This window comes from Saccharibacillus qingshengii, assembly GCF_013185195.1.
In the GTDB taxonomy this organism is placed as follows: domain Bacteria; phylum Bacillota; class Bacilli; order Paenibacillales; family Paenibacillaceae; genus Saccharibacillus; species Saccharibacillus qingshengii.
This window is the reverse complement of record NZ_JAAZWC010000011.1, coordinates 1-57,437: the sequence shown is the minus strand read 5'-3', so window position 1 is coordinate 57,437 and position 57,437 is coordinate 1. Positions and strand designations below refer to the sequence as shown.

Sequence of the window (57,437 nt, the reverse complement as noted above, 5' to 3'; positions counted from 1 at the left end):
CGGATTCCGCCGCTGCGGAAACCACAGATACGCAGTACCCGCTGACGATCAAAGGCGCGCTGGGCGAAGCCGTGATCGAGAGCAAGCCTGAACGGATCGTGACGATCCAATGGGGCAATCAGGACGTCGCGCTGGCTCTGGGCGTCGTTCCCGACGGTTTCTCCGCCGCCAACTTCGGCGCACAGGACAGCAGCGGACTGCTGCCTTGGACGAAGGAAAAGCTCGATGAGCTTGGCGCAGCCGATCCGAACGTATTCCAGGATACGGACGGTCTCGACTTCGAAGCGATCTCCGATGCCAAGCCGGATGTGATTCTGGCCGCTTACTCGGGCATCACGCAGGAAGATTACGATACCCTGAGCGAGATCGCTCCGGTAGTCGCTTATCCGACGTCCCCTTGGACGACCAAATGGCGCGAACAGGTGCAGCTGACCGCCGAAGGCATGGGCATGCCTGCCGAAGGCGAGAAATTGATCGCCGATACGGAAGCGCTCATTAATGAGAAGTTTGCCGCTTATCCGCAGTTGAAAGACAAAAAAATCGCCTGGGTCAATTTCTCGGCCGACGATCTGTCCAAACTGCATATCTATACGCCGGTTGATACCCGCGTCTCGTTCCTTGAAGAGATGGGCCTGACTTATCCGGAGAGCATCACTTCGCTGATTACGGACCCGACCAGCTACTCGCTGGAGCTGAGCGCCGAGAACGCGCAGGCACTGAACGACGTCGACCTTATTGTCGGTTACGGCGACGACAAGCTGCTCACCGCGCTTCAAGCCGATCCGCTGCTGGGCAAAATCCCGGCGATCGAGCGCGGTTCCGTCGCTTTCATCGCAGCGGATACGCCGCTTGTGGCAGCCGGCACGCCGACGCCCCTGTCGATCGCCTATACGATTGACGATTACATGAAACTGCTCGGCGCCGCTGCCGACAAGGTGAAATAACCCAGATGAACCCTATTACGGTCTCGAGCGATTCCCGTCCGAGCCCGCACATCCCGAAGCATTTCCCCACGGTACTGATCGTGAGCCTGATTCTGCTGGGAGCGAGTATTCTCGCCTCCCTGGCATTCGGCTCGCGGGCAGTGCCGTTTCACGATTTGATCGATGGTTTGTTTCGTCCGGAGATGGACTCCTACGAAGCGAATATCGTTCGAAAACGGATCTCACGGACGGTGTTCAGCCTTCTCTGCGGAGCGGCGCTCGGCGTATCGGGCTCGCTGATGCAGGCCGTGACGCGCAATCCGATCGCGGATCCGAGCATATTGGGCGTGAATATGGGAGCTTCCTTGTTCGTGGTGTGCGGCATGGCTTTCTTGAACATGACGACAGCCAGCCAATATATCTGGCTGTCCATGACCGGTGCCGCGATCACGGCCATATTCGTATTCGGAGTCGGTTCGCTGGGGCGCGGCGGAGCCACGCCCATCAAGCTTATTCTGGCCGGAGCGGCCACCAGCGCAGCCCTCTCTTCGCTGGTGACGGCTATTCTGATCCCGCGTTCCCATGTCATGGACCAGTTTCGCTTCTGGCAGGTAGGCAGCGTCGGATCGGGAACCTGGAGCAGTATCTCGACCTTCGTTCCGTTTCTGCTCGTCGGCCTGCTGATCGGATTCCTGACCTCGCCGGCGCTTAACGCGCTTGCGCTCGGCGACGAGACGGCCAAAGGCCTCGGCGTCAAGACCGGCACCCTGCGGTTGATCGCGGCACTGGCCGGCGTGATCCTGTGCGGAGCGACCACGGCGCTGGCCGGACCGATTGGTTTTATCGGCCTGCTGGCGACCCACGTGGTGCGCCTCATGGTCGGACCGGATCTGCGCTTCGTGATTCCGCTGTCCGCCGTCGCCGGAGCGGTCATCTTGACCGTGTCGGATGTTCTGGGACGCCTGATCGGAAGTCCGGGCGAACTTGAAGTCGGCGTAGTGACCGCTTTCGTCGGCGCTCCGATCCTGATTATTCTGGCGATGAGAGCGAAGGTGCGTTCCCTATGACTCTGACCCCAAATCTGATCGCTTCTTCCGCTTCCGTCGAATATATCCGTGCAGGACGGCGCAAACGGCAGCGCCGCTGGATGTTCGTAACCGGTACGCTGGCCCTGCTGGCTCTGGTTCTGTGCGCGGCCATGCTCATGCTCGGCAATACGATCTATCCGCTTGACCAGGTCGTCCGCGCCTTGTCCGGCGAGAAGATCAAAGGCGTCTCGTTCGCCGTCAGTACGCTGCGCCTGCCGCGCATGCTGGCGGGATTGTTCGCAGGATTCGCGTTCGGCATCGCCGGTTACACGTTCCAGACGCTGCTGCGCAATCCGCTCGCGAACCCCAACGTCATCGGGATCACGTCCGGTTCCAGCGCGGCGGCCGTCTTCTGCCTGACGGTACTGCAGGCCGGAGGCGCGGTAACCTCCGCCGCTTCGGTCGCGGCCGGACTGGCGACAGTCATCGTGATCTACATTCTGGCCCGGGGCAAGATCTTCTCGATCGGCCGTCTGATCCTGATCGGGATCGGGATTCAGGCCATGCTGGATGCCGTCATCTCTTATCTGCTGCTGATCAGCTCCGAGAAAGACGTGCCGGCGGCAGTCCGCTGGCTGTCCGGCAGCCTGAACGGTTCGAAGATGAGCGAGCTGCCGCCCCTGGTTGCGATCACCTTGATCTGCACGCCGATTCTGATGGTGATGGGCAAGCATCTGCATACGCTGGAACTCGGCGAACAGACGGCTTCCTCGCTTGGCGTCAGCACCGACAAGACGCGGATCGCCCTGATCGTCTGCGCGGTGTTCGTCGTCTCGATCGCGACCGCTACGACAGGACCGATCGCTTTCGTCTCGTTCCTGGCCGGCCCGATTGCCAAAAGGCTGGTCGGAACCGGATTTCACAGCCTTATTCCGGCAGGTCTCGTCGGGATCAACCTCGTATTGGCCGCCGATCTGATCGGGCAGTTCGCTTTCGTTCACCGATACCCTGTAGGGGTCATTACCGGATTGCTCGGAGCGCCGTATCTGATCTTCCTGTTAATCCGCATGAACCAGAAAGGGGAATTGTGATGAAGCCGAACCATATCTTTCAAGCCGAGCAGGTTGTCGCCGGCTACGAACAGAAGACGGTCATCAACGGCGTGGACCTGACGATCCCGAGCAGCCGGATCAGCGTCATTATCGGCTCCAACGGCTGCGGCAAGTCCACGCTGCTCAAAGCGCTGGCCCGGCTGATCAAGCCGACTTCCGGCCGTATTACGCTCGACGGCAAACCGATCGCCAAGTACCCTTCCAAACAGCTGGCCCGGATCATCGGGCTGCTGCCGCAGTCCCCGATCGTTCCGGAAGGCATCTCGGTCGCCGATCTGGTCGGCCGCGGACGCTTCCCGCACCAGTCGCTGCTCGGCGGCTGGTCCAAGCAGGACTACGCCGCCGTCGCGGAAGCGATGGAGCTGATGGATATCACGCAGTTTGCCAACCACAATATCGACGAATTGTCGGGCGGACAGCGCCAGCGCGTCTGGATTGCCATGGCCATGGCGCAGCAGACGGATATCCTGTTCCTCGACGAACCGACGACGTTTCTCGATATCACGTATCAGGTCGAGATCCTCGACCTGCTGACCGATCTCAACCGCAAACACGGGACGACCATCGTCATGGTGCTGCACGATATCAATCTGTCGGCACGCTACGCCGATCATATCTTCGCGCTGCAGGAAGGGCGTTTGGTTGCCGAAGGCACGCCGTCCGAAGTGATCACCAGCAGACGGATCAAAGACGTATTCGGTCTGGACTGCGAAGTGATCGACGATCCCGTCTCCGGCAGCCCCATGGTGGTGCCCAAAGGGCGGCATCATATGGAGACAAGGGCGGCGCTCTAAGTTTCGAGTCCGCTCCATTCTAGGGCAAAGGGTAGAAAAATCCCCCGATCTGCGCGGCAGCGCACGATCAGGGGATTTTTGCGTACAAGTTACTGCTTCTTTTCAAGTCCGTTCATGAAGGTCCGGAAGTCCGCCGCAATCTCCGGAGACAGCGTATGGTGCAGATAATGCCCGCCGTTCATCGGAATCAACTGGCCGTGCGCCGAATGTTCGGCCTGTTCTTCGTGCATGGCTGCCCACTCCGGCACTTCGGCATTGTTTTGCTGGATGAACAGAACAAGCGGAAGGCTCTGCGGGAACGCCGCTCCGGCTTCGCGTGCCTGTTTGAAATTGGAAGCGATATGGGTCATCTCGTTCAGCATCGTCCCGTTGTTGCCCCTGCTGTTCGTAATCATACGAATCTGCTCTTTGGTCTGCGCATTGTAATCCAGGGCTGCATAAGGGTCGCCGCTGACTTTGGTCAGCAGGCGCATCAAGCCCGACTGGCGCAGGAATTTGAAGGTGCCGACCGGCAGCTCTTGATCCATGCCTCCCTGCGCCGGAACGCTGGTATCGATACCGGCAAATGCGATCACTTCGTCCGGATATTGATTTGCATATTCCAGACCGTACAGCCCGGCGATGGAATGGCCCATCAAGACGTAACGCTTCAAGCCCAACTGCTGCACGGCTTCATGCACTTCGCCGACGATATTTGCCGTTGTCCGCTCTTTGTCGGTCTCGTCGCTGAGTCCGTAGCCGAAAGGCTCGACGGTCACGACCCGATAGTCCTTTTCCAGCTCCCGGATCAAAGGCTTGAAGTCCAGACCCGGAGCCGCTGTTCCGTAACCCGGCAGCAGCACGATCGTCTCGGCTCCGTCCCCGTCGATCCGCACGTTCATCTGTTTGCCGTCCACTTCGACGAACTGTCCGTACGGCTCGATCCGGCCTTTTTCCATACTGCCGGCCACCTTGTCGCTCACGAACACAATCGCGAAAAACAGCACAATGATGCCGGCGATAATGCCCAGAATATTTCTTATGATTCGAAGCGGCTTCCGCTTTTTTTTGATAGGTCCCGCTTCTGCTTCGCTGTTTCCGTTCCGATTTCTTCGCATGCCGATCCACTCCCGTTTCCGCTTCTGTATTCCGGCCCGTTCAAGCTGCCGATAGACCCAGCATAACGGACAAGGATGGACCCTTCGTGACGGGAATATGAACGCAGGATGAACGGGAGAATTAATTTTGCGGTTCCCGCGGCAGACTCACGACAAAAACCGCTCCGTGTCCCGGCCGGCTCTCCACGGAGATCTCCCCGCCCTGCAGCGTAACGATCTGTTTGACGATGGCGAGTCCCAGACCGCTCCCTTCATATTTACGGCTGCGGGAACGGTCGGCTTTGAAAAAGCGTTCGAAGACGCGTTCCCGGTCTTCCGGCGCAATGCCGATTCCCTGATCCTCCACACGAACCGTCACGCGGTCCGCGTCCGCTGTCATCCGTATACCGATTTGCCCGCCGTCCGGAGAAAACTTGATCGCATTGCCGATCAGATTCGTCCATACCTGATCAAGCTGATCCCGGTCTCCCGTCAGCCGGATATCCGGCAGATCCAGCTCGAATCCGATACGGCGCGGCGTCCACTGCGGCTGAAGCGCGATCACCACGCGGCGAATCTGCTCGTCGAGCTGGAGCGGTTCGCGGCGAAAGTGCGGGGACGGAGCTTCGAGCGCACTGAGTTTCAGCAGCCCGCTGCTCAGCTTGGAGATACGCCCCGCTTCTTCGATAATGATATCGAGATAACGGACCCGCTGCTCCTCGCTCAACTTGACCTGCTTGAGTGCGACCGCATAGCCGGAAATCGAGGTCAGCGGCGACTGCACCTCGTGCGAGACGTTCGAGACAAAGTCTCTGCGCATCGTCTCCGCCTGCCGCAGTTCGCGGATCATCTGCTCGAAGCTGCGCGCAAGCGTCCCCAGTTCGCCTTTTTGCCGGATATCCAGTTTGACGTCGAAGTCGCCTTCCGCAATACGCCTCGTCGCCGTAGTCAGCTTCTGAATCGGCCGCACCAGGAAGAAGGCCGCCACCAAAATCACGACACAGCCGGCGGCCAACGCGTAAGCGGAAAAGCTCAGCAGCCATTTCACGATAAACACCGCGGAAGGCGAACCGATCGGCTCGACAAAGAGAGCTTTTCTGCCCGTATCCGTCGAAAAAGGCAGTCCCACCAGCGTCACCGTCAGCCCGTTCGGATTGTTCTGGACCTGCTCGCCCGCCAGCACCCGTTCGATCTGTTCCGGTGTGATGACGACGGACGAGGCTCCGTTCAGCTCTCCGTATGCACGGAAACGGTCTCTCGATTCATAGATGCGGACATGGTACGTGCTGAGCTGCCGCATCCCCGAGACGAAGGCGTCGGCTTCGTCGTCCGGCTGACTTTTGTAGATCTGGGCAACGTCTTCTCCGAAGTACAGCATCGGAAGCCGCAGATTCTCGTTCAGCTGTTCCCGAAATGCCCACGTCGCGATAAAGAAAGACAGCAGCGTCCCGCCGATGACAGATACAAGAAAGATCAAGACGACCCGCGTATACAGCGAACGGATCATCTGGAGATCTCCAGCCGGTAGCCCAGCCCCCGCACCGTCTCGATCGCAAAGTCCGCCGTATCCGCGAAACGCTCCCTCAGCCGCTTGATATGCACATCCACCGTCCGGTTATCTCCGGCGTAATCCAGTCCCCAGATACTCTCGATCAGCTGCTCGCGCGTATAAACCTGACCTGGCGTCTCGGCGAGTTTGTACAGCAGCTCGAACTCTTTGAGCGGCAGGTCGAGCGATTCGCCGCCGGCGTTCACTTTGTAGGTGCTGCGATCCAGCGTCACACGGCCGAGCTGTACGCTGCGCGCGGCATTCGCGCGGCTTCGTTTGAGCAGCGAACGCACGCGCACGGTCAGCTCCAGCGGATCGAACGGTTTGGTCAGGTAATCGTCCGTGCCCAGCTCGAAGCCTTTGACCTTTTCCCAGGTCTCGCCTCTTGCGGTCAGCATGAGCAGCGGAAGATCGGCGCTGCGTTTGCGCAGTTCGCGGCACAGCTCCCAACCGTCCAGAACCGGCATCATGATATCGAGCACGACCAGATCGACCGGCGTCGAATCGTAGGACTCCAGCGCTTCCTTCCCGTCTGCGGCCTCGAGCGCCGTCATCCCGTCATTGCGCAGAAACAAGCAGACAAGTTCGCGAATATTCGCGTCGTCATCGGCTACCAGTATCGTCGGCATCAAATTCCTCTTTTCCCCGTGGTTCCGGATTGGATAGGCGGCTTGCGCCCTATCGGTTCATTGTGCCAAACTTTCGCCCGTTTCGTACAGGGCGGCATCGAGATTCGCGACAAACGGACTCCATTCGCCAAGAGAAAACAGCGCTAGCCGGTGCATGGCACGGGTGCAGGCGGTGTAGAACAGTTTGCGCTCGTTTTCGCGGCGGTAGACCCGTTCGGAAGCGTCGTAGATCAGCACGGCGTCGAACTCGACGCCTTTGGCCAGATAAACGGGAAGCACCAGTGTGCCTTTCTCGAATTCGGGCGTGGTCTTGGTCACTTCCTTCAGGCCGGAGCATCCGGCCGAGGCGAGACTGTTAAAAGCTTCGCGGGCTTCGGCGGCGGTACGGGTGACGATCCCGACCGACTCGAATCCTTCCGCGCGCAGGCGGTGCAGATGAGCCGCGATCTCCGCCGCATGATGCTCGGGCCGCTCGGAACGGATCAGCAGCGGCCTGCCCCCGCTTCGCTCGAACGGTTCGATATCGGCGGCTTCCGGCAGCAGCCCCTTGGCAAACTTGACGATCTCCCGCGTCGAACGGTAGCTGCGCGTCAGACGGAACACCCGCGTATCGGCGGCCCCGTACAGACGGGCAAGCGGCGAATCGGAAGCGGACAGCTCCGTTGACTGCGTGAAGATCGCCTGACTGAAATCGCCGAGCACGGTCATGCGGGCACGCGGGAACATCTTTTTGAGAAAAGCGTACTGGAACGCCGAATAGTCCTGCCCCTCGTCGACAAACACATGCCGGATCTCCGGCCTGCTGCGCTGCCCTTCGATCAGTTCTTTGAGATAGAGATACGGCGTCGCATCTTCGCAGAACAGTCCGCCCTGTTCAAGCTTGTCCAAGGTTTGACGGCCGATCTCGTTCCAATGAGAGCAAGGCTGGGAATCCGGCGCGGAGCCGTATCCGGAAGGCGGCTGTTCCGACGCGAAGAACCGCGCGTACAGCCCCGTCATATCGACAAAAGACATGCGCTTCACGCCGCGTTTGACCGGCTTGAACGCTTCGCTCACGAGGCGGCGGCGTATCCATTCTTCTTCGCGCTGCCCGAAGTCGAAATCGCCTTCGTCCGGACGGCGCCGGCCTTCGATCCGGGCGCGCGCAGCCGCATACTCCTCCGAGAAATCAAATACGTTCCGGTCCTGATGCAGCTCGCGGTACGCTTCTTCGTACAGTTCGCTGTCGGCGAAATTTATCGCTTCTTCCACCCAGTCCGCCGCGTGTTCTTCGCGTTCCAACCGATTTATTTTGCCAAGCAGCCATTCCTGCAGCTTCGCCGTACGGTTTGCGATACGCAGCGACGAATCATATCCGTAGAATTCCGCCTTCATCCGCTCCGCCGTAACCAGCGTCCTGCCGCGGAAAGTCAGGTCGGCGAACTTCATGCCTGCCTGCTCCAGACTCTGCGCATAGCGCTGCAGATCTTCCAGGAAATTCTCCGACGCTTTGTACCGGATGCCGCTCAACCTCGCTTCGTATCCCGGTTCGCCCGGCGATGACAAGACGTATTCCATCTGATCGAAAGGATCTTCCAGGGCGAACGTCCGGCCGAGGCGGCTGTCGAGATACTCCTGGAACGTGGTCTGCTTCATGTTCTCTTCGCCCAGCTCCGGCAGCACGGTCGAGACATAGCCGTTGAACATCGGATTGGGCGAAAAAAGAACGATCTGATCGGCCGTCAGCCGGTCGCGGCTGCTGTACAGCAGATAAGCCACGCGCTGCAGCGCCGCCGATGTCTTGCCGCTGCCGGCCGCGCCCTGGACGATCAGCAGGGAACTCTTGTCTTCTCGGATGATGGCATTCTGTTCTTTTTGAATCGTGGAGACAATGGTCTTCATCCGGTTGTCGGCTCCTCCGCCGAGTACCTGCTGCAGAAGCTCGTCGCCGATCGTCTCGCCGGTATCGAAGACGCCGAGAATGTCGCCGCCCTGAATCCGGTACTGCCGCTTCAATTCCATATTCCCCGAGATCGGGCCCATCGGCGTATCGTATCCGGCCGGTCCGGGCGAATGATCGTAATACAGACTTGCGATCGGCGTGCGCCAGTCGTAGATCAGGAACTCCAGACCGTCCGCATCGACAAACGAGGAGACGCCGATATAGACTTGTTCCGTGAACCCGGTTCCGTCTTCACGGTAATCGATCCGGCCGAAATAAGGCGACTCCAGCAGCTTGTTCAGCTTGCGGTACTGCATCTTCTTCTGTCGGTGGCTGCGCTCCCGCTCGGACAGCAGCGCTTCCTGCTGCTCGATGCTGTAGACGCTCTCCTCGAAGTCTTCGTTGGTGCTGGTGCTGACGCTTACTTCTTCCCAGAAGCGTCTGCGAAGCTCCGCCGCCTGCTCCTGCAGCCCTTCCACCTCCGGCTCAAGCTCCGCGATTCGAGTCCGCAGCTTGCCCGATACCTCTTCAAGCCGGCTTTGTTCCTTCTTCAACTCTTCGCTTTCGATCATTCCCGGACCACTCCCTTGTTCGATTTGAAGATTCGACTTTGGCGAAAAACCGTTTGACAGCCCCCGCTGCCCATGATAAGATTAAGGTGTAGGTAAGATGTGGTAACTTTGTCTTGGTATAAATAATTACGGCGGTTCTCCCATCGTAGCATGGGAAATCGGATTTTGACAATAGATTTTTGGACGACTTTAACCCCGGCGGAGACGCCGGGGGGTTTTTGTTTGGGAATCACCGTCAGGTACGGCCAAGCCTCCCCGAGCCGAGTCTGTATGCCGAAATAAGTGCCTAAGCACACTTATTTCGGCGATTTTTTGTTTTTTGGGACCATTACCTGCATAGGGGCAATTATTCAGGCCAAATCTTCACTACCAGGCTACTTTTTCGCAAAATAGGTGCTGTGCGGCATCTATTGAACAGTGCTCCCTACTCGCTGAGCCTTTAACGGTCGACAGGCCGTTAAAGGCTCAGCGCCCCTCCCTCTGTCTCTACTCCCTTCTTCACCGAACAAAAACCCCCGGTTCTCGCTTGGAGAACCGGGGGTGGAGATAAGCCTATGAAGTCTGTCGATCCGACGGACTTTTGGCCGAACTTACAGCCCTTCCAGCAGCGACTTCACGGACCCGTCGCTCTCAAGCGTGCGCACGATCAAGGTGATCGCTTCGGCGCGGCTGGCGTTTTTGTTTGGAGCGAAGGACGATGCGGATGCGCCGTTCAGCAGGCCGGCGGAAGCCGCCTGATCGATAACGCCCGCTGCCCAGTGATCGCTGCCCACATCGCTGAAGCTTGCCGGTGCCGCCGCGGCTGGCAGTTCGCTCAGATTGATGACTCGGGCGATCATGACCGCCATCTCGGCACGCGAGATCTTCGCGTTCGGCTTGAAGCTGTTGTCGCTGTAGCCGGCAACTACGCCAAGATCCGACAGGGCGCCGATATAACCGGCGGCCCAATTCGAACGGGTATCACCAAACGAAGCCGAAGCGGCGGCCGGTTCGATGCCGAAGGCCCGCGCGATCATCGCGCTGAACTCGGCGCGGGTCACCGGCGCATTCGGACGGAACGTGCCGTTTGCGTAGCCGCTCACGATGCCGAGCTTGGCCGCTTTGGATACGGCGCCGCCGCTCCAGTGGCCGGCAGGCAGGTCGGAGAACGTTCCGGCGGAAGCCGGTGCGGCTGCGGCTCTTTGCGTCAGCGATTGAAGCAGCACGGCAGCGTCCACGATGCCGGAACGGAACGGGCTCGTCGGCTGCGGAGCCGGCGTGCCGGGTGTTCCCGGCTGAGCCGGTGTCGGCGGCGTAACCGGTACGGTAACCGGCGGAGTCGTCGGCTGCGGAGCCGGTGTCGCCGGAACCGGGGCTGTCGGAGGCAGAGTCACGGAGCCTCCTCCACCGGAAGGCGGATTGGTCGGAACCGGATTCGGATTACCCGGATTCGTCTCCGCCAGTGTCAGCACGATGCGGCCGTCGCGGTAGCCGAGAACGGCTCCGTAATTCGAAGGCAGACCGGCAACCTGCAGCTTGTTGAACAGGCCGGACGCGGCTCCCGCCGCATGGGTAATCACGGTAACATCGCCAGCCGTCGGCACATAACCGTTGGCAAAGTTCACTTTCAGGGTACCGCCGGCCTGCACGCTTCCCGCAACTTCAAGCGTATCGCCAGGTGCGGCGATATTCAGTTCCAGCGTACCGTTCGCGGACTGCGTGAAATCGCCGCCGATCACAAGGCCTCCGCTTCCTCCGTAGACCTGTGCCGTAACCGTACCGCCGCCATAGACATTCTCCGTGACGGTACCGCCGTTGTTCACTACGCTGCCGCTGCCGAAAGCCGTCGCCGACAAGGCTTCGAGCGTCCCGCTGTTGATTTCCGTTCCGCCGCTGTAGGTGTTGGCGCCGGACAGTTTCAGCATGCCGCTGCCTTCTTTGACCAGACGACCGCTGCCGGAAATCGCATTCCGCCAGTGATCTTGCGCATGGAATCCGCCCAGTGCCGCATCCATATTGACGGTAACGGTGCCGTCCAGCGCGCCGTATCCGTTGGCCGCTTCGAACAGATTCAGGCGGCCCCAGCCTTCAGGATCGTCCAGCAGCGGATAACCGGACGGCAGTCCTGTCGTCGCGAGTACCGCGCGGCGCTGCTCGGCGCTCAGGTAAGGCAGACGGGTCTCCAGCAGCACTTCGGCATTCTTCGGCACAACCATTTCTTGGGTGGTGTCGCCGATCGGCTGGAAGCCGTAGGTCAGACGTTTGAAGTAATCCGCTTTGTTCTTCTCGTAATTGCCGAACCGGTCTTCCGAGGTGCCGAGCGGCTGCTTGAGCAGAATGTCATGCGCTTGGTCGTACGCCTGCTTCTTCAGCTCGGCGTTGGCCGGATCGGACAACGCCGCCGCGGCCAGAGCTGTTGCCAGAACACGCCCGCCCATCACGTCAAGCGGCGAGTGCATCCCGGATACAATCCGGCTGTCGCCCATTTCCGAAGCGCGGGTCAGCATCTCCTGGTAGCGCTCCGGCACGGCATAGGCCAGCGACAGCGAAGCCAGGTACGAGGCGTTGGTGTGGCCGCTCGGGAATCCGCCGTCCGTGGCCGGTGTCTTGCTGATCGCAGGCACAAGCGTCGGAACCACGATCCGGTTCGCCTGGCTGTTTTCCTGCTGGTTCACCCACCGGTAAGGACGCATATATTGGAAAAAGTTTTTGGAGGGGTTGGTTGAAGCGAAGTCTCCACGGATGATCCCGACCAGATCAACCATTTTGCCAAGCTGCGAATTGGAATCGCCGCCTTTGTTCGTACTGCCCACATCGTCGTATTTGACGGTTGTCGCATCGGCCGCGACGTCTTTGATGACGGTTGTCGTGCCGCTCAGCGTCCGGTACGTGTTGGCCAGCGCGCCTAGACCTTCGGTCGCGCCGTACGTTTGTCCGCGGCGGTCGACCAGATAAGCCATTTCTTCATCGGCCGGAGTCCGGGTAGCGGCGAGGTTCACCACGTATTGAATATTATAATCCAGCACATCCGGTCGAAGCTTCGTGCCCTGGTCCCACGAACTTCCCGGTGTCCACAGCTTGAGGAACTCGGACAGTGTGCCGTAGGCCGCATTGGTTTCGACTTTCGTGTACTCCGTTTTGTTCGTCTTGTAGCTGTCCGTAAAATAACCCCATGCCGGTGCCGCCGGCATTTCGATCGTATAAGAATCGGGTGCGGCAATCGCGGGGTGAATCAGGGCCGTATTCGACAGAATGGCGAAGCCCAGCGCAGCGGCGAGCATTTGTTTCATCGGTCTTTTTTTCACGGTAGGGTTGCTCCTCTTCGGGTTGGATGGGTGTGGATCGGAACGGCTTGTCGATTCGAATCGCTGAAAATGTAGCATCCCGCAGCGAATTTCGGCAATGCAACGATTTCCCCTTAGTATCGTTTTGGGAGGTTTTTGCCCGAATTGTGTTCATTATCCCGAATTTAACGTATGTTTAACAAAAGTCGCGAATAAGAATGGATCGCGCTTTGTATAATCCCGGCGGGAGGAGAGTACATCATGCGAAAATGGAATTCCGTTCTGGCCCGTCTGGCCGTGTCTTACATAGCAATTGTGCTTGTCATCGTGCTCTCGCTCTGCTCGGTTTTCTACTTGTATTATTCCGACCGCGACCGGGGCCAAATGCGCAGCCGCAGCAAGATGACGCTCGAAAACACGGCGCGGACACTCGATTCCGAAGTGCTTCAGCGCGTGCAGCAGACCGCTCTCGGGCTGGCCCTGGACAAGAATACGGACCTGCGGCAGTTCCGAGGCGGCTCCTGGCAGACGCACCCCGCCAAACTGGTCGAACTCCAGGAGCTGCTGCAGTCGGAAGTGTCCGGCAGCCCCGAGCTGATCGAAGCGATCCATCTGTATGAACCGTCAAGCGGCGTCATGCTGTCTTCGCTGTACGGACTGGTGGACGCCGCCAGCCGGGAAGCGGCCGCGGCTCTGCCCTCCGACTGGATCGACGGCATGCTGACGTCCGGGAAGAGCCATTTATGGACCCCGGCGCGGGCCGTGCCCAAAGATGCTTTTTCGCAGATTCCGGGCGGAAGCGGGCAGCGGCTGATTACTTACGCGCATACTTATCCGTTCCAGTCGACCGGAGAGGACAGCCAGCTGATTCTGGCGATCGATATCAAGGAAGAAGCGATTCAGGGCATCCTGCGCAACATGCTGCCTTTTCAATACGAAGAGACCTGGCTGCGAAGCGATTCCGGCTCGCTTGTGCTCGGGCCGCAAACGGCGGAAAAGGCGGGGGAGCAAACAGGCGATTCCGTTTCTCCCGTGCTCCGGCTGATCGACGAGACCGGCCATCCGGCGGCGAGCGGCGGGGAAGGCGGCTGGGTCGACAGCGAGTCGTATACGGTCTTCCATGAACCGCTTCCTTCGGCCGGTTGGACGCTCTACAGTGCCGCCGCGCACAGTCTGTACCGGGAGCAGTCATCGGCGGTGCTCAAGCTGATGCTCGGCGTGTGCGCACTTGCGATCATGATCGGACTGCTGCTGTCGGGCGTGATGACGCGGCTGATCTACAGTCCGCTCAAGGCGCTGGTCGGCAAAATCCGGCATTTGGCGGGCCAGTCGGACGCTGCCGGAGACAACGAATACGGGATGATCGATACGGCGCTGGAGCATTTGAGCGGCCGGGTCGTCAGTCTGGAAGAAACGCTGCATGCGGCACGCCCTCTCGTCAAACGGGAGACGCTGCTCAAGCTGCTCCGGGGCGAGGCGATCGAGCCGACGCTCCAGGAAACCCGTCGTCCGGGCGAATGGTTCGGCGGGCATTCCCGTCTGCGCTGCGTGGTGCTGGATATCGGAAGCTCGCCGGAAGGAACGGATTCCGAAACGGCGCATGGTATTCTTGGCGAAATCGCGGCGCTGCTGGACTCCCAAAACACTCCGGGCAGCCGCATCGTAACCGAAGAGCTGTCCAGCCGGCGCCTCGTGGCGATTCTGGCGGACACTCCGACCCAAGCCGGCCCGCAGGCGGGAGAAGATTTCTTCGGCAGTGAAGATCCGGGTGAACGGACAATGTCCGATTTCGCGCAGCGGTTCGCCGAAGCCTGCAGGCAGCGGCTTGACCTGCGGATTCAGCTGGCCTGGGGGCGTTCGGTCGATCGGCCCGAGCGGCTTGCGCTTAGTCTCGGCGAAGCGGAAAGCCGCCTGAAATATGCTTATTTCCTGCCCGAACGCTCTATCTTGCAGGATGCCGGTCTGCTGGAACGCGAACGCAGTACGGAAGAAATCCCGCAGGCCATGCTGTCGCGCTTCCGGGATAAACTGGCGGCCCGGCAGTACGCCGAGATCGAAGCGGCGGTCGACGATCTGATCGAAGCGATCCGAACCGGCTCGTATTCGGCGGATTACGGTCATTTCGTGCTCGCCAATATCGTCTTCCTCTACTCGGACCATCTCAAAAGTATCCGCTACAAACAGCCGAGCGGCGGGCATCCCGATCTGCACCGCCAATATGTCGAACTGCCGCATATCCTGGAGTTCCGCGTCTGGCTGCTGGAGTCGGTCAGCTTGTTCCTGATCGAAACGGAGAAAAGAAACGGCGAACGGGCGACGGATACGTTGGAATCGGCCAAGCGTTATATTGCGGAGAACCTCTCCGGCGATTTATCTCTGGAAGCGGTATCATCGAGCGTGTTTATCAGTGCCAAATACTTGAGCCGGCTGTTCAAGGAAGAGCTGGGCGTCACCTACACCGAATATGTGACCGCACGCCGGATGGAAACGGCGAGAAGTCTGGTCGAACTCGGCAGTCTGACGATCGAGCAGGTCGCGGCCGCGGTCGGCTACGGCACTCCGGCGTATTTTATCAAAAAGTTCAAGGAAGCCTACGGCTGTACACCCGGCAATTATTTGCGGGAACAGGCGAAACAGGCGCATTCTTCGTGAAGAGAAGCAGGAGGCGTACGATGAAAAAGACGTTGAAGCGGCGGTGGGCCGTCCTTGTGCTGGCCGCTGCCCCGATTCTGGGAATCGCCGGCTGCGAGACGTATTCGGGCACTGCCGCGTCGGCTTCTGTTCCCCTCGCTCCCGAATACAAAATTTCCTGGACGCTGCACCAGAACCAGAGCGTGCCCGAAGAGGCCGAGATGCTGCGGTATGTGGAAGAGAAACACAACGTGGACCTTGAGATCTGGAACCTGGAGAACAACCGTTACGAATCGCTGCTCGATCTGAAGCTGGCCCGCGAAGGCGCTCCGGATCTGCTGCGCATCCGCCAGCCCCAGGATCTGCCGAAGTACCGGCAGCAGGGACTGCTGAAGTACCGGCAGCAGGGACTGCTGGCGGAGATTCCCGAGGAAACACTGAATCGGCACGCGCCCAACCTCATGGCCGCAATCCGCCGGTATGCGCCGGATTATGCGGATTACGGACGGATCGACGGCCGAATCTACGGAATCCCCGCGATCAGTCCGACCAATATTTATCGGATTCCGGTCGTCTACCGGCAGGATTGGCTGGACAAGCTGGAGCTCGAGGTCCCGCAGACGCTGGCCGAATTCGAGCGGGTGATCTATGCGTTCGCCAACGAAGATCCGGACGGCAACGGGGTCAAAGATACGTATGGACTGTCGCGCGAAGGCACGAACGTCGTATTCGGCGCGTTCGGACAGATCGTGTTTGCGGACCAGCTGTATTTTGCGGAAAAAGACGGGCGGTTGGTCGTGGGGGCGCTGGAACCGGAGATGGAAGAAGCGCTGCGCTATCTGCGCAAATGGTACGCGGACGGCGTGATCGATCCGGAGTTTATTACGGGAGAGAACAAAGGCGGATACAAACATTTGTCGCATGCTTTTATCAATGGAAGAATCGGCATGACCTCCATGGGCAACTACTACCATTGGATCGGCGGCGGCGATTATCAGGCCTGGACGGTGGACGGCCGGGGCGGCAGCCTCGAGATTCCGGTCGAGCCGACGTACAACGTCAAAGAGCTGAACGCCAAAAATCCGGACGCGCGCGTCTCGTTCGGGCGTCCGTTCAGCGGCCCCGAGGGCAAGCGCGGTTCCAAAGCGTACGACCGGCTGATGAGCTTCACCGCAATCGGGGCGAACGTCACCGAAGAACCGGGGAAACTGGAGAAGATCCTGCAGATTCTGGACGATGTCAGCGCCAATCCCGACCCGGATGAACGCGCGGCGCTCAAGAACGGGGTAATCGGCAAGCATTGGACCTGGGCCGACGAGTCCAAAGAAGAGATCGTCGCCCTGCCGCCTTACGCAGACATGCCCAACGCTCTGAACGTGATCGGCGCCAATCTCGGCATGTCTGTTCCGTATCCGCCGACCGGCCGCCGCGAACAATGGGCGTCGACGCTCGGCTTGGAGAAAGACGGCATCTACAACGCTCTGGAAGTCTCGACGCCGTCGCTTGCACGCAGCAGCGGCGAGCTGATCCGGCTCAAAGACAAAGCGTATCTGTCGTTCATTACCGGCGAACGCCCGCTTGCGGAATTCGAAGGATTCGTACGCGAATTTATGGAAGCGGGCGGCCGCGACGTGTTGGCGGAAGCGAATGCGCTTCGGCCGTAGACCGCAAACGGATGCAGGCCGGATCGTACCGAAGTTTCCGCAGCAAAAAGCGTCTTCCGTTCTCCCGGCTGCGTAACCGGCCGGGAGCGAAAGACGCTTTTTTATAGAAAAATCGCTGGGTTACAGCTTCTGCAGATGCGTATCCTTGAAGCCGGTCTCGTACTTGAGTCCGTAGCCCATCATCCGGTCAAGGCCGATATGCGCGCTCCAGATCAAGCCGATCATAAGCGGCCAATCGGCCGGGAAGACCAATCCTCCCAGGATCAACACGAACGGCAGAATATAGGTATGGGCGGCGTTATACAGATAAGCACCGACTTTGGTATTAGTGGCGTAGCCGATCATGGAGAGATCCGGGACGAACAGCAGGAGCAGGAACGCGAGCCAGCCGTAGCCGTTTGCAAAATACAGGTAAGTCCCCATGACAAAAGCGAGCAGTCCTTCGAGGTGGATCAGTTTTTTGGCCATGGATTCACTCTCCTTTTTCCCGCGATGCGGTTCTGATGCCGTGCAGCATCCAGTTGATTCCCTGCGAGACCTGATCGTGCGACAGCGGCTGGGCAGACAGCAAAGTCGGCGCCTGGAGCGTCAATCCGTCGAATACGGCTTGAATGAGCCCCGCCAGATTCTCTTTCTCTTCCGGCCCGAGCGGCAGTTCCAGACGGTCGATCACCTGGACCACGCCGGCCCTCATTTCCCGGTAGATGCCGACCAATTCCGCAGCCAGTTTCTCGTTATTCACACTCTCCGACCACAAACTGATAAGCAGGGTGAACCATTCGGGGTTGGCTTTGCGGAATTCGACGACATGGAGAAGGCCTTGGCCGAGAATCTCTTGCGGCGAAGCCTGCATGTCGAGCTTGGCAAAAGCTTCTTTCATTCCGCGGTTGATCATCCATTCCCGCACGACCTCGACCAGCAGCGTTTCTTTGCTGCCGAAATGGTAGCCGATCAAGCCCTGCGCTACGCCGGCTTTGGCGGCAATTTCTTTCATGGAAGCTTTGGCATAGCCGATCTGGCCGAACAGGGTATAAGCAGCCTGCATAATGGCTTGTTTGCGTTCATCCGGTTTCGTGGACGGGGTAGCGGTCATAAGGGGAAGCTCCTTTGAACGGTTCGATCTATACTGTTTGATCGAACAGTTAGTTTATGATTATATCTTACAAATGTTTGATCGAACAGTCAAGGTTTTTGGCTGTTACTCCCGTTACCCCTATCAGCGCAGCGTGGCTGGATTGGACGACAGGGCTTAAGATAAGGCTATACCGCGGCTGCTTCTCTTATTCCGGCCGCAGAAAAGAGGTTTTCCTTCATGATCCAGCAAAGACAATTGGGCAGCCAGGGACTTCAGGTGTCGGCGATCGGCCTGGGAGTCATGATGATGCCCGACAACGAAGAATCCGTAAACACCATTCAAGGAGCGCTCGACTTGGGCATCACGATGTTCGATACCGCCGATCTGTACGGCGATTATACCCTCGGACAATTCGGCGGCAACGAGAAACTGCTCGGCCGCGCGCTGCGCGGACGAAGAGATGAAACGATCGTCGCGACCAAATTCGGCGTCACCCACAGCCAGGGTCCCAAAGGCGATCCGGCTTATATCAAGAAATCCGTCGATGCCAGTCTCTACAGCCTCGGCCTGGATCATATCGATCTGTATTACCAGCATCGCCCCGATCCCCATACCCCAATCGAAGAAACGGTCGGTACGCTGGCGGATCTGGTGCAGCAGGGCAAGATCCGCTATATCGGCTTGTCCGAAGCGCCGGCCGATCTGATCCGCCGCGCGCATGCGGTTCATCCCCTGTCGGCGGTGCAGACCGAATATTCGCTGTGGAGCCGCGAAGTGGAAGACGACGTGCTTCCCGTACTCCGCGAGCTGGGTATTGCTCTCGTTCCGTACAGCCCGCTCGGCCGCGGCTTCCTGACAGGACAAATCAAGACGTTCGAAGACCTGCCGGCCGACGATTACCGCCGCCATTACGCCAGGTTCCAAGGCGAGAATTTCGCCAAGAACGTGGAGATCGTGTCCCTGATCGAACAGTTGGCTGCCCAGAAAGGCTTCACTCCGGCCCAACTGGGCCTGGCGTGGCTGCTGGCCCAGGGCGAACGCATCGTGCCGATTCCGGGCACGAAACGCCTGGACCGGGTGCGCGAGAATCTTGGCGCGCTGGAGATCAAGCTGACCGCCGAAGATCTGGCCGAGATCGAACAGATTTCGCCCAAGGGCGCCGCTGCCGGCGGCAGATTCGGCAGCTTCTGAAGCCTTAGGCTTCCGGCCTTGCGGCAGCCTGCCCTTGCGGCGGGCACATACAAAAAGGCGCTTCCGCTTATTGCGGAAGCGCCTTTTCTCGCGCGGCGGATCGGCCGCTCCGCCCGGGCTTCACCAGCCCGTTCGTTCGTCGATCGCAGCCAATTCGGCTTCTGTCCAGGCGCCGTAGGCGAAGAAAGACAGCCGTTCGACGTTTGGATAATACTCACGGATTCCTTGGTAAATCTCCCGGTACTGCCCTTCGGTCCAGTCCGTATCGAGGGTCGGCACAACATCCGCTCCCGAACCGGCAAGCCGGTCATGGGTGTCTTTCAATATGCCGGATTCTGCCCCGTAGACCCATTCGCTGTCATAACCCCAGTCGTCGAAATAAGCCATGGGTGCGGCAAAATCGATCTCATTCTTGAACTTGGCCGCATCCTGGCCCACTTCGGTGAATTCCGGCGGCAGTATATATACGCCCAGCTGTACCTGCGGATTGGACGACGCGGTCAGGTCTTGGCGGACATCGCCGACGTACTGCGCGATCCGGTCCGTGCGCCACTCGTTCCACTGCTTCCGCCTTGGCGAATCCTTATCGAAATCGATCTTGAGCGGCGAATAGCCGAACTGCTTTTTATACAAGGCGATCGTGTAATCGCTGACATCCATGTTGTAATCGTCGAAGCGCAGCCAGTCCAAGACTACCCCGTCGACCGGATAGTTCTCGACCACTTCGCGCACGATCGAACGCTCGTACCGCTGGACTTCGAGGTGCAGGGGATTGACGAAATATTCACTGCCGTTCGAGCCTTTGAACGGCTTGCGTACCCCGTCGATCAGCGCCTGCATCCGCCATTTGGGATGTGCCCGAAAAGCCGCCTGATCGTGAAACTGGGGAATCCAGGCATGTACCTTGATCCCTGCGGCATGCGCCTGCGTCAGCACTTCGTCCAGAGCATCGAACTCTTCGTAGCCTTCGGCAATCGGAGCAATCCGGCTCTGATAGAACACTTCGCCGGACGGAACTTCGTCGTCTTCGTCCTGCTTGACGTTCATGCTGATGACATCGACGCCGCGGCGATCCGCGCTGTCGACAAAGGTCCGAACATCTTCCGCGTTCCTGAACTGGTTCACCGTCCGGACGATCACCTCCGTCTCAAACGCCTCCCGGTTCTCCGCTTCGGTCGATAATGCCGCGGCGGCACCCGCTGTCGATACCGTCAGCGCCAGGCCCAATACCGCTCCGACCGCTTTTCTCCAGGTCTGTCCGATGGCTCTCATCGCTTCGCCTCCCTACGTTTATTAGTACAGCAGCCTCCACAAATAAAACGTCGCATACGATTCCCACATCGTCCAGCCGGCGGTCAGCTCAAGAATCCGCTCTTTGCTCGGCTTGGCGTCAAGGCCCAGCACATGCCGGATCGAATGATGCAGCCCTACATCGTCGATCGGAAAAGCATCCGGCATCCGCAGGCAGCGCATCAGCACGTAATGGGCGGTCCAGGGCCCGATGCCGCGGATCTGCACCAGTCTTTTCTCCGCCTGTTTGACGCTTCCGGCCGCAAGCAGCTGCTCTTTGGTCAGTTCGCCGCTTGCGATCAACCGGGCGGTATCGACGAGGTATTCGCATTTCTTGACCGTCGTCATGCCCGCGGCGGACAGGTCTTCGGCGGTCAGCGCGGCGATCCGCCCGGCGGTCGGAAACAGCCAGTACGTCTCGCCTTCGCGCTCCAACGCCTGACCAAACTGCTCGACATAACGTCTTTTTAACGTATAGGCGAAGCCGAGGTTGATCTGCTGACCGAGAATGCCCCAGCATATCGCTTCGTACAAGTCGGGAATGCCCATATTGCGCAGTCCGTAGAACGATTCAACCGCCTGCTCCAGCAGCGGATCGGTCTTGGCCATCTTGTAAAAAGGCTTCAGGTCCGTGCCGAGATCGAACCAGTCGTGTACGTATTCGGCAACGCCCGCGCGCAGCGCCGGCGAATCGGCATTCGGTTCCGCGACAAACCGGATACGCAGCTGCGCTTGGCCTTCGGGCGCGATCTCGACGACCGTCGCCTGCCTGCCGACCGCGATCGCTTTGCGAATCCGGCCTTCCCGCAGCGTATAGAGCGCTTCGTTGGTCGCGGTCGCCAGATGGTCGTAGTTCTGCGCGAAGCTGAATTCGTCCGGCACCGGCAGCAGCAGGTCGGCACCGTCGCCTTGCCACACCGGCGAACGGTGCGCGGGTAAAGACCGATCCGGCGGCACAAAAGGCGGCGAATGCGGATGATCGGGGGAGTTGTTCATGGATGTGTCGGCCTCCGTTTCGGTGTGGGATCGTGATGAACCGGGCCGGTGACCCGTCATTCCCCCTATTAACCGTCGGCGCCGCCGCCTGAACTCCGGTTTAGGATTCCAGACGGTAAATCTTGATCTCCACGCCGTCTTCCGAGGGCCGACCTTCCCCGACAAGATTTTCCTTATTCAAAAAAGACAGCTCCGCGCTGTTCGTCTCAAGCTTCGGCGATGTGCGAAACAGAATACCTTCCGTCTCCAGCCGTTTGTCGATTTCTCCGTTGTTCTCGATATAGATCTCGCACGGCTGCCCGGCGCGGTCCGTGCCCCGAAGCATATAGCGGGCCGACAGCGTATGCGGAGTTCCGGAGGGTCCGATAATCTGCGTATCGACGCCTCCTTCCAGCACCCGGCCTTCAAAACACGGTCCCGACGCGTGCCCCGTAAACGAGATCATGACGACGGAGTTCCCTTCGACATTCTTCATTTCGACACTTCCGTTTATCGCTACGTGAACCGTGAACACTTCTTCTTTTTCCATAAGCCGTCTCCTCTGCCCTCAAAGTTCACCGCGCGGATCCGAAGCTCTAATCGGTCTGATGCTGAAAAGGAAGACGGTCCGCAAACGGCCGCTTCAAATGGGCCGCCAGAAACTTCGCCGTCACTTCCAGCACCTGCGGACTCCAGACGCCGGTTCCGTGATCCGCGCCCGCCACTTTGTAGAACCGAACATTTTGCCCGTGCGCTTGGAGCGCTTTGTACATCTCGATACTCTGGCTGACGTGGACGATACTGTCGCGGTCTCCGTGTACGATCAGAAAAGGCGGCAGTTCCCGGTCCAGATCCTGATGGATCGGGCTTGCCTGCCGGGCCCGTTCGACATGATCCTGCACCCGTCCTCCGATCAGCAGCCCTTCCGGAGAATCGGCGGCGTCATGGTCGAGCACATCGTTATATCGCCCCAGCGTGAGCAGATCGGAGATCCCGTAATAGTCGATCACCGCCAGCACTTCGTCCGACTGTTCCTTGTACCGCTCATTGTTGTAGGCTCCGATCGTAAGTCCGGTCATGAGCGAGAGATGCCCGCCCGACGAATCGCCCCAAACGGCTGCACGCTTGGGATCGACGCCGTACTCGGCGGCATGTTCGCGCATAAAGCGTAGAGCGCATTTTACGTCTTCGAGTGCCGCCGGGAACCGGGCAATCTCCGTATCCCGGATCTCAACGCTCGCGATCACGTAACCTTTGGCCGCGATATGCGACAAATCGGGAATACCCGTATATACATTTTGCTTCATCCAGGCCGATCCCTGCACAAAAATCACCAGGGGCAACACGGCGCCTTCCTGCTGCGGACGGATGATCTGCAGCCTTCTCTCCACGCCGCCGTAGTTCGCATAGACAACGTCGGGATGGTAGGTGCAGGAGTAATAAGTACCGCCTTCGGCAAAGTCCGCGTACAGCACCTGCGTGCCTTCCGGCATTTCGTTGGCTGCCCGGTTTGCTGCGTTGTGATCCATGTTCATCGCTCCTTTTCATCAAAAAAAGACCCGTTATCCTGACGGATTCCGGGCCTTGGACGGGTCCGGCGAGGGCCTGTCTGGACCTACTGTGAATCCCCGTTCTGCATAAAGTTCTGCTTGTCCAGGTAATCCAGCACGGTCTGCGAATAGCCGAGATGGGATTCCTTCGTGTATTTGGCGATCGTATAGATCTGTGCCAGGTTCTTGAGTCCCAGCCGCTCCGTCATTTCTTTGAGCTGCGGCACGTCCATGTACCGCTGCCAGCCTTTCTCGTTGCGGTCGGCATAGATATCCAGAATCTGCTCGTCCGTGTAATCTTCATATTGTTCGTAGTGGACGAGTCCCTGCTGCGGCAGACGGTCGCGCACCGGAGGCGATTCGGCGGGATACCCCAGCGAATAACCGACGACCGGCACGACGTTTGGCGGCAGGTTCAGCAGTTCGCCGATCTGGTCGCAGTTGGCGAGCGTCGAACCCATGTAGCAGATGCCGAGGCCGGCATTCTCCGCGGCCAGCGCGCAGTTCTGCGAAGCCAGCGTCGCGTCGATCGCACCGATCATGAAGCTCATGAAGTTGTCGAAATGCACCGGTGCCTCATTCAGTTCCAGCCAGCGGCGCATGCGGTTGAAGTCGGCGCAGAACGTGAGCAGCACCGGCGCATCCAGCACCATCGACTGGTCCATATGGGGCGTGTACAGCTTCCTCCGCAGCTCTTTGTCCCTCGTGACGACGATGGAATAAGACTGCATATTGCCGCTGGATGAAGCCCGGATACCCGCGTTCAGAATCTGATCCAGAACCTCCTGGCTGACTTCCCGGTCTTCGTACTGCCGAATGGAACGGTGTCCGTGTATGACGTCATTGAATTCCAAAGCTTCATCCCCTGATCGTAGCGCTTTTTTTAAGTTTTATCATAAACGAGTTTCCCGGGCGGGGATAGCCGCAGTCGCAAATAAAAAGCTCAGAGGTGCTGCGCCAGCTGCACTTCGAATCCGTCCGGATCGAGTACGTACAGAAAGCGCAGCCGCGGATTCGGCGATACCGGCCCGCGGGCGATCGGAATCCTTTGGGCTGCAAGTTCCTCCATCGCCGCGTCCAGAGATTCCACTTCGAACCCGACCGAGATGCCGCTGCCCGGTTCGACGGTGACGTCGCCGCCCTGAATCAGCTCGATCTTCGGCTGTTCCTGCGTACCCAGCATCACGATCTGGCGGCCCCGGCTCTCGAATCTGCGATCGACCGGCAGGCCGAGGACTCCGTTGTAAAAAGCGATCGAAGCTTCGAGGTCGCGCACCCGGAGCGTGATCCAGTTCAAGGTGAGCTTCATTCGGGCGTCCCCCTTTCCTGGTGCGTCCGATCCGTATCGCTGTGCGGAGCCGATTCCGCGGACGCATTCTGGAGCGCCGGCAGCAGAATGCCGTCGATCAGCGCCGCGAAGAACGTCTTGTCGAAAGCCTGGCGTTGGATCAAGCCGCGGAAAGCGGCCGTCGATGTGATCACCTGGCAGGCCATTTCGATATCCGCCCCGGCCGCAATCTCGCCGCGTTCGGCGGCCCGCTGCATCAGTCTGCGGTTTGCGTCGGCCCAGGTATCGAAGATCCGTGCCATCCCTACCCCGGCGAATTCCGGCTGCTGCAGGAAAGAACCCAATCCCGCCAGCACGCGGAATTTCTTCTCTTCTTCCGCGATCGACTGCGGCTTCACGAGCCGCAGCAGATCTTCGCGCAGACTGCCCGAATCCGGCAGATGCTCCAGATTCAGATGGCTTCGGTTCATCCAGGCCAGAGCGTCCCGAACCAATTCCGATTTGGACGACCAGCGGCGGTACACGGTGGCTTTGCCCGCCTTGGCTCTTGATGCGACGCTGTCCATGGTCATTCCGTCGAAACTCGATTCGGCCAAAATATCGATTGCCGCTTCGAGGATTTTCTCATCCCGCGAAGGGTCCCTTTTGCGTCCGACTTTCGGCGCCGGGGCAGCGGCGGCCGCTTCGGCCAAATCCGCGGGCACCGACTTTTTGCGTTTGTTTTCGCTCATGAAAAGACTCCTTCTGCACTTATATTTCGAAACTTTTTAGTTACGGAACTTTACAGTTCCGTTTTGATGTGATTTAATGTCATTATCCCATAACGAACGGGAAATAAACAGACGGTATCCCCTACCGAAAAGGAGCTCATACCCATGTCGAATCAACTCGTTGCACTCATCACCGGCGCCAACAAAGGAATCGGAGCGCAAATCGCCAAAGATCTGGCGGAGCACGGCTTCACCGTCCTCATCGGCTCGCGCAGTCTCGAGAACGGCGAGACTGCCGCACGCAGTATCGGTCCGGCGGCGCATGCGCTTCAGCTCGACGTCACCGATCCGCATTCGATCGAAACGGCCGCGACCCATATCCGCAGTGAGTTCGGCCGCCTCGACGTTCTCGTCAACAACGCCGGCATCTCGCACGCCGGAGGGCCGGACAATTCGTTTCCGAGCGGCGGCGCCGCCAGCGGCCTGCTGACCGTCGCTTCGCTGGAAGACATCCGTACGGTGTACGAAACGAACGTCATGGGCGTGATCGCCGTGACCCAGGCGATGCTGCCACTGCTGCAGGAAGCTCCCGCGGCGCGGATCGTCAATATGGGCAGCACGGGAGGCTCCCTCAGCTGGAATTCGGAACCCGGCAATCCGCACCGCGCCATGTACGGCGCCTACTCCGCGTCGAAGTCGGCCGTGCACGCGGTCACTTTCGCTTTTGCCGCGGCGCTCGAAGCGACGAACATCAAGGTCAACGCCGCCTGCCCGGGCTTCACGTCGACGGCGCTCAATAACTTCGCCGGTACCCGCAGCGTCGAGCAGGGCGCACGCGAAGCGGTGCGGCTCGCCATGCTCGGACCGGACGGCCCAACCGGGACGTTCTCCAACGAAGACGGACCGGTCGCGTGGTAAATCGCATGGTAAAGCCCATGCGCGTATTCGTAACGGGAGCGACCGGTTATATCGGTTCCGCCGTCGTCCGCGAACTGCTCGATACGGGGCATACGGTTGTGGGGCTTGCCCGCTCGGACGAGAGCGCGGCCAAGCTTCGGGCGCTCGGGGCCGAAGCGCACCGCGGCGATACCGGCGACCCGGACAGTCTGCGCCAGGGCGCGGCCGACGCGGACGGCGCCCTGCACTTGGCGTTCAATCATGACTTCTCCGACTTTGCCGGGTCGCTGCAGGCCGATCTGCGCGCCGTGGAAGCGATAGGTGCGGCGCTCGAAGGTTCCGGAAGGCCGTTCGTCATGACGACGCACAACAACGGAGCGGCGGCGGAAGACGTCATGATGTCGCTTGCGCAGCGCGGGGTTCGAACGTCGATCATCGAGCTGTGTCCTTCGGTACACGGCGAAGGGGATACGGGGTTCGTGCCGAGGCTGATCGGGATCGCCCGGGCGAAGGGCTTCTCGGCTTACGTGGAAAACGGCCTCAACCGCTGGCCGGCCGTACACCGCCTCGATGCGGCGCGGTTGTACCGTCTCGCGCTCGAACAGGCGCCGGCGGGTTCGCGGCTGGACGGAGCCGAAGGCGAAGGGGTGTCTTTCCGCGAGATCGCGGACGTCATCGGCAGGCGGCTCAACCTGCCGGTCGTCGGCATTCCGCGCGGCGAAGCCGAAGCCCATTTCGGCTTCCTCGGCAAGCTCGCGGCGCTTGATCTCCCGAGATCAAACGCCGCCGCGCGGGAACTCTTGGGCTGGCAGCCGATGCAGCCCGGGCTGCTTGCCGAACTCGCGCAGCCGCACTATTTTGCCGATTGAACCTCAAGCTCCCTGTAGGTTCGATCACACGCCGCACCGTTCGAGCCGCTTCCGGATCGCGGCCCGCACTTCTCCCGGCACTTCCCTGAATTCAACGTCTTCTCCCAGAAACAGCAGCCAATCCGTCAGTTCCGCCAACGGCTCCGCCGGATGGATCGGAACGAAAGTCTTCAGCCGGGCGGTCGTCTGATACGGATTCGTATAGGAGAGGGACATCTTCAGCGGATGATACTTCTTGAATTGGGCGATCGCTTTGGGGCCGAGTTCCAGCACGAGGTTGCAGGCTTCTTCCTGCCGGCTCCATTTTTCCGCCATCTTTTTGGGACTCATTCTTTTCTTCACCCTGTACGGTTCGATCTCGATCAGGCTGTCCACAGGCAGAACCCGTCTTTTTTCCGCTTCTATATCAAAAACTTCCACCTGCCAGACGCTTTTCTCGCGGTACAGATGCAGCAGGTAAACCGGGTAACGCCTGATTTCGCGGCCTTCGGTGAAGGTGATCCACAGATAGCGGTCGGTCAGCAGAATCCGGATCAAGTTCTCCAGCATGGGATGCGGCAGATCGGACAAATCAAGCAGCTCGGGATTGTGCGGATTGGTTCCTTTGAACAGCAGGATCCGATTGAGCAGAAGAAGGTCATCCTGCTGATTTTGCGAGATCAGACCGAGCAGCTTTTCTGCCAAAGCCTGGCGAATCTTGAGATAAGGGAGCTGCTGATTCCGCGTAGCCATAAAAGCGATAAACAGAGCTTTGATCTCGTTATCGGTAAAGCGCACCGTGGGCAGAATCGAATTGCTCATGACAAAATAACCGCCGGCCCTTCCGACTTCGGCAACCAGCGGCATACCGAGAGCTTCGGTCTCCCGAATATCCCGCACAGCCGTAGAACGGGAGATGCCGAATTCGCGCATAATTTCGGAGATCGTAAATTGGGAGCGGTTGTTGATGTAGCGCATGATCACGTTGATTCGTTCGACTTTTTTCATGGCAGCTCCTAAACAGTACCATTTTTTTACATGATTCAGGTTTATCCTATACTTACCGGGAGGAAAAAACAATTCGCCCGAAAACAGGAAAAGGAAGGTGTCTATCATGGCTACTTACACGCTTGAGAAAAAAGATCGCTTCAACGTTCTGGGTCTGGGAATCGAACTGCTCAGCGATTACACGGATTCTGCCGGAATTGCCCGCGAGAAGTCGGAGTTCTGGTCGGCGGTTGCGCAGGATGGACGACTGGATACGTTAAAAGCGATCTCGACGAACGACTACATTTTTGCCGTGAACGAAGCGGTTAACAACAAGATGATGCACTACGCCGGCGTGATGACCGACGAATCCGTTCCCCAGGAATCCCGGGTGATCGAATTCCCTGCAAGAGACTATCTGGTGGTACGCGGCGAAGGCTCGACGGCCGAAGAACTGAGCCATGCGCTGACCTATGCGGCTTTTGCCGAAGCGCTTCCGGAAGTCAAAGATTTCGCCTATGTCGGCGGCCCAAATGCAACGGTCGAGATGGAGCAGCGCCGATCTGGAACATATCCTGACCGCTCTCGGCGGCCTGGAACAAATTCTGCTCAGCGAAGAAGTGCAGCTTACGGTCAAAAAAATAGAAGCCATGGTGAACCCATCGGCTTCTGCAGGAACGATTCAGCTGTCTTTTTACGATTGGGCAGGCCGGTCCGAACTTCGCCATATCCTGAAAAGCTGCCAGGAAGCCATCTCCGGCAAAAAGGTACTGGCCTTCGATTATATCGACAAAAACGGGACAGCCACTCAACGAACGGTCGAACCGGCGCAGCTGCATTTCAGCGAGAACAGCTGGTACCTCAAAGGGTTCTGTCTGGAGCGCAGGGCCGAGCGGATATTCAAGCTCTCGCGGATCGACCGGCTGGACGTGAAGGAGCAGACCTTTATCCCCCGCGAAGTCCTGCCGGAATCCGCACCCGAGACCGGGTATCAGCCGGAACTTGTCGAAGTCCAAGCGTGGATTACGCCCGGCGTCAAAGACCGGTTTATCGAACGATACGCTCACCGGAGCGTACAGCCGCACGGCTCCGGAAAGTTCCGGGCCACGATTCATGTACCGCAAAGTCCGATCGGTTTTCAATTTTTGGCCGGTTTCGGAACGAATGTGGAGATTGCGGAACCGCAGGCTTACGTCGAAGAGTTTCGGGAGTATCTGCTGGAGATGGCGAAGCCGTACCGGTAAGCGCTCAGCCGCTGACCGGTTCTACCGGATTGACCGCAAACAGCGAGTGGATATTGCCTTCCGGGTCCGCGAAAAATCCTGTCGTATGTCCCCAGGCAACTACTTTCGGCTCCGCGATGCTTACGGCTCCTTTGGCTACGTAATCGTTGTACACCGTATACACTTCCTCGGGAGACGCGCACTCGAAATTAAGCTCGAAAGCCTGGCCTCTGCGCGCTTCCGCAAAGGAAGGATGATCATGCGTATTGCCGGCCATAAGAGGTCCCGAGAAAATAGCCAGCCGGACGCCTTCATTTTCAAATTCCGCATAATGGGCTTCTTCCACAAGGGTCCGAAACCCGAGCACATCGCGATAAAAACGGGTCAATCCGGGAACGTCGAGTGCCAGAACCGTGATGCCTTCCAATTTCACTCTCATCTTCCAACTCCACCTTTGGGTTTGCGGATAGTCTTGCCAGTTCCAAGAACTCAGGTTTGAAAACGATACAGCTGATCGGCCTGACGACGGGACAATCGTGCGGGAACATGCTTCATCAAACGGTTGCGGAATTGGGTAAACAGCACGCTTTCCGACTGGGCGACCCGGCCGATCTTGCGGGATTGGGCGGAGATTTGCCTGATCCTTTTTTGACGGCGGGCCTGGTAAAGGGCAAAAGCTTCGCGATGATCCGGCGAGGCCAGGAGGCAATCGGACAGCACGCGTACATCCTCCATCGCCTGGCAGGCTCCCTGTCCCATATTGGGGGTGATCGCGTGAGCCGCATCGCCGACAAAGACTACCCGGTCCGAGTAAAAACATTTCATGGGCGCCATATCCACAATATCGCGTTGGATCATGTCGGCTGTACCCGTTCGAAGCAGCAGATCCGGGATCGGCGCATGATAATCTTGAAAAAGACGGTGCAGATCCGCGGCGGAGTAATCGGCCAGCCGGGGATCGCTTTGGCGTGCATTGATGAGTGCGTACCAATACACCCTGCGGTCGGGAAGCGGGACGATACCGAAACGGCCTTTGGTCCCCCAGGTCTCAATAAAATGGGGCGTTAGACCGTCGAGGCCGTCCGCAGGCACCACGCCGCGCCAGCAGGTATAACCGGCATAACGATAAGGTTCCCCGGGGAACAATTGGCTGCGGACCCCCGAGTAGATGCCGTCCGCCGCGACAAGCAGATCGCCTTCCGCCTGACTGCCATCACAGAAGGCAGCCCGTACTCCGTTCTCGTTCTGCTCCAGACTCGAAAAAGATTTTCCCCACTCCACCGTATCCGAAGGAAGCGCGGTCAGCAGCAGATCATGCAGATCTTTGCGATGAATCGAATACTGGCTGCCATAGTCGGAAGGAATCGCCATCCGGGTAAGATCCCGGCCCCGGTCCGACAGCAGCCGGAATCCGTCACCCGGATAACCCCGCCGAATCATCTCGCCGGAGATCCCGTAGGGCTGAAGCGCCTGTAAAGCATTCGGCGCAATCAGGATCCCGGCTCCGACGGGCATCGGCCCCGAACTTTTTTCGTATACCTTCACCTGCATCCCGGCGTGCCGCAGGGCGATCGCCGCACACAGCCCCGCAATGCCGCCGCCTATAATCAGGATTGCTCTGGACACCGCTTCCCTCCTCTTTGATTCGCTCGTTTTACACTGCCGATCACGCATAAGCCGAAGAAATCGACTAGTACCCTTTCAACTCTTCATCACAGGTTACGTTTTCCTGAAACGCACACGCTTTAGGTGCGATTCAGGGGAACGTAACCGTACCTTTAGTGTTGACAAGGCACTAGATTTTATCATGTATTCCACTTCTTGCACAAGCTTGCCTGCCGGACGCAAAAAAAAGCGACATCCCGCCGGGGGACATCGCTCTTGAACAGGCTTGAATCACGCGCAGGGAACCTGGAAATTAATGCGTCGGTCCCTGCGGCTTCGCAGCCGATCCTACGCGGACCCGCTTGATAAAGATCGAGGTAATCAGACCGATAATCGACAGGACAAGCGCGAACACGAACGCATTCTGTACGCCCGACGTAAAGCCGGCCAGTTGGTTCTCCGGAGTTTCCGGATTCGCCACCCCGCTCAGGAAGCGGGATTGGCCGGCACTCAGGATGCTGACCGCAACGGCGGTTCCGATCGCGCCGGACACCTGCTGCAGCGTGTTCATGATCGCCGTGCCATGCGGGTAATACTCGCGCGGCAGCTGATTCAGACCGTTGGTCTGCGCCGGCATCATAATCATCGAAATGCCGACCATCATGAAGATATGCAGCGTAATGATCTTGGTCAGCGTCGTCGTCGGTGTAATTCCCGTGTACAGGAACAGCACGACCGTTACGATGGCCAAGCCGATGATAACGAGCCATTTCGGACCGAATTTGTCGAACAACCGGCCCATGACCGGAGACAGCAGGCCGTTGAGCAGGCTGCCCGGCAGCAGCACCAGTCCGGCCGTCAATGCCGTTACCGCCATGCCCTGCTGCAGATACATCGGCAGGATCAGCATCGAAGACAGCATCATCATCATGGAGATGAAGATCAGGATCAGACCGATCGTGAACATCGGGTATTTGAATGCGCGCAGATCCATCAGCGGCTGCTTCATTCTCAGCTGGCGGATACTGAACAGGATCAGGGAAACGACGCCGATCACGAGCGTTCCGATCACGAGCGGGCTCGTCCAGCCGCTGCCGGCTTCGCCGTGTCCGCCCGCGCTGCTGAAGCCGTATACGATACCGCCGAAGCCGAGCGTCGACAGCACGATCGACAAGATGTCGATCTTCGGCTTGGTCAGCTTGGAGATATTCGGCAGGAACAGCAGGCCGCAGATCAACGAGATCGCGAAGAACGGCAGGGAGATCCAGAAGATCCAATGCCAGCTCAGGTTAGCCAGGATCAGACCGGAGATACTCGGGCCGCTTGCCGGCGCGAACATGATAACCAGACCGATTAGGCCCATGGCGGCGCCGCGTTTCTCGATCGGGAAAATCACAAGGATGGTATTGAACATCAGCGGCAGCAATAAGGCCGTGCCAACCGCTTGGAGCACGCGGGCCGCGAGCAGAATCTCAAAGTTTGGCGCAAGCGCGGCTACCAACGTTCCGGCGATCGAGAAGATCAGCGATGTGGTGAACAGCTGCCTTGTCGTAAACCACTGCAGCAGCATGCCGGATACCGGAACCAGGATGCCCAGTACGAGCAGGTAGCCGGTGGTGAGCCATTGGATCGTCGTCGGTCCGACTTCCAGCATCGCCATCAGCGGCGTCAAAGCCACGTTTAATGCCGTTTCGCCGAACAGGCCGATAAAGCCGCTCAGCAGCATGGCGAACAAAATCGGGAATACTTTATACTGCTGTGTTTCTGGTTGATTCGGTACCGAATCAGCTTTCATTGACCCACTCACGATTCCATCCTCCTCGAACATATCGAACTTTCTCTTCTTGCTTCTTTCCACTTCTTCTTGCTTCTTCTTACCGGGTTTCTCCGGCATTCTTTGTCACGGCGGCCAGATAACCGGCGGCCGTGAGCAGCGGCTGTTTGTCCTGATTCGTCAGGCTGATAATCAGCGCGCCTTCCATCAGGGAGACGACCAGCAGCGCGGTTTCTTCCGCTCTTGCTTCACTCATGCCGTCCTGAACCAGGTGCTTCGCGATGATCTTCTGCCAGTCGGCGAACACGCCCTGACAGGCGACGCGCAGACTTTGACTGATGCAGGACGTCTCGACGGCCGCCCAGAAGCTGAACGGCAGAAATCCGGTGAAGCCGGCCGCTTCCGTCTCGTAAGCCATATCATGGACGAACTGCTGAATGCCGTCCGCCGTATTTCCGTGCGCCGCGAACGTTTCTTCGAACTTTTGCAGAATATGCTCATTCGTCTTCTGAATGCATACATGTGCGAGCTCTTCTTTGCCGTGCGGGAAATAATGATACAACGATCCTTTCGGCGTGTGGCTCTCCTTGATGATCTGATTCAGCCCGGTCGCATGATAGCCTTGGGAAAAAAAGAGCCGTGCGGCGGTGCTGACAATCGACTCTCTGGCATTCGACTTTTCGCCCAACAAAAGCCACTTCCTTCAAAGAAATTATACCAATCGGTCTACATACATTATCCGTATTGGAGAGCCTCTGTCAACGCATTTATTTTCCCGGTGTTTTGGTAGCGTTACCATTGTCGGCAGCGTCGATTCAGGTGCTTACAAGTCCTTTTTTTGGAAAATAAAAGAACCGTTTTCGATCGATGAACGAGTCAGGGATCGAAAGCGGTTCCTGCGGCTTGGGCTGGAATATTTACGAAGGAGCGTTTTTTCCGAAGGCCTTCTTCGGTTTAATCGTATACCTTTTTCAACAGTCCGATCACTTCGTCCAGCGTGAGACCAAACGATTTGTAATAGGCGGCGTCGAGGGTCAGCTGCTCCAGAATCAGTCGGTTTCGCGTCTCCAGAATCTCGCCCGGTGCAAAATCGGCAACAAAGCATCCTTTGCCCGTGACAGTGTGAATCAAGCCGCTTCGTTCGAGCTCTTCCCAGGCTTTCTTTACGGTGATCACGCTGACGCGAAGTTCCAGGGCGGCTTGGCGAATAGGAGGCAGACAGTAGCCGCTTTCCAGTTCGCCTTTTAGGATAAGTGCACTCAGCTGCTCGTAAATTTGCTGGTAGATGGGTTTTTCGGATTTGTTCGAAATAATGACGTTCATAGGATCTCCACTTCAAGGAATCGTCTTACCGAAATTCGGTAAGCAAGCAGGGTAAGTGCGGCAAAGATCAGGATGCCCGCCGCGAGGATCGACAGCTGCAGTCCTGTCCGATCCAGTCCGGCTCCATAGAAAATGGCATGCACCTGCGGAACCATCATTGCGGCCCCTTGGGCAACCATGGCGAACAGCACAGCGGCGATGTTGGACGCCGCCGCAGCTGCGCCGTATTTGTAAGCCGTTTTGTAATACATAGGCAGCAGGACGATATTAAAGATCCCAAGCATCACCCAGCACAATCCCCAAAAACCGGCGTGCGGCGCAAAAAACAGATAATCGATATTCGGATAAAGACGAAGCGTGAACAGACTCACGAGCATCGCGGCCAGAAGATGCATCAGTTCCAGTAAGACGATCACGGTGATCCGGGCTTTGACCATATCTTTCTTGGTGGTGGGCATCAGGGTACTGAACATCAGATCGTTCTGGCTCTTGAAGCCCCCAAAGACGTTCGGAATCGTAATAAAACAGAAGTACAGCGGAACGATCACGTAGATCCAGGCGGGAATCAGCATCAGGGCGGCTGTCAGCAGGGGAAGAATGAAGAACCACGGATTGATCCCCAACTTGAGATCCTTCATGACCAGATTATACATAGAGACTCTCCTTTTTCGCAAAATAAATCATGATCTCTTCAAGCGTTGGCATCGACGCTCTCAGATCTGAAGACGGATCGAAGTCTTCGGTGCGAATCAATCCGGTGAAACCGAACGAGTTGACCTTATAGGCAATCAGTTCTTCCCGGATGACGCCCAATTGAGCCTCGCTGCCGCTCACCAAACGGTAAGCTTCCACAAATTCATTCTTCTCTGCGCTGGCGACAATCTGCCCGTCATCGATAAATGTAATAAAGTCGGCGCATTTCTCCAGGTCCGAGGTGATATGGGTCGAGAACAGGATGCTGATCTCCCCGTCGACAATCAGTTCCTGAAAAAGATCGAGCAGATCGTCTCTCGAGACCGGATCGAGTCCGCTGGTCGGCTCGTCCAGAATAAGCAGCTTGGCCCCGTGCGACAGAGCCAGCGCCAGGCTGTATTTAACTTTCATCCCGCTAGACAGCTCCGCGATTTTCTTGTTCTCATCCAGTTTGAATCGGCGCAGATAGTTGGCATAGATGTCTTCGTTCCAGTTCCTGTAGAACTTTTTGGTGATATCGGTAATCGTCTTGAGGCGGCTGCGCGTATAGAAATCGACATCGCCGAATGCACAGCCGATCTGCTGCTTGAGCTCCGTCTCGTGCTCGGCCATATTCCGGCCAAACACGTACACTTCGCCCCCGTCGATACGCAGCATGTTCAGAATCGATTTGATGGTCGTTGTTTTCCCTGCCCCATTGACTCCAATAAAGCCCATGATATAGCCCTGTTCCAGCTGAAAAGAAACGTTTTTGAGCTGAAAATCGGGGTATTTTTTATGTAAATTCCGAACGTCCAAAGCCAGCACACGCTCCACCTCCAAAATTGTGTATGTTGTTCATTCACAATGTATCACAGGCTGTCGAACGTGGTCAATCCAATCCGGACAAATTCCCTCTCTCCTTTGAGGCTTCTTGTCCAACAAAAAAGAACCGCCTTCGATCCATGAACGAGTCAGGGATCGAAGGCGGTTCCTGCGGCTGTTTCTTATAAAGCCCGGCGATTACTTGATGACGACGTATTCCAGGTTAACCAGCTTCGCGTAAGTCACGATCTGATCGGTCGTCAGGTTGAGCGACACGACCGTATGGTGGCCGCCGCCGTTCTCGATCCAGGCGCGGACGCCGTCCTGGAAGTTCGGCTTCACGCTCCACAGGACGCGGGCAACCGGCAGGTTCGGTGCCGGTTCCGTCGGCTCGAACGCGGTCACTTCGTTGATCAGCAGCTTGTAATGCGTGCCCAGGTCCACCATCGAGACGACGACGCCGTCGCCGGCTTTGCCGTCGAAGACCAGGCGGGCCGGATCTTCTTTGCCGCCGATTCCGAGCGGGGACACGACGACTTTCGGCTTGCTGCCGGCAAGGGAAGGGTCCACTTCGAGCATGTGGGACTGCAGGATCGCTTCCTGCCCGGCCGCCATCTCGTAGGTGTAATCTTCCATGAAGCCGGTATTCTGGTTATGGCTCATGACTTTCATCAGGCGATCAAGCGCCGCCGTTTTCCAGTCGCCTTCGCCGGCAAAGCCGTAGCCCTGCGCCATCAGCCGCTGCACGGCCAGACCCGGAAGCTGCTTCATGCCGTGCAGGTCTTCGAAGTTCGACGTGAAGGCGTTATAGCCTTTCTCGTCCAGGAAGCGCTTGAGCGCGATCTCGTAACCCGCTTGGACGCGTACGCTGGCTTCCCACGCTTCCTTGCTGTTGTCGCCGTATTCGAACTCGTACAGATCGGCATATTCGGCCATCAGCTTGTCGATTTCCTGCTCCGTCACGGCGTTCACGACTTCCACGAGGTCGCCGATACCGTAGTAGTCCACTGTCCAGCCAAATTGAATCTGGGCTTCGACTTTGTCGCCTTCGGTCACGCCGACGTTGCGCATATTGTCGCCGAAGCGGGCTACGCGGATATTGAAGCTTTCGTTATAAGCGACCGCGACGTCCATCCAGTCCGCGATCTGCTGCTGCACGGCCGGACGTTCCCAATAACCGACGACGACTTTATTTTGCTTGTTGAGGCGGGCGTTGATGAAGCCGTATTCGCGGTCGCCGTGGGCCGCCTGGTTCAGGTTCATGAAGTCCATGTCGATCGTCGCCCACGGGATACTCTCGTTGTACTGCGTCGCCAAGTGGAGCAGCGGCTTTTGCAGCATCTTGGTGCCGCGGATCCACATTTTCGCAGGCGAGAACGTGTGCATCCAGGTGATAACCCCGGCCACTTCGTCGCGGTAATTCACTTCTTTCATAAGGTTCGTGATCTTGTCCGCGGTCACGGCCAGATCCTGCAGCACGAGCGGGTAAGGCAGCACGCCGCTCGCATTGAGCGCGTCCGTCATCTGCTGCGCATGCGCTTTGACTTCGCCCAACGCTTCTTCTCCGTACAAATGCTGCGAACCGACGACAAACCAAAATTGTTTTTCCGCTGTTACCGTCATCGAAATCATCCTCTTTTCAGGGTTGGATTTTAGGGTGAAAATTTTATCGTCCATCGATTATTTTTGTCCGTAGTAGGCGTCTTTGCCGTGTTTGCGCAAATAATGCTTGTCCAGAATGCCCTGCGGCAGTTCTTTGGCAAAATGGTTCAGTTGGCGCGCGTACAGGTTCATCTTGCACACTTCTTCCAGCACGACGCTGTTTACGACCGCCGACTTGACGTCTTTGCCCCAAGTGAACGGCGCGTGTCCCTGCAGCAGAACGGCCGGAATCGCCATCACGTCGACGCCGAGCTTGTCGAACGTCTCGATAATGACGCGGCCCGTCTCCGCTTCGTACCCGCGGTCGATCTCGTCTTGAGTGAGGAAGCGCGCGCATGGAACGGCTCCGTAGAACGTATCCGCATGGGTCGTGCCCATCACCGGCACGTCGAGACCCGCCTGCGCCCAGATGGTCGCCCAGGTCGAATGCGTATGCACGATGCCGCCGATCTGCGGATAATGTTTGTACAACACGGCGTGCGTCGCCGTATCGGACGAAGGTCTCATCTCGCCTTCGACTACATTGCCGTCAAAATCGACCACGACCATGTCGCTCGGCTTCATCGTCTCGTAGCTGACGCCGCTTGGCTTGATGACAAACAGATTGCTCTCGCGATCGACGGCGCTGGCGTTGCCCCACGTGAATTTCACGAGGCCGTGCTTCGGCAGTTCCAGATTCGCTTCGTATACTTCCTGTTTAAGCTGCTCCAACAAGGTCAGTCACTCCCGTTCTAGTTAAGATGGTCGACAGCCGCCTGCTCAATGGCAAGACCGGCCTGATAACGCTGGATGAACGTCCGGAATCCTTCGACATCCGAGGCATCCGGCGAGATTTCTTCGCCTTCGACGTTTTTGAACACTTTTTCGCCCAGGAAATGTTCCAGGCTCTCCCCCGCTTCGCGGTCCGTCATGTAGGAAGCGAGCAGCGCCATGCCCCATGCTCCGCCTTCGCCGGCGGTCGACATGACCGAGATCGGCACGTTCAGCGCCGCGGCCAGCATCCGCTGCCCCACGACCGGCGTCTTGAACAATCCGCCGTGGCCGAGAATGCTGTCGATCGCGACCTGTTCGTTCTCCGTCAGAATGTCCATCCCGAGCTTAAGCGCTCCGAACGCCGTGAACAGATGCGTCCGCATGAAGTTCGCCAGGGTGAAATTGCTTTCCGGCGAACGTACGAACAGCGGACGGCCCTGCTCGAGTCCCGTAATGTTCTCGCCCGACAGATAGCCGTAGCTCAGCAGGCCTCCTCCGTCCGGATCGGCTTCGAGCGCTTTGTTCAGCAGGACGCCGAACAGCTTGCCGGAATCCGCTTCGTAGCCCATCGCCGCGGCAAACTCGCGGAACAGTCCCATCCAGGCGTTGAGATCGCTGGAACAGTTGTTGGCATGCACCATGCCGACCGGACTGCCGTCCGGCGTCGTCACCATGTCGATCTCGGGATACAGCTTCGACAATTCCCGCTCCAGCACGATCATCGCGAACACCGACGTGCCGACCGACACGTTGCCCGTCCGCTTCTTCACGCTGTTTGTCGCAACCATCCCCGTGCCCGCGTCGCCTTCCGGCGGACAAAGCGCAATGCCGGGCTGCAGATCCCCGTCCGGATCAAGCAGCTTCGCGCCTTCCGCGGTCAGCGTGCCGGCTTGTTCGCCGGAGCGCAGCACCTGCGGAAGCACCTGCAAGAGCGTCCACGGATACCCTTTGCCCGCGATCGATTCGTCGAACTGTCCCACCATCGCCGGATGGTACGTATGGCTCGATTCTTCGATCGGGAAGACACCCGAAGCGTCGCCGATCCCGATCTTCTTCTCGCCCGTCAGCAGCCAGTGGATATAACCGGCGAGGGTCGTCACGTAGTCGATATTCGGCACATGGTCTTCCCCGTTCAGGATCGCCTGATACAGATGGGCAATACTCCAGCGCTCGGGAATATTGAATTGGAACAATTCCGTCAGCTCGCGCGCCGCCGCGCCTGTCGTGGCATTGCGCCACGTCCGGAACGGCACCAACAGTTCGCCGGCCTGGTCGAACGCCATATAGCCGTGCATCATGGCCGAGAATCCGATGCCGCCGGCCGTAGTCAGTTTCACGCCGTACTGCTGCTGCACATCCTGCTTCATCTCGCGGTAAGCGGCCTGCAGTCCTCCAAGAATCTCGCTTTGGTCGTAGGTCCAATACCCGTCCTTGAGCTGGTTCTCCCATTCGTAACTCCCCGAAGCGATCGTCTCGAACTTCGAATCGATCAGCACCGCCTTGATCCGGGTCGATCCGAATTCGATGCCGAGCGAAGTCTGTCCGCCGGCGATCGCCGCTTGCACGTCCACTTGGTTCATGATGACAACTATCCCCTCTCTTGTTTGCACTGCTTGCTGTACGCACGTCTTCCGATCCACAAAAGAATACGGTTTCAAAATGATACCTCTAGTATATTTTCTTGTACGTACATCTGTCAATATCATTCGCTAAACAGACAAAAACCAAGCTATTTACCCTCCTTTTTGTTCAAATTCATGTGTTTTTCTGGGATTCATCCGAATATGTACGTACAAATCCCGAGAACAAGAGAGATAAACCGAAAATTCTCCCTTTCCTCTCTTGATGAAAGTCAATGCCGCCCCCTCCTTTTCCGGCTATCCTACAGTCAGCGCTTCAAGTTGAGGGCGGAGACACTGAATCGTAGGAGGCACACCGATGAGAGCTATGGTCCAACATGCGTACGGTTCGCCGGAAGTGATCGTTCTGGAGGAGATCGCCGTTCCCGAACCCGGAAACCAAGAGATTCTGATCCATGTGCAGGCTGCCGCGGTCGGGCCGGCGAACTGCGCGTTCCGGCAGGGCGACCCGTGGATAATCAAACTGATGTACGGCTGGTCGCGGCCCAAATTCGCCGTAGGCGGAACGGAACTGGCCGGCGTGGTCGCCGCGGTCGGCCCTGAAGTCGAACACTTCAAAGTCGGAGATCGCGTAGTCGGAACAAGTCCCCGGAATTTCGGCGCGTATGCGGAATACAAAGGTTTGGCCGAAAAAAGTTCCGTCGCGCTTATCCCGGGCCGCGTTTCTTTTGAAGAAGCGGCTGGCGTCTGCGATGGAGGTGCCACAGCCCTGATCTTTCTAAGAGACAAGGCCCGCCTGCAAAAAGGACAAAGCGTACTGATTAACGGCGCTTCGGGCGCGGTAGGCATCTATGCGGTGCAGCTGGCGAAATATTACGGCGCCGAAATCACCGCAGTCTGCTCGGCCGGCAGCGGGGATCTGGTCAGACAAGCGGGAGCGGACTTTGTGGTCGATTATCACCGGGAAGACTTCACGAAAACGGACCGCGTTTACGATGTTGTTTTTGATGCGGTCGGCAAAAGCTCTTTCTCCGCGTGCCGGCGCGTACTGACGACAGGGGGCCTGTATCTGACCACCGCACTCAAGCCGTCCACGCTGCTGCATATGCTGCGAACGTCCCTCTTTCCCGGCAGGAAAGTTATTTTCGCGACCGCCGGCCTGATGCAAAACAAAGCGAATTTGGAGTTTCTGATGCAGCTTGTGCAAGAGGGAGACCTGAACGCGGTGATTGATCGCCGCTATCCGTTGGAGCAGCTTGCGGATGCCCAGACCTATGTGGAAACCGGCCGTAAAAAAGGAAACGTGATGCTTCACTTTGCGGCTTCGAAGATCGGCTCTCCTACAAAAAAAGCGGCCCGTCCCTTGTAAAAGGGCAGGCCGCTTGTTCGGGGTGCAGGTGGGTAGGCTGCTGAGGGAAACGTGAAGCTTCATTTCTTTACTTTGCGTTCTTGGCCAGTTTGTCGGCAGTCGCTTGAGCTTGCTTCTGGACCGCTTGGGCGGCTTGATCCGCCGTTTTCTTCTGGTCTGCGAGCAGAGTGATCTCCTTGCCCAGAATAGAACGGAAATACGTCTCCATCTCTGTCGACTTGAGGCTGAGAGCCTGCGCGTTGAGATGTGCATCCAGGTTCGGTTTCAATTGATAGAACGCGTCCACCGGATAACCGGCGTATTCGTCGACCATGCGCGACAGCAGACTGATATTATTTACACTTTTGCCGCCGTAGTAAGCTTTGGCATATTCATCCCCGGTCACATACTCGATAAAGTCCCAGGCTCCGTCGACGTTCGAAGCTTTTGCCGGAATCGCGAGAATGTCGCTTGTATAGAAGTCGCCTGTCGATTTGCGGTCATCGGAATCCGCAGGGCCGGCCGTGATCCCGAGCGTAAACGGTTTGATCTTCTTGCTGCTCTGGGCGGCTTTCAGGTTCTTCAACTCGGTGATGGAAGAGACGGTCATCGCGGATCTTCCCGTTACGAAAGGACTGCTTTCCAGATAACTTTTGGCGGACAGGCTGATTCTCTCGTCCAAGGCTCCCGATTTCGTCGCATTGGCTGCCATGTTATAGATCTTTTTCCAGATCGGAGTATTTGCCGTGACTTTGAAAGTCTCCGGATCGACAGGAGTCAATCCTTCGGTGCGGGCGATATCCATCGCCAGATTGCTGGATCCGAACGCGCTCAGACCCCAGATTCGCGAGTTCTTGTCTCCCTGGGTCGGGAACTTGGCGGCCAGCTTCAAGATATCTTCCCAAGTCATGCCGTCTTTCGGCAGTTCGACGTTGTACTTTTTGAACAGATCCGCATTGTACAGCAGCGCTTTGGCCTGCACACTTTTGCTTAATCCGTACAGCTCTCCGCCGCCCTGCTTCTTCAGTTCGTCGATCAGGCCCGGGTACACCGAAGCCGTATCGTAATCGCTCTGCTCCATCAGCGGTTCCAGATCGGTCAGCTTGTTTGCTTTGGCCAGCTTCTGATAATCGGACGGGGTCAGCATGATCAGATCGGGCGAATTCTTCGCGATCAATTGGTCGTAATTCGTAACTCCGTAAGCGCCGGGACTGATCACTTCGAATTCGGTATTGGGGAACTTTTTGCTGAATGCTTCTCCATACTCCTTTTGGAAAGATGCTTCACTGCCGTATACGACTTTGATCGTTTCGCTTGTTTCCGACTGGCTGCTTGATTCCGCCAAAGCGGTACCGTTCATCGGCAGCCCCGACGAGACCCACATCAAACCCAGACTCAAACTGCCGATCGCGGCTTTTTTCAATAGACTTCTTTTCAAGATAAACCCTCCATTCGTGTATTGGGTGCTTCCTCACAAACCCAGTATAGAAGACAAAACTTACCATCCCTCTGCCCAACTTCTTATCAATCCCTTAAATCCTGCTGACGTTATAGGTATAGGAAAAGGCACCCCGCAAAGGGTGCCTTTTTCGTTATTTTTTGAGGAGTTTTTGTACCTGCGTATGGATCGCCAGCAGGGATTGGTCCAGAGATTTTTTGCCGCCGAGCGCTTGTTTGACTTCGCTGTTTACGATCTTGGCATACTGGACATTGAACAGCATCCCCGAAGCGGATTCGTCCGGCAGATCCAGATTCGGCTTCAGTTTGTAGAAAGCTTCCGTGGAGTATCCGTCGTATTCTCTGCCGTGATCCATCCGGGAAGGCGCATAATCGCCCAATTTGTCCGATTTGGATTCGGCATATTCTTCACTGTTGTAGAACTTGATGAAATCCCAGGCCAGGTCCTTGTGGGTCGAAGCGGCCGGAATAGTCAGGATTGCAGGGAGGGTCACATTTCTTGTGATCTTCGGATTCTTGGAATCGGAAGGGCCTGCCGCGATACCGACTTTAAAAGGCTTGTACTTGGCCAAGGCCGATTTGTCTGCGGTAAGATCGCGGAGCGCGTTGGTGCTGGAGAAGTCGACCCACATCGCCGAGCGTCCCATCAGGAACGAGTTCTTGTCGTAGCCGTTCTCGTTCGATCCTTCGATCGTGCCGGATTTGATCGCGTTTACCGTCATGGCATAAGCTTTTTTCCAGGCAGCCGTATTCATGGCCGCTTTGCTGCGGGCCGCGTCGTGGCGAGCCAATCCTTCCGAAGTGGATACATTGTTCAGCAGGTATGCGTAGCTGTCGAGCGGGTAATCCAGGCCCCATACCCGGGTATTGGCGCTTCCCTTGGTCGGGAACTTGGCGGCCAGCTTCAGGATCTCTTCCCAGCTCATGCCGTCTTGGGGCAGCGGAACGCCGTACTTCTTGAACAAATCGATATTGTAGAAAATCGACTGCGTACTGAAGAACGGGCTTAATCCGTAGAGTTTGCCGTCACTTTTGAGCGCGTCAACCAGTCCGGGATAGATCGTCGCCGTGTCGTATTGATCGCGCTGGATCAGGCTGCCGAGATCGGTAAACGTAGTACCTTTGGCAAGCTGCTTATATTCGGCCTTGTCCAGCATCACCACGTCGGGAGACTGCTTGGCGATCAGGCCGCTCAGGCTGCTTTTTCCGTCCCAGTACACGCTCTGGATCTTGACGCCCGGGAACTGTTCGTTGAACGCGTTCTCGTCGAACAGGTGTTTATTCTTGTATACGACTTTGAGGGTTTGCGCGGAATCGCTTGGCGCCTTAGGAGCGGCATAAGCCGCGGTGCTTCCCGCCAAGACGAACAATACCAGACTCAAACTGATGATAGAAATCTTGTGGATCCAACTGCTTTTCAAGATTGATCATTCCTTTTCCAGATGTATTTGTATGTACCGGTTCTGCCAACCTGCTCTCCTTCCTCTGCGTAGGCTCTTATGGGTTATAGTCTAGCGGCCAAAACTTATCATCCGTCTACCGAACTTCTTATCATTTCCTTAAATCCGGAGGCTGTTATGCCATGCACCGGAAATATCGCTTATAATGGTCATGCTGCTCTTCCAGAGTGGAAAGATGTGGAAAGACCGAGGAGTCAAGGAGGAGTTATGGCGGAAAGCACGATTTTGATGGTCGATGACGAAGCGGAAATCACCCAATTAATGAGTATTTATTTTAAAAACGAAGGCTTCCGGCTGCTGCAGGCGTTGGACGGTCTGGAAGCGCTGGAGATTCTGCAGTCCCACCCTGTCGATCTGATCGTTCTGGACGTGATGATGCCCCGGATGGACGGTCTGCAGGCCTGCATGAAAATACGCGAGACCCATTCGATTCCGATCATTATGCTCTCGGCCAAAGGACAGGATATCGACAAGATCTCGGGTCTCAGTATCGGAGCGGACGATTATGTCACCAAACCGTTCAACCCGCTCGAGCTGATCGCCCGGATCAAATCGCAGCTGCGGCGGGTAAACCATTTTAACTCCGCGCCGGCGAATGCCAACGAGATCCATATCGAACACGTGGTGATCAATATTGCGTCGCACACGGTCACGGTCGACCAGCAGGAGATCAAGCTCACTCCCCGCGAATTCGCGCTGCTGCAGATGCTGGCCGTCAACCGGGGCATGGTGCTGAGTATGGACCGGATCTACGAAGAAGTCTGGAACGAACCTTTTATGGAATCCAAGAACAGCGTGATGGTCCATATCCGCAAGCTGCGCGAGAAGATCGAACGCAATCCCCGCGAACCTCAGATCATCAAGACCGTATGGGGAGTCGGATACAAAATCGAAAGCGAGCTGAAAGCAAGGGGTGAATAAGATTCAACCACAGTGGCTGTACACGATTCGTTGGCGGTTGATGCTGATTATGGTTGCAAGCCTGGCGTTAACGGGCGCAGCTATTTTTTTTGGATATTTTCTGGCAGGTACGCTGCAAAAAATCGAATACGTGGCGGCTCCGATCAACTGGCTCATCGAGCATCCCGGGTCTGTCCGCGTGATGATCGTCACAGGCATCGTGCTGTTTCCTTTCGCTTTTTTCCTGAGCAGCCTGCGTCTGGTCCGGGACCTGCGCGCAATCAACACCGGGCTGCAGAACGCAGCGGCGGGAAAGTTCGGACGCGAGGTCAAGGTCGGAGGCCGGGACGAACTGAGTAGGGCTGCGGACCATCTGAACCGGCTGAGCGGCGAATGGGATCACGATCTGGCGAAGATCACATACGGTCTGGAAAAAATCGCGAGCGGGCAGTTCGACTACCGGATTCCGGAGATTCCCGGCAATCAGCTGGGCGAAGTCGCACTCAGCCTCAACCGGATGAGCATGCAGCTGAAGCATTCGATCGAGGAAGAACGCAAAGCGGAGAAGACCAAAAACGATCTGATCACGGGGGTCTCGCATGATCTGCGCACGCCGCTGACCTCGATTCTCGGTTTTCTCGAAGTGATCGAGAACGATCGCTATCAAGATGAAGTCGAGATGCGCTACTACGTCAATATCGCGTACGAAAAAGCGCTGACGCTTCGGCGGCTAATCGACGAACTGTTCGAATATACGCGGATCAACAATGGCCTGCCGCTTGAGCGCAGCGAGCTGGATATGGCCGGATTGATCGGCCAGCTGGCCGAAGAATTCGTGCCGCTTACCGAGCAGGCTGGCATGGAGATCAGGCTGAACCGGCAGGCGGGCGAACTCAAGATCCAGGCCGACGGAGGACTGCTGGTCCGGGCCTACGAGAATATCATCGCCAATGCGATCCAGTACGGACGGGCAGGCAAATATATCGATATCGAGATTGCCCGGGAAGAAGACCTGCTGGTCGTCCGTATCCAAAATTACGGAGATCCGATTCCGGAACAGGACCTGCCTTTTATTTTCGACCGCTTCTATCGGGTGGAGCATTCCCGTTCGAAACAGACCGGAGGAACGGGACTGGGGCTTGCGATCACCAAAAGTATCGTCGACGTACACGGAGGATCCATTGCCGCGCACAGCAGCAGAACGGCCACGTTCTTCGAGACCCGGTTCCCGATCTCGGGTTCTCTTCAAGCGACTCAGCCTTCGCGGGAACAGACGGCTGACGAAGACGTTCCTGCCGGGAGCGGGGATGGCAGCGGCGCGAAGCCAATTCCGATCATGTCTCCCGACCCGCACTTCGAGCCGAAGCCTAGACCGCAGGCCGGGGCCTCTCTTCGGCAGCGGCGTTTGCTTCATTCCGGAGCAGCGGCGGTTCCGATGATCTTCCTGCTGCTGTGCGGTGTCATTCTGTTCAGCGTGAAGAGTTCGCTGACTTCGGAGATCATGGCCGAACCGTCTGCGGACGCTCCGGCCACCGGCGATCCGGCTCCGGTCTCTCTCCCTCAAGAGGTCGATACGATTCTGGCGACAGGCAGAACGGATAAAGAATTCACTCTCCTCATTCATGAATACTTTTTCAATGAGAAGAAGATTACGGTGCAGTACTCGATGAAATATAACCCGGCTCTGATCGCCGACCTAACGCCTGCGAAGAAATCGATCACGCCGATCTTTCAATTGGATGAATCGACGAAGCAGGCCGTTCCCGATATCTCTACCCGGGACTCCGGTGAAAAGTTGTACAAAAACGGCGTGTTCACGTACGATTTCGGTCAAACGCCTCCGGACAAGTTCCGGCTGAAAGTCAACGTAACCAGCCTGCTTGTCGTCGACGAACTGGGCCGGAAAAGCACCATTGACGGAGACTGGAGTTTCGAAATGCCCGTAGCAAGAAACTACAAGCTAAAAGCGAACGGTCAAGGTGAATATTTGAAAACGCCCAATCTGTAGATGTGAACGGGTTCGATCCCAAGGCCTCGCGGCAGCGAGGCCTTGATCTTTTTTCCAAAAGCCGTTATTTTGGAGAAAGCTTAGCGATAAGCGAGTTCCAAGTACCTTGACCGAATTAAATGTAAGGCTTGCGTTCATCGGAAACACGCAGGGTTCAAGCGGGTGTTCGAGGGGCGTAACCTAACCTCATTATCGGGCAAGGTACCAGTCACGAAGGGAGAGGATTTTAATGGCAGCTACTTATCAGGTGGTTTCGTCTTAAAACCGAATAGCGGGCATCGATAAAAGCGGAGAAGGATCCGCGCTTTTTGGTATGCCGTCTAAAGTAACCTTTCGTGAATATTGCTGTTTGCCGATGCGATGAAGATCGTATCTTGGAGCGTTCTTAACGCCGCGCGACCGCAGCTTCTTTGGAGGCTGCTGGTCCGCGGCTTTTTTGCGTTCCCAAAAACAACATCAAAGGAGCTAACCCTAATCATGATGAATTTGAACACATACGGATATATCGAAACAACGCCGACTGCCGAAGGCCTTATGCCCGGCAGAGTGACCGAGCTTCGGCGCGAACGCCGGGAGCAGTACGTCAGCCGGCAGCAGGAGCACCAATATGTCGGGAAGAGAAAAGGAGGCGTGCGCCGATGAACACTTTTTCGCTGGAAATGCTGCTTCCTGTGTTAAGCCGAAGTCTGGAGACAGAGATCGTCTCGGCCGACTTCGAGACCGCGACACTGCAGGGAGGAACGGTCGGAAACGTGCAGCTGGTAACGGGGAATGCCCACACCGCAGATGGCGATACACGGCCGTACCGGATCGTGCTGAAAGTTCAGCACCGATGGGAACGTTACGGCGACCCGGATTCCTGGCGCCGCGAATACGATCTCTACAGCTCCGACCTCGGCACCACCTTCTCGGATACATTCCGCTGGCCCGTCTGCTACCACGCCGAGATGAATACCGAAGCCAACGCCTACCGGCTGTGGCTGGAATATATCGACGGCGTCACCGGTGCCGACTTGACCCCGGGCAGCTATGAGCAGGCCGCGCTGGAGCTGGGACGCTATCAAGGACGGCTGCATGCCGAGCAGCCGGCAGCGCTGAAGAGTCTGACCAACTTGAGCCATGCCGACCTCATGAAGAACACGTATCTGCATTACCGGTCATGGCCGGTCGTCTACGACTATATCCGCTCGGAAGCCTGCGCATTCCCGCAGCCGATCCGGCAGATGCTGATCGGGATCGACGAACACTCGGACAAGATCTTCGCCCGCCTCGGACGACTTCCTGTCGTACTCTGTCACCGGGACTTCTGGATGACCAACCTCATCCATGCCGACGGAACCCTCGCGCTGATCGACTGGGATACGGCCGGATGGGGATATATGGGCGAAGACCTGGCCAGCCTGATCGCGGATGAGACGGATATCGATCGGATGACCGAGTATTACCGGCGGTGCGTCCCTGCGTATTACCGCGGATTTGCGGAATATGCGGAGATTCCGCCGACCGCCGATCCCTGCGTCTACGAGATGATCCTGCTCGTATTCGGGTACCGGCTGGTCGAAGGTTATCTGCATACTCCGGATGAGCAGAGGAAAGACGAGATTATTCGAACGCTGCAGCAGATTTATGGGATGAAGGATATCGCTGTGACACGCTGATTCAGCATGATCCATAAATCTGTTATCCAGCAAAAAGACACTGGGGAGTAAATCCCCAGTGTCTTTTTTTATGCAATAGAGTTCTGCTTCAGCTCGCTCTTACAGCAGCTTGATAATGCCTTCCAGCTCGTCGACCAGACTTTTCGCCAGCTCGAAGTTCTTGTCTTTCAATGCCAGTTCGATCTTCATCTCCACGGCCTTTTTCTTCTGTTCCGTTTCCAGATAACCCCGATCGAAATGCCGGTTATAGATCATCTGTCTGAACTTGCGCATGCTCATTCTGCGGACCGTCTTGTTGTCGATGATCAGCACGTAATCCATGCCGTTAACGACCGAATAGAAATCGTGGGAGATCATGAGGATCGCGCCTTTGTAGTCCTGAATAGCCTGATCCAGCGCGATCTGCGAATAGAGGTCCAGATGGCTTGTCGGTTCGTCCAGCAGCAGCAGATTGGCCCCGCTGCCCGCGGCTTTCGCCAACTGGAGCATGTTTTTCTCCCCGCCGGACAGCGATTGTATCTTCTGCTCCAGAATCTCGCCTTCGAATCCGTATTCGAGCAGATGCGCCCGGATCTCGTCGTACGTCTTGAAGCCGGCATCGATAAATTCATTCAGAATCGTATTGGAATCCTGAAGCGTCTCGCCCTGCAGCTGGGAGAGATACGCCGGTTTGACCTCGTCGCTGACCTGAATCGCCGGATGTGTGCCGCGGAAAATATCGCGCAGCAGCGTCGTCTTCCCGGTGCCGTTCGGCCCGATCAGAGCGATCTTGTCCGTCGATTTGATCTCGAACGTCACATGTTCCAGCAGCAGCTCGTCGAAGGAGACGCTGTAGTCCTCGACATTGACCCACATGCTCTCTTCCGGCGCCTCGTCCATGCCCAAGCGGATGTTCGGCTGCTTGATATCGACGAACGGTTCTTTGAGACGGCGCGCTTCCAGTCTCTCCTGGAACCGAACCCGCGCTTTGAGCGCCCGGCCGCGCGATGCTTCCGAATTATACGTGGCGATCTCGCGCAGATTGTCGATAATGCCGTCGTAGCGCGCAATCTCTTCGGCTTCCGCCACCGTGATCTCCTGCAGCTCGATTTTCGTCTGGAGCAGGTAGAAGTTGTAATCGATGTAACGCCCGTCGAACTCCTGCAGTTCCGTATTCTCGAGGTGGATGATCTTGTTGAAGCAGTGATTAAGCAGATAGCGGTTGTGCGTGACGACGAGCAGCATGCCTTTGTGCGCGTTGATCAGTTTCTTGAGCGCATTAAGGTTCTCGAAGTCCAAGAAGACGTCCGGTTCGTCCATGATCAGCAGATCCGGGTGACTGAGCATTTCCTTCATGACCTGCACCAGCTTGAACTCGCCGCCGCTGAGCGCCGAGACGTCCGCATCTCTGAGCTTCATGAGGTTGGCCAGATTCAGCTGCTTGTTGATCGTGTTCTCGAAATTATCCCCGTCCATCGCTTCAAAAGCATCCAAAGCCAACTGGGACTTTTCCATCAGCGCATCCAGATCCGAACTCGTGGCCATCTCCGCATAAATCGCCGTGATTTCATCCTGCACCTTGATGAATTCTTCGCCGATATATTCGAACACGGTCATCGGGCGGCTCTTGTCGACCTGCGAGAACTGGCTGACATGCCCGATCGTAAAGCCCGGTTCGATCTCAAGCTTGCCTTCGAACAGATGTCTTTCCGGGTCCATCAGGATCTCGATCAGCGTGCTTTTGCCGCTGCCGCTGGTCCCGATGAAAGCGCAGTGCTGACCTTCTTCGAGCGTGAACGAGATATTGCTGTACAGCTCTTTTTGCGGAAAAGAGAACGATAAGTTTTCAACTTTTATCATAGTGTTACCTTTCTTGATAGCTGAAGTGGTGATTATTTTTAGGGAGGTATGGCGGAGCCTGAGGGTTATGTGTACCACTCTTCAGAGTAACACCGATTGGGTGGAAGTACAATTGGTTTGTGGGGAAGCTGTCCTGTCGAGAAAAAGCTTGCCGCTGGCCGCTAGGAACAGACGTGAAAGTCAGTTAAAATTTTTATATCAAATTCGGGGTCAGCCGTCCAAAAGGATGCCGAACCACCCGGACAGGAGGATGACGATGCAGCTCCCGGATTCCGTATATTCCGCGATTCAGAATCTATGCCGGCAGGGCGACGATTTGCAGCAGGCAGGCGATCTGGAATCAGCCAAGCAAAGCTACATCTCCGCTCTCCGCTTACTGCCCGGCCCTCATCAAGAATGGGAAGCAGCCGACGAGCTGACGCGGGCTTACATGGGCGGCGGGATCGGCATTTTCATGGAAGACGATCCGAAGTATCTGGCGTTTGTAGAGAAGAGAATCGGGATTTGAGCGTTGGTCCGTGCACAAGGCGGCACAGCCCGACTGCGCGAACTGTGCTATAATGACGGCGTCATTTGCGCGAGGCAGCATGACAATCTGACTTTAGGACGGTTCATATGAAAAGGTTCTTTACTATGCTGGCAGAGCCAAGACGATTAATGATTATGTTGGTCGGCAATATTTTTTTGGGTATGGGAATTAGTATTTTCAAACTGTCCGGCTTGGGGAACGATCCTTTTAGCGGCATGGTGATGGCCCTGGCGGATACGAGCGGGATCGAGTATGCCCGATTTCTGATCCTGCTCAACTTGTCTTTGTTTGTGATCCAGCTGATCGCGGGGCGGCGGTTTATCGGAATCGGCACCGTGGTCAACGCCGTATTTCTGGGCTACATCGTTACGTTTTTCTATAACATCTGGATCGACCTACCAGGCGAACCGCAGCTGCTGTGGCAGCGCGTAATCACGGTAGCGGTTGGCGTCGTCATCTGCAGTTTCGGCGTGTCCTTGTATCAGACATCCAACGTTGGCATCGCGCCTTACGATTGTCTATCGCTGATCATGAGAGACCGCTTCCCGCAAGTCAGCTATTTCTGGCATCGCATGTTCACGGACGCTCTCTGCGCGCTGATCTGCTTCCTGTTCGGAGGCATTATCGGGTTGGGGACGCTGGTGTCCATGTTCGGACTCGGACCGATCATTCATTTTTTCAATGTGCATGTTACGGAAAAGATACTGGGTGACCGACGTAAAGGCGGCAAGTCCATGAAAATACGGACGGAGCAGCGGTAGGTTGAACGAACAGGGTAGGGCGTGCAGCGCCAAATCAAAAGGCACCCTGCCGGGTGCCTCAACGTGTCGAGAAAGTATGATTCCGAGAGAAGCGAGGAGGCGAAGGGAGAAATTCAGTGAAGGAACGATAGTGTTCGCCTTTGTGGTGCAAGTTCATCCAAAATCAGGATATGAACTTGCACCGTTAATCGGGAAAATTCCGCTGAAATCCAATCTTTTTTCCCGATTTCAACACGCGACCTAAAGCCTTTCAAAGAAAGGCACATCGTAAGCATCCGCTAACGAATTTCTCCCGCAGCCGACGAGCTTCTACAACGAATAGGACTTTCTCGACAACCTGAGGCACCCTGCCGGGTGCCTTTTAACGTGCAGAGAACGTTTAATTTGTTTTATCGAAGGAATTTTCGCTGCGAATAATCCGGTTACCGGTCTTTGAACCGTTCGATCGCGGCCTCGCTGACCGGCTCGAACAGATTAATCAGATTGCCGTCCGGATCGCGCAGCAGCATCGACCGATTCCCCCACGGCATGGTCGTCGGTTCCTGCACCCATTGATCGACCCACGGCTTGAGACGCGCATACTCCGCTTCAATGTCTTCTACACGAAGCTCGATGATCACCGTGCGATTGGAGGCAGCTACCGCGGAATCGGCTCCAAATAACTGCGCGGTCTGAGAGTGACCGATAGCCAGCGTGCCCGAAGGCATAACGATTTCGGCGAATACGGGCGCTGGCCGCTCTGCCGCGATTCCCGTGACCTTTTCATAAAACTCGGCCAGACCGTCTACATTGTCCGTGATGATGCGTACAGATGCAAAATTCATAAACCATCATCCTTTCTGCGATTTGCGTATAAGTTCGGCTGTTTGGCACAACCGTGGCACACTCTGTTTTATCGATGAGTTGTGCGGGAACAGGTTCAATCATAAACAAACGCTGCTGACAGTATAGTGTCAGTAGCGTTTTGAGGTTTTCGAATTTTTTGCTTAGAACAACAGAAAGGGCTCGCCCTCCAAGTAAGACTTCAATATCGCTTGTACGAAAGGCTGGTCTTCAATTAACATTTCCATGTCCGACGCACTTTCCGCATAGAAGCTGTACGCTTCGATGATCGCGATGACCAGAAGGCTTTCGAGTTTCGAAACGGCGTCGTCTTCCAACTTTCTCACCACGCTATATCCTTCAATGAAAAAAGCTCTCTGCGGCGGATGCAGCCCCATAATCGCCTGCGTTATGTCGTATAGATGATAGCCGAACCCGCATCTGCCGAAATCGATCGGATAAGGTTCGTTATTCTGAAAAATGACGTTGCCCCTATGTAAGTCGGCATGGATGATCCCATAGTTGTGTTGATTTATTGCGAACGTCGCGATATGTGCTGCCGGTACCTGCTGCTCAACAAAGGCGAATATACACCGGCGATCGACGAACCCCGGGACGTGGAATCTTTTTGCGTTTTTTTTCGCGATGGCTTCGCCGAGGCATGCCCTGATGAGCGAAGAGCAAATCTAATCAAGAAAAGAGCCGTCCGAGAAAAGTTCGGGCGGCTCTTTTGGGCTGAGTTTCTCTTCGGATTCTGGATTATGATCAGGAGGTTGAAGACTACGCCTGGTAGGCCGTCTAAATGCAAAACCGGTTTATTCCGGAATATAAGGAAGATCCAGCATCTTCGGCACGTTGATCACATGCTGCTCGGTATACGTGCGGATGCCTTCTGTACCGTATTCGCGGCCAATCCCGGATTGCTTGAAGCCGCCAAACGGGAAGCGGACGTCCAGCCCCTGTACGGCAGCCGTATTGATCATGGTCGTTCCGGCTTCGAGCTGACGCGCCACGGAGATCGCCTCTTCTTCTGCTCCCCACACGGAACTCGTCAATCCGTAGATACTTTCGTTGTGGAGGCCAATCACCTGATCTTCGTCGTCAAAAGGCAGAATCGGAACCGTAGGACCGAACTGTTCTTCCACGACGATCGGATCATGCACATCGCAGCCCAACACAAGCGTAGGCTGGAGGTAGTATCCTTGGTCGAACACCTGCTGATCCAAGATTGTGCCGAGAGGAATAACCTTGGCCCCGCGCTGCTTCGCATCTTCGACCAAACCCAGCACGTACTCTTTTTGCTTCAGGTTGTTGACCGGACCTACCGTCGTATTTGGATCAAACGGATCGCCGATCCGAATCCAGCGATTGGCCGCCTCGATATATTTTTCCACGAACTGATCATAAATCGAACGGTGCACATACACGCGTTTGGCGATCATGCAGATCTGACCGGTCGTGAGGAAATTGGAAACGACAATCCGGCGCATGGCGCGTTCATCGTTCACGTCAAAACTCTCCAGGAAGATCGCCGCGTCATTGCCGCCAAGCTCAAGCGTCATATCCTTGATCGTTTCCGAAGCCGCTCTAATAATCCGCTTGGCCGTTTCGGTTCCGCCGGTAAAAGCGATCTTGGTTACATGAGGATTCGTGGTCAGTTCAACGCCCACATCCGCATCGCCATGAATCACATTGATGACACCCGCCGGGAACTCGCTCGCGATAATCTCGGCCACCTTCGCCGCCGCCAGCGGCGCATACGGACTTGGCTTCAAGACGATCGAGTTGCCCGCCAGCAGAGCCGGAGCGATCTTGATCGTCGACAGCGCAATCGGATAGTTCCACGGGCTGATCGCGGCCACCACGCCAATCGGATCGTAAGCCAGAATGGTTTTGCCGTTCTCATGCTCTTTGACCTCTGCTTGGAGAGCCGCTGCCGCTTCATTGCAGGCAAACTCCATCCACATCAACGAGACGTAAATCTCGCCGTGCGCATCGTACAGCGGCTTGCCGTGCTCTCGGGACAGCAGATGTACGATTTCGTTCTCGGCGGCTCTGATCTTCTCGATCGCTCTGCGCATTCTCGTTACGCGTTCTTCGATATCGGTTTTTTTCCACGTTTGAAAAGCTTGTGCCGCCGCTTCGATCGCTTCAACGGCTTGTTCCTTCGTGGTGACCGGGAAGTAGCCGACGATTTCTGCCGGGTTGGTCGGATTCTCTTTGGCAGACTGTGTAAGGGATTTTACATGCTGACCGTTAATCAAAGCTTCAACGGTAACCGGTTCCTGTCCTGCTTGAATGGTCATTGTAGATTCCCCCGTGATTTAGTTGGATGAGACGATCTTAACCCCAAACTTCTTCCGCAATTTCCTTCACGTAACGCAGCTTCCGCCACTGTTCGTCTTCCGTCAGAATATTGCCTTCTTCCGTCGACGAGAATCCGCACTGCGGGCTCAAGCACAGCTGCTCAAGCGGGACATAGGTGGCCGCCTCGGCAATCCGGGCTTTGATTTGTTCTTTGTCTTCCAGCTCGCCTGTTTTGGAAGTGAGCAGACCGAGCACGATCTTCAGATCTTTGCGATTCACATGCTTCAACGACTCGAAACTGCCGGAGCGTTCGTCGTCGAATTCCAAGAATAATCCGTCTACGTCCAAGCCGCCGAAGATCACCTCGGAAGCGTAATCGTAACCGCCCGTCGAGAAAAAATTGGATTTGTAGTTGCCGCGGCAAATATGCATCGTTACGACCAAATCAGCCGGTTTGTGAGCCAAAGATTCGTTGATCATGCGCTGCATCGTTTGCAGTTCTTCCGCCGGTTCCAGACCTTTGGCGCGCAGCTTGTCGTGACCCGCTTCCGAGAAGAGGTCCGCCCAGGCGGTATCATCCAACTGCAGGTAGCGGCATCCCGCGTCATAGAAAGCTTGAATGGCTTTTTGATACGCCGCAATCGTGTCCTGAAGGAACTGCTCACGGTCCGTATAGATATTGGCACCGTTCTCCAAGCGATAGACCAGCATGTTCGGGCTCGGAATGGTCTGTTTTGCCACCGCGCCGCCTGCATGCTTCTGTACGAACTTGAAATCTTCCAAGAAAGGATGCGCCGAGAAATCGACTTGGCCGATCACGCGAATTCCGCCTTTGCGCGTCTGCATATTGTGGAATTTCGGACCGTCTATTTGCTCATACAGTTCCACGCCGTCCAGACCGCCCAAGAAGTCGAAATGCCACCAGCTTCTGCGCAGTTCGCCATCGGTAACCGCCAGCACGCCGTTTTCCTTCTGCTTTTCGATGATGCGGATGATCTCCTGATCTTCTACGGCTCTTAGTTCTTCATGCGTGATGCTGCCGGATTTATATTGTTCGCGTGCCTGAGTTAAGTTGGCAGGACGTAAAAAGCTGCCTACATGGTCGTGTCGGAAAGGGATCATAGTCTGGTTCTCCTTCTGCCTGTTTAGTCTAATGAGTATACCATGCGGGAAAAGGATTCCTGTCATATGAAAAAAGCATGTCTAGTCATATGGTTGGGTGATAGCTGGGGGTTGGCATATATAGGTGCTACTCGAAGAATAGATGTTCCACTGCCGGATACTCAGCTAGCCAAAGCTTTATAAGTCTTTTCAGCCCTGTTTCGTAGTATAGACCCAAATCCTATTCTCTTTATCGTAAGTTTTGAACAATTTCTGTTCTTGTACTAACTTCATTAGATAATGATTGTACGTTGAAGCTTCTTTTCTATGGATCAAAGCGGCAATCGTGCCCTTATCCAATGCTCTTACTGTACACAATTCAAGGATAACTTCCATCATCTCAGAACTCGTGGTTCTTTTCTTAACGTTTACTCTCTTCGCAATCGTTTGTAATGTTGGATCTTCTAAACCAGAATGTTGAACTAATCCTTCGTTATGTTGGGTTTCGTCTCTCTTACGTTGTACCGTTCTTTCACTATGTTGATTCTCTTCTTCCTTATGTTGTACGCTCTCTGCACTATGTGGGGCATCAGCTGTAGGAAGTTGAATGTTAGGACCGTTATGTTGTTCTATTCCAACCCCAATTGCCTCTTTGAATAAATCTGAGAGTCCATAACTGGTCCATCTATTTTTGCCTTGAGGAACGAGCAATCCTTCTTCGACTAGATGAGAAAGAAGCCGATTCAGTATTTGAGAATTCTGATCCAACAGGACTTGAAGTCGTCTATTCGTGACAAACTTCTCCTGATGAGCCGTAACTAGAGCCAAGATCTCTTCCTTTTCCAACCGTTCGAAGCGCTCTCCTAAACATTTTCCCAAGAAGTTCACACTTTCTTCTGGTAGCAAAGATACACTGAGCATAGTCAAAATAGTGCGGTCCGGTTGTACTTCTTCATTAATCTCCGGAATTCGCCAATGCTGTTCATTCCAAGCTTGAACGATTGCCGGTATTCCTGAACCTGCACGTTCTCCCAGTCCAATTAGCGTAAACATTTTAAACAGGTTCGAATTTCTCGGATCGCTTACGCCTCCTTTCATCGCCTGTGAAATAGAAACCCTCATATTTCCAGGATTATGAAACTGGAATCTTGTCGGATATTTTTCAATAACAATTCCTCTGTCGCCATAAAAATCGGCATGTAGCAGAGTATTGGCTAACGCTTCACGAAGCGCTATATGTATATTTGTATCCTGCTGCCTCAGCAAGTCAATGGTATGGAAAGGAATATTCACGCCTTCTGTGAGCCGATTAATAACTTTGAAGAAGAACTCGTATATATTTCCGGCCCAGGTTCCATCATTGGAGACAATCCGGTGGGACCAACGACCAGATATCTCCTTTCTTGAATACTCCCGGTAGTCTAAAAAATATTGCGGAAACTCGTCCAGAATCATTCTTTCTTTACCAAACATGAGGAGGCCGGCTGCGGTTAATCCTTCTACCTTACTTTGTCGATTTCTTCCCATGCCCCGATCTCAGTTAGAAAATCCGTAATTTCTTTGGCGAGAAAAGGATGCTGCGGTTTGAGCGAAGCCAATCTTGAACGATAACTTTTTACGGATTCTAAATCGAGATCTTCCAGTGTAAATTCTTCAAGAACTTTACGATCCTGCGTTTCATCGGATTGATCGGCGAGCATCGCCCTTACTTCACGTTCCGAACATTTATAATCACCTTCATAGTTTCTCTTATAGGAACCGGTAAGTGGATTGAATCCAATATGACGGATTGTCAATCCAAGTGCAACACTTCGTCCTGAAACGATTCGTGTGTAGACTTCCAGCCTAGACATTTG

Annotated in this window: 50 protein-coding genes and 4 pseudogenes (1 of these 54 running past the window's edge); 19 read left to right on the top strand and 35 right to left on the bottom strand. The window is 56.4% G+C overall.

The features are described 5' to 3' along the window. The 4 genes in view from HRQ60_RS11485 to HRQ60_RS11470 are tightly spaced (at most 5 nt apart) and all read left to right on the top strand, a layout consistent with a single transcriptional unit that may run on beyond the window. Positions 1–944, top strand: the 3' portion of a protein-coding gene (locus tag HRQ60_RS11485; protein WP_172195961.1) for an iron-siderophore ABC transporter substrate-binding protein. Its footprint begins 175 nt before the window's first position; the window shows 944 of its 1,119 coding nt (coding positions 176–1,119); its start codon lies beyond the left edge, outside the window; it ends in the stop codon at positions 942–944. Positions 945–949: 5 nt separating this feature from the next. Beyond that, positions 950–1,990: a FecCD family ABC transporter permease gene (locus tag HRQ60_RS11480; RefSeq protein ID WP_172195960.1), complete on the top strand. Its 1,041-nt coding sequence runs from the start codon at positions 950–952 to the stop codon at positions 1,988–1,990. Then, positions 1,987–3,042 carry a FecCD family ABC transporter permease gene (locus HRQ60_RS11475; RefSeq protein WP_172195959.1) on the top strand — a complete coding sequence of 352 codons (1,056 nt, stop codon included), beginning with the start codon at positions 1,987–1,989 and terminating at the stop codon, positions 3,040–3,042. Before HRQ60_RS11480 ends, HRQ60_RS11475 begins: the two co-directional genes overlap by 4 nt. Continuing rightward, entirely contained in the window at positions 3,042–3,857 is an 816-nt protein-coding gene (locus HRQ60_RS11470; RefSeq protein WP_172195958.1) for an ABC transporter ATP-binding protein, read from the top strand. Before HRQ60_RS11475 ends, HRQ60_RS11470 begins: the two co-directional genes overlap by 1 nt. Before the next feature lie 89 nt (positions 3,858–3,946). Here HRQ60_RS11470 and HRQ60_RS11465 read toward each other — a convergent pair whose 3' ends face one another. The 5 genes from HRQ60_RS11465 to HRQ60_RS23905 all read right to left on the bottom strand — a co-directional run bounded on the left by HRQ60_RS11465 (position 3,947) and on the right by HRQ60_RS23905 (position 12,873). After that, a complete protein-coding gene (locus HRQ60_RS11465; protein ID WP_172195957.1) occupies positions 3,947–4,954 on the bottom strand; it encodes an alpha/beta hydrolase in 1,008 nt (335 codons plus the stop codon). Positions 4,955–5,075: 121 nt separating this feature from the next. After that, positions 5,076–6,440 (bottom strand): sensor histidine kinase, encoded by a 1,365-nt coding sequence (locus HRQ60_RS11460; RefSeq protein ID WP_172195956.1) that lies wholly within the window; start codon positions 6,438–6,440, stop codon positions 5,076–5,078. Next, complete coding sequence (locus HRQ60_RS11455; RefSeq protein WP_172195955.1) at positions 6,437–7,111, bottom strand: response regulator transcription factor; 675 nt, start codon at positions 7,109–7,111, stop codon at positions 6,437–6,439. Before HRQ60_RS11455 ends, HRQ60_RS11460 begins: the two co-directional genes overlap by 4 nt. Before the next feature lie 57 nt (positions 7,112–7,168). Beyond that, positions 7,169–9,604: an RNA polymerase recycling motor HelD gene (gene helD / locus HRQ60_RS11450; protein WP_172195954.1), complete on the bottom strand. Its 2,436-nt coding sequence runs from the start codon at positions 9,602–9,604 to the stop codon at positions 7,169–7,171. Between the two features lie 590 nt (positions 9,605–10,194). Further along, entirely contained in the window at positions 10,195–12,873 is a 2,679-nt protein-coding gene (locus HRQ60_RS23905; protein WP_172196047.1) for an S-layer homology domain-containing protein, read from the bottom strand. Between the two features lie 255 nt (positions 12,874–13,128). Here HRQ60_RS23905 and HRQ60_RS11440 point away from each other — a divergent pair, with 255 nt between their 5' ends. After that, positions 13,129–15,519, top strand: a complete 2,391-nt coding sequence (locus tag HRQ60_RS11440) for a helix-turn-helix transcriptional regulator (RefSeq protein ID WP_172195953.1) — start codon at positions 13,129–13,131, stop codon at positions 15,517–15,519. Positions 15,520–15,539: 20 nt separating this feature from the next. Beyond that, complete coding sequence (locus HRQ60_RS11435) at positions 15,540–17,162, top strand: extracellular solute-binding protein (protein ID WP_172195952.1); 1,623 nt, start codon at positions 15,540–15,542, stop codon at positions 17,160–17,162. A gap of 120 nt (positions 17,163–17,282) precedes the next feature. Here HRQ60_RS11435 and HRQ60_RS11430 read toward each other — a convergent pair whose 3' ends face one another. Further along, on the bottom strand, positions 17,283–17,630 hold the full coding sequence (locus tag HRQ60_RS11430) for a DUF4260 domain-containing protein (RefSeq protein ID WP_172195951.1): 348 nt from the start codon (positions 17,628–17,630) through the stop codon (positions 17,283–17,285). Between the two features lie 4 nt (positions 17,631–17,634). Further along, positions 17,635–18,255 carry a TetR/AcrR family transcriptional regulator gene (locus tag HRQ60_RS11425; RefSeq protein WP_172195950.1) on the bottom strand — a complete coding sequence of 207 codons (621 nt, stop codon included), beginning with the start codon at positions 18,253–18,255 and terminating at the stop codon, positions 17,635–17,637. 222 nt (positions 18,256–18,477) lie between these two features. On the opposite strand from HRQ60_RS11425, the gene HRQ60_RS11420 reads away from it, so the two are divergent. Next, positions 18,478–19,428: an aldo/keto reductase gene (locus tag HRQ60_RS11420; RefSeq protein ID WP_172196046.1), complete on the top strand. Its 951-nt coding sequence runs from the start codon at positions 18,478–18,480 to the stop codon at positions 19,426–19,428. 120 nt (positions 19,429–19,548) lie between these two features. Here the strand turns inward: HRQ60_RS11420 and HRQ60_RS11415 are convergent, their stop codons facing one another. From HRQ60_RS11415 to HRQ60_RS11385, 7 genes are all read right to left on the bottom strand, one after another. Next, complete coding sequence (locus HRQ60_RS11415; protein ID WP_172195949.1) at positions 19,549–20,700, bottom strand: family 10 glycosylhydrolase; 1,152 nt, start codon at positions 20,698–20,700, stop codon at positions 19,549–19,551. Positions 20,701–20,721: 21 nt separating this feature from the next. After that, entirely contained in the window at positions 20,722–21,714 is a 993-nt protein-coding gene (locus HRQ60_RS11410) for a DNA-3-methyladenine glycosylase family protein (RefSeq protein ID WP_172195948.1), read from the bottom strand. 100 nt (positions 21,715–21,814) lie between these two features. Beyond that, on the bottom strand, positions 21,815–22,243 hold the full coding sequence (locus HRQ60_RS11405; RefSeq protein WP_172195947.1) for a DUF3237 domain-containing protein: 429 nt from the start codon (positions 22,241–22,243) through the stop codon (positions 21,815–21,817). A gap of 46 nt (positions 22,244–22,289) precedes the next feature. Then, on the bottom strand, positions 22,290–23,222 hold the full coding sequence (locus tag HRQ60_RS11400; RefSeq protein WP_172195946.1) for an alpha/beta hydrolase: 933 nt from the start codon (positions 23,220–23,222) through the stop codon (positions 22,290–22,292). A gap of 86 nt (positions 23,223–23,308) precedes the next feature. Continuing rightward, a complete protein-coding gene (locus tag HRQ60_RS11395; protein ID WP_172195945.1) occupies positions 23,309–24,097 on the bottom strand; it encodes a nitroreductase family protein in 789 nt (262 codons plus the stop codon). 89 nt (positions 24,098–24,186) lie between these two features. Next, positions 24,187–24,552 carry a VOC family protein gene (locus HRQ60_RS11390; RefSeq protein ID WP_172195944.1) on the bottom strand — a complete coding sequence of 122 codons (366 nt, stop codon included), beginning with the start codon at positions 24,550–24,552 and terminating at the stop codon, positions 24,187–24,189. Further along, entirely contained in the window at positions 24,549–25,262 is a 714-nt protein-coding gene (locus HRQ60_RS11385; RefSeq protein ID WP_172195943.1) for a TetR/AcrR family transcriptional regulator, read from the bottom strand. Before HRQ60_RS11385 ends, HRQ60_RS11390 begins: the two co-directional genes overlap by 4 nt. 144 nt (positions 25,263–25,406) lie before the next feature. Here HRQ60_RS11385 and HRQ60_RS11380 point away from each other — a divergent pair, with 144 nt between their 5' ends. Together HRQ60_RS11380 and HRQ60_RS11375 are read left to right on the top strand one after the other, a co-directional pair. Further along, positions 25,407–26,159 (top strand): SDR family NAD(P)-dependent oxidoreductase, encoded by a 753-nt coding sequence (locus HRQ60_RS11380; RefSeq protein WP_172195942.1) that lies wholly within the window; start codon positions 25,407–25,409, stop codon positions 26,157–26,159. Positions 26,160–26,176: 17 nt separating this feature from the next. Continuing rightward, positions 26,177–27,007, top strand: a complete 831-nt coding sequence (locus HRQ60_RS11375) for an SDR family oxidoreductase (RefSeq protein ID WP_172196045.1) — start codon at positions 26,177–26,179, stop codon at positions 27,005–27,007. Between the two features lie 24 nt (positions 27,008–27,031). Here the strand turns inward: HRQ60_RS11375 and HRQ60_RS11370 are convergent, their stop codons facing one another. Continuing rightward, on the bottom strand, positions 27,032–27,994 hold the full coding sequence (locus tag HRQ60_RS11370; RefSeq protein WP_172195941.1) for a helix-turn-helix transcriptional regulator: 963 nt from the start codon (positions 27,992–27,994) through the stop codon (positions 27,032–27,034). Between the two features lie 106 nt (positions 27,995–28,100). On the opposite strand from HRQ60_RS11370, the pseudogene HRQ60_RS23650 reads away from it, so the two are divergent. Then, positions 28,101–28,532: pseudogene (locus HRQ60_RS23650) on the top strand (GyrI-like domain-containing protein); the annotation flags it as partial. Next, positions 28,507–29,217 carry a helix-turn-helix transcriptional regulator gene (locus tag HRQ60_RS11365; RefSeq protein ID WP_172195918.1) on the top strand — a complete coding sequence of 237 codons (711 nt, stop codon included), beginning with the start codon at positions 28,507–28,509 and terminating at the stop codon, positions 29,215–29,217. The pseudogene HRQ60_RS23650 and the gene HRQ60_RS11365, both read left to right, overlap by 26 nt. 4 nt (positions 29,218–29,221) lie before the next feature. Here HRQ60_RS11365 and HRQ60_RS11360 read toward each other — a convergent pair whose 3' ends face one another. From HRQ60_RS11360 to HRQ60_RS11315, 10 genes are all read right to left on the bottom strand, one after another. Further along, positions 29,222–29,635 (bottom strand): VOC family protein, encoded by a 414-nt coding sequence (locus HRQ60_RS11360; protein ID WP_172195940.1) that lies wholly within the window; start codon positions 29,633–29,635, stop codon positions 29,222–29,224. Between the two features lie 50 nt (positions 29,636–29,685). After that, positions 29,686–30,822: an FAD-dependent monooxygenase gene (locus HRQ60_RS11355; RefSeq protein ID WP_343044672.1), complete on the bottom strand. Its 1,137-nt coding sequence runs from the start codon at positions 30,820–30,822 to the stop codon at positions 29,686–29,688. A 292-nt stretch (positions 30,823–31,114) separates the two neighbouring features. Beyond that, positions 31,115–32,596, bottom strand: coding sequence for a DHA2 family efflux MFS transporter permease subunit (locus tag HRQ60_RS11350; protein ID WP_172196044.1), 1,482 nt, complete (start codon positions 32,594–32,596; stop codon positions 31,115–31,117). 79 nt (positions 32,597–32,675) lie between these two features. Continuing rightward, positions 32,676–33,263 (bottom strand): TetR/AcrR family transcriptional regulator, encoded by a 588-nt coding sequence (locus HRQ60_RS11345; protein WP_172195938.1) that lies wholly within the window; start codon positions 33,261–33,263, stop codon positions 32,676–32,678. A 266-nt stretch (positions 33,264–33,529) separates the two neighbouring features. After that, positions 33,530–33,898, bottom strand: coding sequence for a GntR family transcriptional regulator (locus HRQ60_RS11340; RefSeq protein WP_172195937.1), 369 nt, complete (start codon positions 33,896–33,898; stop codon positions 33,530–33,532). Then, positions 33,895–34,551 (bottom strand): ABC-2 transporter permease, encoded by a 657-nt coding sequence (locus HRQ60_RS11335; RefSeq protein ID WP_172195936.1) that lies wholly within the window; start codon positions 34,549–34,551, stop codon positions 33,895–33,897. The genes HRQ60_RS11340 and HRQ60_RS11335 overlap by 4 nt, the downstream gene beginning before the upstream one ends. Next, positions 34,544–35,398: an ATP-binding cassette domain-containing protein gene (locus HRQ60_RS11330; protein ID WP_172195935.1), complete on the bottom strand. Its 855-nt coding sequence runs from the start codon at positions 35,396–35,398 to the stop codon at positions 34,544–34,546. The genes HRQ60_RS11335 and HRQ60_RS11330 overlap by 8 nt, the downstream gene beginning before the upstream one ends. 195 nt (positions 35,399–35,593) lie before the next feature. Beyond that, the gene (gene araA / locus HRQ60_RS11325; protein WP_172195934.1) at positions 35,594–37,018 is read right to left on the bottom strand and encodes an L-arabinose isomerase; all 1,425 of its coding nucleotides are present in this window, start codon (positions 37,016–37,018) and stop codon (positions 35,594–35,596) included. Between the two features lie 57 nt (positions 37,019–37,075). Next, positions 37,076–37,771, bottom strand: a complete 696-nt coding sequence (locus tag HRQ60_RS11320) for an L-ribulose-5-phosphate 4-epimerase (RefSeq protein WP_172195933.1) — start codon at positions 37,769–37,771, stop codon at positions 37,076–37,078. A gap of 17 nt (positions 37,772–37,788) precedes the next feature. After that, positions 37,789–39,390: a xylulokinase gene (locus HRQ60_RS11315; RefSeq protein WP_172195932.1), complete on the bottom strand. Its 1,602-nt coding sequence runs from the start codon at positions 39,388–39,390 to the stop codon at positions 37,789–37,791. A 358-nt stretch (positions 39,391–39,748) separates the two neighbouring features. Here HRQ60_RS11315 and HRQ60_RS11310 point away from each other — a divergent pair, with 358 nt between their 5' ends. Next, the gene (locus HRQ60_RS11310) at positions 39,749–40,759 is read left to right on the top strand and encodes an NAD(P)-dependent alcohol dehydrogenase (protein WP_172195931.1); all 1,011 of its coding nucleotides are present in this window, start codon (positions 39,749–39,751) and stop codon (positions 40,757–40,759) included. 67 nt (positions 40,760–40,826) lie between these two features. Here the strand turns inward: HRQ60_RS11310 and HRQ60_RS11305 are convergent, their stop codons facing one another. Further along, positions 40,827–42,176, bottom strand: a complete 1,350-nt coding sequence (locus HRQ60_RS11305) for an ABC transporter substrate-binding protein (RefSeq protein WP_172195930.1) — start codon at positions 42,174–42,176, stop codon at positions 40,827–40,829. Positions 42,177–42,330: 154 nt separating this feature from the next. Then, a complete protein-coding gene (locus tag HRQ60_RS11300) occupies positions 42,331–43,617 on the bottom strand; it encodes an ABC transporter substrate-binding protein (RefSeq protein ID WP_172195929.1) in 1,287 nt (428 codons plus the stop codon). A 246-nt stretch (positions 43,618–43,863) separates the two neighbouring features. Here HRQ60_RS11300 and HRQ60_RS11295 point away from each other — a divergent pair, with 246 nt between their 5' ends. The 4 genes from HRQ60_RS11295 to HRQ60_RS11280 all read left to right on the top strand — a co-directional run bounded on the left by HRQ60_RS11295 (position 43,864) and on the right by HRQ60_RS11280 (position 48,222). Then, complete coding sequence (locus tag HRQ60_RS11295; protein ID WP_172195928.1) at positions 43,864–44,577, top strand: response regulator transcription factor; 714 nt, start codon at positions 43,864–43,866, stop codon at positions 44,575–44,577. After that, a complete protein-coding gene (locus HRQ60_RS24005; protein WP_343044671.1) occupies positions 44,570–46,564 on the top strand; it encodes an ATP-binding protein in 1,995 nt (664 codons plus the stop codon). Before HRQ60_RS11295 ends, HRQ60_RS24005 begins: the two co-directional genes overlap by 8 nt. A gap of 477 nt (positions 46,565–47,041) precedes the next feature. Further along, entirely contained in the window at positions 47,042–47,206 is a 165-nt protein-coding gene (locus tag HRQ60_RS11285) for a hypothetical protein (RefSeq protein ID WP_172195927.1), read from the top strand. Beyond that, positions 47,203–48,222, top strand: coding sequence for an aminoglycoside phosphotransferase family protein (locus HRQ60_RS11280; protein ID WP_172195926.1), 1,020 nt, complete (start codon positions 47,203–47,205; stop codon positions 48,220–48,222). The genes HRQ60_RS11285 and HRQ60_RS11280 overlap by 4 nt, the downstream gene beginning before the upstream one ends. 99 nt (positions 48,223–48,321) lie before the next feature. Here the strand turns inward: HRQ60_RS11280 and HRQ60_RS11275 are convergent, their stop codons facing one another. Continuing rightward, positions 48,322–50,061 carry an ABC-F family ATP-binding cassette domain-containing protein gene (locus tag HRQ60_RS11275; protein WP_172195925.1) on the bottom strand — a complete coding sequence of 580 codons (1,740 nt, stop codon included), beginning with the start codon at positions 50,059–50,061 and terminating at the stop codon, positions 48,322–48,324. Between the two features lie 256 nt (positions 50,062–50,317). On the opposite strand from HRQ60_RS11275, the gene HRQ60_RS11270 reads away from it, so the two are divergent. Both HRQ60_RS11270 and HRQ60_RS11265 read left to right on the top strand, forming a co-directional pair. Continuing rightward, on the top strand, positions 50,318–50,569 hold the full coding sequence (locus HRQ60_RS11270) for a hypothetical protein (protein WP_172195924.1): 252 nt from the start codon (positions 50,318–50,320) through the stop codon (positions 50,567–50,569). Between the two features lie 149 nt (positions 50,570–50,718). Further along, positions 50,719–51,351 (top strand): YczE/YyaS/YitT family protein, encoded by a 633-nt coding sequence (locus HRQ60_RS11265; RefSeq protein ID WP_246281280.1) that lies wholly within the window; start codon positions 50,719–50,721, stop codon positions 51,349–51,351. A gap of 422 nt (positions 51,352–51,773) precedes the next feature. On the opposite strand, the gene HRQ60_RS11260 is transcribed toward HRQ60_RS11265, so the two are convergent. The 3 genes and pseudogenes from HRQ60_RS11260 to HRQ60_RS24120 form a co-directional block, all read right to left on the bottom strand. Then, a complete protein-coding gene (locus tag HRQ60_RS11260; RefSeq protein WP_172195922.1) occupies positions 51,774–52,175 on the bottom strand; it encodes a VOC family protein in 402 nt (133 codons plus the stop codon). A gap of 162 nt (positions 52,176–52,337) precedes the next feature. Next, entirely contained in the window at positions 52,338–52,571 is a 234-nt protein-coding gene (locus tag HRQ60_RS24000; RefSeq protein WP_246281279.1) for a hypothetical protein, read from the bottom strand. A 15-nt stretch (positions 52,572–52,586) separates the two neighbouring features. Further along, positions 52,587–52,709 (bottom strand): annotated as a pseudogene (locus tag HRQ60_RS24120) (phosphotransferase); the annotation flags it as partial. A gap of 24 nt (positions 52,710–52,733) precedes the next feature. Here HRQ60_RS24120 and HRQ60_RS23635 point away from each other — a divergent pair. Then, positions 52,734–52,826 (top strand): annotated as a pseudogene (locus HRQ60_RS23635) (AraC family transcriptional regulator); the annotation flags it as partial. A 162-nt stretch (positions 52,827–52,988) separates the two neighbouring features. On the opposite strand, the gene HRQ60_RS11250 reads toward HRQ60_RS23635, so the two are convergent. From HRQ60_RS11250 to HRQ60_RS11235, 4 genes and pseudogenes are all read right to left on the bottom strand, one after another. Next, entirely contained in the window at positions 52,989–54,479 is a 1,491-nt protein-coding gene (locus tag HRQ60_RS11250; RefSeq protein WP_172195921.1) for an aldehyde dehydrogenase family protein, read from the bottom strand. 37 nt (positions 54,480–54,516) lie between these two features. Continuing rightward, positions 54,517–55,602 (bottom strand): 5-methyltetrahydropteroyltriglutamate--homocysteine S-methyltransferase, encoded by a 1,086-nt coding sequence (locus HRQ60_RS11245; protein ID WP_172195920.1) that lies wholly within the window; start codon positions 55,600–55,602, stop codon positions 54,517–54,519. 189 nt (positions 55,603–55,791) lie between these two features. Further along, positions 55,792–57,108 carry an ATP-binding protein gene (locus HRQ60_RS11240; RefSeq protein ID WP_172195919.1) on the bottom strand — a complete coding sequence of 439 codons (1,317 nt, stop codon included), beginning with the start codon at positions 57,106–57,108 and terminating at the stop codon, positions 55,792–55,794. Beyond that, positions 57,081–57,437, bottom strand: a pseudogene (locus HRQ60_RS11235) (hypothetical protein); the annotation flags it as partial. The pseudogene HRQ60_RS11235 and the gene HRQ60_RS11240, both read right to left, overlap by 28 nt.

What these genes read in the sequence shown, in the direction of transcription:
- helD (WP_172195954.1), bottom strand. Translation starts at nt 9,604, where the DNA reads ATGATCGAAAGCGAAGAGTTGAAGAAGGAACAAAGCCGGCTTGAAGAG.
- HRQ60_RS11310 (WP_172195931.1), top strand. Translation starts at nt 39,749, where the DNA reads ATGAGAGCTATGGTCCAACATGCGTACGGTTCGCCGGAAGTGATCGTT.
- HRQ60_RS11460 (WP_172195956.1), bottom strand. Translation starts at nt 6,440, where the DNA reads ATGATCCGTTCGCTGTATACGCGGGTCGTCTTGATCTTTCTTGTATCT.
- HRQ60_RS11270 (WP_172195924.1), top strand. Translation starts at nt 50,318, where the DNA reads ATGCAGCTCCCGGATTCCGTATATTCCGCGATTCAGAATCTATGCCGG.
- HRQ60_RS11250 (WP_172195921.1), bottom strand. Translation starts at nt 54,479, where the DNA reads ATGACCATTCAAGCAGGACAGGAACCGGTTACCGTTGAAGCTTTGATT.
- HRQ60_RS11245 (WP_172195920.1), bottom strand. Translation starts at nt 55,602, where the DNA reads ATGATCCCTTTCCGACACGACCATGTAGGCAGCTTTTTACGTCCTGCC.
- HRQ60_RS11360 (WP_172195940.1), bottom strand. Translation starts at nt 29,635, where the DNA reads ATGAGAGTGAAATTGGAAGGCATCACGGTTCTGGCACTCGACGTTCCC.
- HRQ60_RS11435 (WP_172195952.1), top strand. Translation starts at nt 15,540, where the DNA reads ATGAAAAAGACGTTGAAGCGGCGGTGGGCCGTCCTTGTGCTGGCCGCT.
- HRQ60_RS11480 (WP_172195960.1), top strand. Translation starts at nt 950, where the DNA reads ATGAACCCTATTACGGTCTCGAGCGATTCCCGTCCGAGCCCGCACATC.
- HRQ60_RS11285 (WP_172195927.1), top strand. Translation starts at nt 47,042, where the DNA reads ATGATGAATTTGAACACATACGGATATATCGAAACAACGCCGACTGCC.
- HRQ60_RS11315 (WP_172195932.1), bottom strand. Translation starts at nt 39,390, where the DNA reads ATGAACCAAGTGGACGTGCAAGCGGCGATCGCCGGCGGACAGACTTCG.
- HRQ60_RS11425 (WP_172195950.1), bottom strand. Translation starts at nt 18,255, where the DNA reads ATGACCGCTACCCCGTCCACGAAACCGGATGAACGCAAACAAGCCATT.
- HRQ60_RS11430 (WP_172195951.1), bottom strand. Translation starts at nt 17,630, where the DNA reads ATGGCCAAAAAACTGATCCACCTCGAAGGACTGCTCGCTTTTGTCATG.
- HRQ60_RS23905 (WP_172196047.1), bottom strand. Translation starts at nt 12,873, where the DNA reads ATGAAACAAATGCTCGCCGCTGCGCTGGGCTTCGCCATTCTGTCGAAT.
- HRQ60_RS11410 (WP_172195948.1), bottom strand. Translation starts at nt 21,714, where the DNA reads ATGAACAACTCCCCCGATCATCCGCATTCGCCGCCTTTTGTGCCGCCG.
- HRQ60_RS11275 (WP_172195925.1), bottom strand. Translation starts at nt 50,061, where the DNA reads ATGATAAAAGTTGAAAACTTATCGTTCTCTTTTCCGCAAAAAGAGCTG.
- HRQ60_RS11390 (WP_172195944.1), bottom strand. Translation starts at nt 24,552, where the DNA reads ATGAAGCTCACCTTGAACTGGATCACGCTCCGGGTGCGCGACCTCGAA.
- HRQ60_RS11415 (WP_172195949.1), bottom strand. Translation starts at nt 20,700, where the DNA reads ATGAGAGCCATCGGACAGACCTGGAGAAAAGCGGTCGGAGCGGTATTG.
- HRQ60_RS11260 (WP_172195922.1), bottom strand. Translation starts at nt 52,175, where the DNA reads ATGAATTTTGCATCTGTACGCATCATCACGGACAATGTAGACGGTCTG.
- HRQ60_RS11465 (WP_172195957.1), bottom strand. Translation starts at nt 4,954, where the DNA reads ATGCGAAGAAATCGGAACGGAAACAGCGAAGCAGAAGCGGGACCTATC.
- HRQ60_RS11470 (WP_172195958.1), top strand. Translation starts at nt 3,042, where the DNA reads ATGAAGCCGAACCATATCTTTCAAGCCGAGCAGGTTGTCGCCGGCTAC.
- HRQ60_RS11365 (WP_172195918.1), top strand. Translation starts at nt 28,507, where the DNA reads ATGCAACGGTCGAGATGGAGCAGCGCCGATCTGGAACATATCCTGACC.
- HRQ60_RS11455 (WP_172195955.1), bottom strand. Translation starts at nt 7,111, where the DNA reads ATGCCGACGATACTGGTAGCCGATGACGACGCGAATATTCGCGAACTT.
- HRQ60_RS11475 (WP_172195959.1), top strand. Translation starts at nt 1,987, where the DNA reads ATGACTCTGACCCCAAATCTGATCGCTTCTTCCGCTTCCGTCGAATAT.
- HRQ60_RS11240 (WP_172195919.1), bottom strand. Translation starts at nt 57,108, where the DNA reads ATGGGAAGAAATCGACAAAGTAAGGTAGAAGGATTAACCGCAGCCGGC.
- HRQ60_RS11400 (WP_172195946.1), bottom strand. Translation starts at nt 23,222, where the DNA reads ATGGATCACAACGCAGCAAACCGGGCAGCCAACGAAATGCCGGAAGGC.
- HRQ60_RS11350 (WP_172196044.1), bottom strand. Translation starts at nt 32,596, where the DNA reads ATGAAAGCTGATTCGGTACCGAATCAACCAGAAACACAGCAGTATAAA.
- HRQ60_RS11370 (WP_172195941.1), bottom strand. Translation starts at nt 27,994, where the DNA reads ATGAAAAAAGTCGAACGAATCAACGTGATCATGCGCTACATCAACAAC.
- HRQ60_RS11405 (WP_172195947.1), bottom strand. Translation starts at nt 22,243, where the DNA reads ATGGAAAAAGAAGAAGTGTTCACGGTTCACGTAGCGATAAACGGAAGT.
- HRQ60_RS11340 (WP_172195937.1), bottom strand. Translation starts at nt 33,898, where the DNA reads ATGAACGTCATTATTTCGAACAAATCCGAAAAACCCATCTACCAGCAA.
- HRQ60_RS11280 (WP_172195926.1), top strand. Translation starts at nt 47,203, where the DNA reads ATGAACACTTTTTCGCTGGAAATGCTGCTTCCTGTGTTAAGCCGAAGT.
- HRQ60_RS11385 (WP_172195943.1), bottom strand. Translation starts at nt 25,262, where the DNA reads ATGAGCGAAAACAAACGCAAAAAGTCGGTGCCCGCGGATTTGGCCGAA.
- HRQ60_RS11380 (WP_172195942.1), top strand. Translation starts at nt 25,407, where the DNA reads ATGTCGAATCAACTCGTTGCACTCATCACCGGCGCCAACAAAGGAATC.
- HRQ60_RS11335 (WP_172195936.1), bottom strand. Translation starts at nt 34,551, where the DNA reads ATGTATAATCTGGTCATGAAGGATCTCAAGTTGGGGATCAATCCGTGG.
- HRQ60_RS11375 (WP_172196045.1), top strand. Translation starts at nt 26,177, where the DNA reads ATGCGCGTATTCGTAACGGGAGCGACCGGTTATATCGGTTCCGCCGTC.
- HRQ60_RS11265 (WP_246281280.1), top strand. Translation starts at nt 50,719, where the DNA reads ATGATTATGTTGGTCGGCAATATTTTTTTGGGTATGGGAATTAGTATT.
- HRQ60_RS11295 (WP_172195928.1), top strand. Translation starts at nt 43,864, where the DNA reads ATGGCGGAAAGCACGATTTTGATGGTCGATGACGAAGCGGAAATCACC.
- araA (WP_172195934.1), bottom strand. Translation starts at nt 37,018, where the DNA reads ATGACGGTAACAGCGGAAAAACAATTTTGGTTTGTCGTCGGTTCGCAG.
- HRQ60_RS24000 (WP_246281279.1), bottom strand. Translation starts at nt 52,571, where the DNA reads ATGGGGCTGCATCCGCCGCAGAGAGCTTTTTTCATTGAAGGATATAGC.
- HRQ60_RS11440 (WP_172195953.1), top strand. Translation starts at nt 13,129, where the DNA reads ATGCGAAAATGGAATTCCGTTCTGGCCCGTCTGGCCGTGTCTTACATA.